The 43740-nt window shown below is 67.7% G+C and carries 44 protein-coding genes, 1 tRNA gene and 3 pseudogenes; 23 read left to right on the forward strand and 25 right to left on the reverse strand.

The window, feature by feature from the left end:
- Window positions 1-392 (forward strand): AAA-associated domain-containing protein (locus C3Y15_RS22805; protein ID WP_208328102.1); only part of this gene is annotated, 392 nt, incomplete at its 5' end.
- 70 nt (window positions 393-462) lie between these two features.
- On the opposite strand, the gene C3Y15_RS22810 is transcribed toward C3Y15_RS22805, so the two are convergent.
- Both C3Y15_RS22810 and C3Y15_RS22815 read right to left on the reverse strand, forming a co-directional pair.
- Window positions 463-960: a hypothetical protein gene (locus tag C3Y15_RS22810; protein WP_059668512.1), complete on the reverse strand. Its 498-nt coding sequence runs from the start codon at window positions 958-960 to the stop codon at window positions 463-465.
- A complete protein-coding gene (locus tag C3Y15_RS22815; protein WP_224020498.1) occupies window positions 957-1547 on the reverse strand; it encodes a hypothetical protein in 591 nt (196 codons plus the stop codon). Before C3Y15_RS22815 ends, C3Y15_RS22810 begins: the two co-directional genes overlap by 4 nt.
- Before the next feature lie 248 nt (window positions 1548-1795).
- Between C3Y15_RS22815 and C3Y15_RS22820 the strand changes: the two genes are divergently transcribed.
- From C3Y15_RS22820 to C3Y15_RS22830, 3 genes are all read left to right on the forward strand, one after another.
- The gene (locus C3Y15_RS22820; RefSeq protein WP_014723439.1) at window positions 1796-1993 is read left to right on the forward strand and encodes a hypothetical protein; all 198 of its coding nucleotides are present in this window, start codon (window positions 1796-1798) and stop codon (window positions 1991-1993) included.
- A gap of 135 nt (window positions 1994-2128) precedes the next feature.
- Window positions 2129-3550 (forward strand): alpha,alpha-trehalose-phosphate synthase (UDP-forming), encoded by a 1422-nt coding sequence (gene otsA, locus C3Y15_RS22825; protein WP_014723438.1) that lies wholly within the window; start codon window positions 2129-2131, stop codon window positions 3548-3550.
- A complete protein-coding gene (locus C3Y15_RS22830) occupies window positions 3543-4121 on the forward strand; it encodes an AAA family ATPase (protein WP_069246287.1) in 579 nt (192 codons plus the stop codon). Before otsA ends, C3Y15_RS22830 begins: the two co-directional genes overlap by 8 nt.
- A gap of 25 nt (window positions 4122-4146) precedes the next feature.
- Here the strand turns inward: C3Y15_RS22830 and C3Y15_RS22835 are convergent, their stop codons facing one another.
- Window positions 4147-5514 carry an MFS transporter gene (locus C3Y15_RS22835; protein ID WP_041493874.1) on the reverse strand — a complete coding sequence of 456 codons (1368 nt, stop codon included), beginning with the start codon at window positions 5512-5514 and terminating at the stop codon, window positions 4147-4149.
- Window positions 5515-5699: 185 nt separating this feature from the next.
- Window positions 5700-6080, reverse strand: a complete 381-nt coding sequence (locus C3Y15_RS22840; RefSeq protein ID WP_014723435.1) for a DUF5594 family protein — start codon at window positions 6078-6080, stop codon at window positions 5700-5702.
- A gap of 118 nt (window positions 6081-6198) precedes the next feature.
- Here C3Y15_RS22840 and C3Y15_RS22845 point away from each other — a divergent pair, with 118 nt between their 5' ends.
- Window positions 6199-6585, forward strand: a complete 387-nt coding sequence (locus C3Y15_RS22845; RefSeq protein ID WP_034192585.1) for a hypothetical protein — start codon at window positions 6199-6201, stop codon at window positions 6583-6585.
- A 172-nt stretch (window positions 6586-6757) separates the two neighbouring features.
- Here C3Y15_RS22845 and C3Y15_RS22850 read toward each other — a convergent pair whose 3' ends face one another.
- Complete coding sequence (locus C3Y15_RS22850) at window positions 6758-7087, reverse strand: hypothetical protein (RefSeq protein WP_011885670.1); 330 nt, start codon at window positions 7085-7087, stop codon at window positions 6758-6760.
- A 143-nt stretch (window positions 7088-7230) separates the two neighbouring features.
- On the opposite strand from C3Y15_RS22850, the pseudogene eco reads away from it, so the two are divergent.
- Window positions 7231-7730: pseudogene (gene eco, locus C3Y15_RS22855) on the forward strand (serine protease inhibitor ecotin).
- Between the two features lie 2 nt (window positions 7731-7732).
- Here the strand turns inward: eco and C3Y15_RS32395 are convergent.
- Window positions 7733-7828, reverse strand: a pseudogene (locus C3Y15_RS32395) (TetR/AcrR family transcriptional regulator); the annotation flags it as partial.
- A 171-nt stretch (window positions 7829-7999) separates the two neighbouring features.
- Here C3Y15_RS32395 and C3Y15_RS22865 point away from each other — a divergent pair.
- Window positions 8000-8335 carry a hypothetical protein gene (locus C3Y15_RS22865; protein WP_059568433.1) on the forward strand — a complete coding sequence of 112 codons (336 nt, stop codon included), beginning with the start codon at window positions 8000-8002 and terminating at the stop codon, window positions 8333-8335.
- 6 nt (window positions 8336-8341) lie between these two features.
- Here the strand turns inward: C3Y15_RS22865 and C3Y15_RS22870 are convergent.
- The 3 genes and pseudogenes from C3Y15_RS22870 to C3Y15_RS22880 form a co-directional block, all read right to left on the reverse strand.
- Window positions 8342-8662, reverse strand: a pseudogene (locus C3Y15_RS22870) (integrase); the annotation flags it as partial.
- 200 nt (window positions 8663-8862) lie between these two features.
- Window positions 8863-8937: transfer RNA gene (locus C3Y15_RS22875), tRNA-Arg, on the reverse strand.
- A gap of 150 nt (window positions 8938-9087) precedes the next feature.
- Window positions 9088-9270, reverse strand: a complete 183-nt coding sequence (locus C3Y15_RS22880; protein ID WP_011885645.1) for a rubredoxin — start codon at window positions 9268-9270, stop codon at window positions 9088-9090.
- Window positions 9271-9465: 195 nt separating this feature from the next.
- Here C3Y15_RS22880 and C3Y15_RS22885 point away from each other — a divergent pair, with 195 nt between their 5' ends.
- From C3Y15_RS22885 to C3Y15_RS22910, 5 genes are all read left to right on the forward strand, one after another.
- A complete protein-coding gene (locus C3Y15_RS22885) occupies window positions 9466-9870 on the forward strand; it encodes a DUF4399 domain-containing protein (RefSeq protein WP_059568434.1) in 405 nt (134 codons plus the stop codon).
- Between the two features lie 209 nt (window positions 9871-10079).
- A complete protein-coding gene (locus C3Y15_RS22895) occupies window positions 10080-12065 on the forward strand; it encodes an ATP-binding cassette domain-containing protein (protein WP_011885643.1) in 1986 nt (661 codons plus the stop codon).
- Window positions 12066-12303: 238 nt separating this feature from the next.
- Entirely contained in the window at window positions 12304-14286 is a 1983-nt protein-coding gene (locus C3Y15_RS22900; protein WP_011885642.1) for a DNA topoisomerase IV subunit B, read from the forward strand.
- Between the two features lie 68 nt (window positions 14287-14354).
- On the forward strand, window positions 14355-16676 hold the full coding sequence (gene parC, locus C3Y15_RS22905; protein WP_011885641.1) for a DNA topoisomerase IV subunit A: 2322 nt from the start codon (window positions 14355-14357) through the stop codon (window positions 16674-16676).
- Window positions 16677-16935: 259 nt separating this feature from the next.
- Window positions 16936-17394 (forward strand): CopD family protein, encoded by a 459-nt coding sequence (locus C3Y15_RS22910; protein WP_011885640.1) that lies wholly within the window; start codon window positions 16936-16938, stop codon window positions 17392-17394.
- Between the two features lie 75 nt (window positions 17395-17469).
- On the opposite strand, the gene C3Y15_RS22915 is transcribed toward C3Y15_RS22910, so the two are convergent.
- Complete coding sequence (locus tag C3Y15_RS22915; RefSeq protein WP_011885639.1) at window positions 17470-18354, reverse strand: LysR family transcriptional regulator; 885 nt, start codon at window positions 18352-18354, stop codon at window positions 17470-17472.
- A gap of 113 nt (window positions 18355-18467) precedes the next feature.
- On the opposite strand from C3Y15_RS22915, the gene C3Y15_RS22920 reads away from it, so the two are divergent.
- Complete coding sequence (locus C3Y15_RS22920; protein ID WP_011885638.1) at window positions 18468-18914, forward strand: multidrug/biocide efflux PACE transporter; 447 nt, start codon at window positions 18468-18470, stop codon at window positions 18912-18914.
- Between the two features lie 36 nt (window positions 18915-18950).
- Here the strand turns inward: C3Y15_RS22920 and C3Y15_RS22925 are convergent, their stop codons facing one another.
- The 7 genes from C3Y15_RS22925 to C3Y15_RS22955 all read right to left on the reverse strand — a co-directional run bounded on the left by C3Y15_RS22925 (window position 18951) and on the right by C3Y15_RS22955 (window position 27324).
- Entirely contained in the window at window positions 18951-20159 is a 1209-nt protein-coding gene (locus tag C3Y15_RS22925) for a chromate transporter (RefSeq protein WP_011885637.1), read from the reverse strand.
- Between the two features lie 194 nt (window positions 20160-20353).
- A complete protein-coding gene (locus C3Y15_RS22930) occupies window positions 20354-22693 on the reverse strand; it encodes an EAL domain-containing protein (RefSeq protein ID WP_034194020.1) in 2340 nt (779 codons plus the stop codon).
- A gap of 220 nt (window positions 22694-22913) precedes the next feature.
- Window positions 22914-23795: a PhzF family phenazine biosynthesis protein gene (locus tag C3Y15_RS22935; protein ID WP_014723426.1), complete on the reverse strand. Its 882-nt coding sequence runs from the start codon at window positions 23793-23795 to the stop codon at window positions 22914-22916.
- A 13-nt stretch (window positions 23796-23808) separates the two neighbouring features.
- The gene (locus C3Y15_RS22940) at window positions 23809-24267 is read right to left on the reverse strand and encodes a RidA family protein (RefSeq protein ID WP_011885634.1); all 459 of its coding nucleotides are present in this window, start codon (window positions 24265-24267) and stop codon (window positions 23809-23811) included.
- A 41-nt stretch (window positions 24268-24308) separates the two neighbouring features.
- Window positions 24309-25490, reverse strand: a complete 1182-nt coding sequence (locus tag C3Y15_RS22945; RefSeq protein ID WP_011885633.1) for a PLP-dependent aminotransferase family protein — start codon at window positions 25488-25490, stop codon at window positions 24309-24311.
- 153 nt (window positions 25491-25643) lie between these two features.
- Entirely contained in the window at window positions 25644-26552 is a 909-nt protein-coding gene (locus C3Y15_RS22950; protein ID WP_011885632.1) for a DMT family transporter, read from the reverse strand.
- 76 nt (window positions 26553-26628) lie between these two features.
- The gene (locus C3Y15_RS22955) at window positions 26629-27324 is read right to left on the reverse strand and encodes a VOC family protein (protein WP_059474966.1); all 696 of its coding nucleotides are present in this window, start codon (window positions 27322-27324) and stop codon (window positions 26629-26631) included.
- A gap of 193 nt (window positions 27325-27517) precedes the next feature.
- On the opposite strand from C3Y15_RS22955, the gene C3Y15_RS22965 reads away from it, so the two are divergent.
- From C3Y15_RS22965 to C3Y15_RS22980, 4 genes are all read left to right on the forward strand, one after another.
- Entirely contained in the window at window positions 27518-28978 is a 1461-nt protein-coding gene (locus C3Y15_RS22965; protein ID WP_034194022.1) for a PLP-dependent aminotransferase family protein, read from the forward strand.
- A 155-nt stretch (window positions 28979-29133) separates the two neighbouring features.
- Window positions 29134-31032, forward strand: coding sequence for a molecular chaperone HtpG (gene htpG / locus C3Y15_RS22970; protein WP_045578897.1), 1899 nt, complete (start codon window positions 29134-29136; stop codon window positions 31030-31032).
- 8 nt (window positions 31033-31040) lie between these two features.
- Window positions 31041-31637 (forward strand): chorismate lyase, encoded by a 597-nt coding sequence (locus C3Y15_RS22975; RefSeq protein WP_069246389.1) that lies wholly within the window; start codon window positions 31041-31043, stop codon window positions 31635-31637.
- The gene (locus tag C3Y15_RS22980; RefSeq protein ID WP_059474967.1) at window positions 31637-32113 is read left to right on the forward strand and encodes a DNA-deoxyinosine glycosylase; all 477 of its coding nucleotides are present in this window, start codon (window positions 31637-31639) and stop codon (window positions 32111-32113) included. The genes C3Y15_RS22975 and C3Y15_RS22980 overlap by 1 nt, the downstream gene beginning before the upstream one ends.
- A 23-nt stretch (window positions 32114-32136) precedes the next feature.
- On the opposite strand, the gene C3Y15_RS22985 is transcribed toward C3Y15_RS22980, so the two are convergent.
- Together C3Y15_RS22985 and C3Y15_RS22990 are read right to left on the reverse strand one after the other, a co-directional pair.
- Window positions 32137-32445 (reverse strand): type II toxin-antitoxin system RelE/ParE family toxin, encoded by a 309-nt coding sequence (locus C3Y15_RS22985; RefSeq protein WP_059474968.1) that lies wholly within the window; start codon window positions 32443-32445, stop codon window positions 32137-32139.
- Window positions 32442-32720 (reverse strand): YlcI/YnfO family protein, encoded by a 279-nt coding sequence (locus tag C3Y15_RS22990; RefSeq protein WP_059696084.1) that lies wholly within the window; start codon window positions 32718-32720, stop codon window positions 32442-32444. The genes C3Y15_RS22985 and C3Y15_RS22990 overlap by 4 nt, the downstream gene beginning before the upstream one ends.
- A gap of 167 nt (window positions 32721-32887) precedes the next feature.
- On the opposite strand from C3Y15_RS22990, the gene C3Y15_RS22995 reads away from it, so the two are divergent.
- The 3 genes from C3Y15_RS22995 to C3Y15_RS23005 all read left to right on the forward strand — a co-directional run bounded on the left by C3Y15_RS22995 (window position 32888) and on the right by C3Y15_RS23005 (window position 35793).
- Window positions 32888-33805 (forward strand): spermidine synthase, encoded by a 918-nt coding sequence (locus tag C3Y15_RS22995; protein ID WP_014723418.1) that lies wholly within the window; start codon window positions 32888-32890, stop codon window positions 33803-33805.
- A 198-nt stretch (window positions 33806-34003) separates the two neighbouring features.
- Window positions 34004-34246 (forward strand): DUF3311 domain-containing protein, encoded by a 243-nt coding sequence (locus C3Y15_RS23000; protein ID WP_011885623.1) that lies wholly within the window; start codon window positions 34004-34006, stop codon window positions 34244-34246.
- Window positions 34243-35793, forward strand: a complete 1551-nt coding sequence (locus C3Y15_RS23005; RefSeq protein WP_011885622.1) for a sodium:solute symporter family protein — start codon at window positions 34243-34245, stop codon at window positions 35791-35793. The genes C3Y15_RS23000 and C3Y15_RS23005 overlap by 4 nt, the downstream gene beginning before the upstream one ends.
- A 61-nt stretch (window positions 35794-35854) precedes the next feature.
- On the opposite strand, the gene C3Y15_RS23010 is transcribed toward C3Y15_RS23005, so the two are convergent.
- The 5 genes from C3Y15_RS23010 to C3Y15_RS23030 form a co-directional block, all read right to left on the reverse strand.
- On the reverse strand, window positions 35855-36310 hold the full coding sequence (locus C3Y15_RS23010) for a VOC family protein (RefSeq protein WP_011885621.1): 456 nt from the start codon (window positions 36308-36310) through the stop codon (window positions 35855-35857).
- A gap of 244 nt (window positions 36311-36554) precedes the next feature.
- On the reverse strand, window positions 36555-37508 hold the full coding sequence (gene tal / locus C3Y15_RS23015) for a transaldolase (protein WP_011885620.1): 954 nt from the start codon (window positions 37506-37508) through the stop codon (window positions 36555-36557).
- 172 nt (window positions 37509-37680) lie between these two features.
- Window positions 37681-38892: a benzoate/H(+) symporter BenE family transporter gene (locus C3Y15_RS23020; protein WP_014723415.1), complete on the reverse strand. Its 1212-nt coding sequence runs from the start codon at window positions 38890-38892 to the stop codon at window positions 37681-37683.
- Window positions 38893-38948: 56 nt separating this feature from the next.
- Window positions 38949-40124, reverse strand: coding sequence for a VWA domain-containing protein (locus C3Y15_RS23025; RefSeq protein ID WP_011885618.1), 1176 nt, complete (start codon window positions 40122-40124; stop codon window positions 38949-38951).
- A 21-nt stretch (window positions 40125-40145) separates the two neighbouring features.
- Window positions 40146-40988 carry a MoxR family ATPase gene (locus C3Y15_RS23030; RefSeq protein ID WP_034194030.1) on the reverse strand — a complete coding sequence of 281 codons (843 nt, stop codon included), beginning with the start codon at window positions 40986-40988 and terminating at the stop codon, window positions 40146-40148.
- Window positions 40989-41233: 245 nt separating this feature from the next.
- Between C3Y15_RS23030 and C3Y15_RS23035 the strand changes: the two genes are divergently transcribed.
- Together C3Y15_RS23035 and C3Y15_RS23040 are read left to right on the forward strand one after the other, a co-directional pair.
- Complete coding sequence (locus C3Y15_RS23035; RefSeq protein WP_011885616.1) at window positions 41234-41593, forward strand: cytochrome c; 360 nt, start codon at window positions 41234-41236, stop codon at window positions 41591-41593.
- A 40-nt stretch (window positions 41594-41633) separates the two neighbouring features.
- Window positions 41634-41993, forward strand: coding sequence for a cytochrome c (locus tag C3Y15_RS23040; protein WP_011885615.1), 360 nt, complete (start codon window positions 41634-41636; stop codon window positions 41991-41993).
- Between the two features lie 107 nt (window positions 41994-42100).
- On the opposite strand, the gene C3Y15_RS23045 is transcribed toward C3Y15_RS23040, so the two are convergent.
- A complete protein-coding gene (locus C3Y15_RS23045; RefSeq protein ID WP_034194031.1) occupies window positions 42101-42535 on the reverse strand; it encodes a DUF1841 family protein in 435 nt (144 codons plus the stop codon).
- Window positions 42536-42784: 249 nt separating this feature from the next.
- Between C3Y15_RS23045 and C3Y15_RS23050 the strand changes: the two genes are divergently transcribed.
- Window positions 42785-43714, forward strand: coding sequence for a DMT family transporter (locus C3Y15_RS23050; RefSeq protein ID WP_069246286.1), 930 nt, complete (start codon window positions 42785-42787; stop codon window positions 43712-43714).
- Window positions 43715-43740 lie beyond the last annotated feature (26 nt).

A 43740-nucleotide genomic window follows, 5' to 3' on the forward strand; every position in this document is an offset into this window, starting at 1 on the left:
TCGCGCGTACGCTGCATCTGGAGGTCGACGATCTGTTCCCGATCGCCGAAGTGCTGCAGTACCTGGGCTTTGCCGACGTGCGCGAAGGCGACGTGTTCCTGACGCCGCCGGGCCGCGTGTTCGCCGAATTCGGCACGCAGGAACGCAAGCTGATGTTCGCCGATCATTTGCTCAAGCACGTGCCGCTCGCCGCGCGGATCAAGAAGGTGCTGAACGAACGGCCGGGCCATCGCGCGCCGCGCGTGCGCTTCGAGCAGGAGCTGGAGGATTTCCTGTCCGACGGCGCGGCCGAGGAAACGCTCGACGCGGTGATCGACTGGGGGCGTTACGGCGAGATCTTCTCGTACAACGACCAGACCGAAATCTTCAGTCTCGAGGACGTCGAGTCCTGATTCGCCAGGCCGGGCCGCGCGGCCCGGCACACCGCAGCGCGGCGGCGTCCGACCGCCGCGCCGCGCAACATCACTGCAGCGCGCCCCAGCGGTCCACGGCCGGTTCGGCCGACGCCCATTTCCATTGCTTGCCTTGCTGGCACGCGTTCGCGAAATACCAGTCGGCCTTGTCGCCATCCTTCACCGAGAACGCGAACTCCTTGCACAGCGCGAGCGCCGTCGAATAGGCGCGCGTCACGCGCACTTCGCCTTCGCCGTTCTCGAGCGGCAGCGTGTTGCTGACCTTCCACGGCTTCGCTTCGCCGACGGCCAGGCTGCCGGCCGCGTTCGCGATCGCGTCCTGCTGGTTCTGGTGAAGCTGTTTCATCGTGCGATTGACGGCTTCGTCGGTCGCCGCCTGCACCGCGATGCCGACACCGATGCCGACGGCCGGGTTCGCGGTCATGAGGCCCGTGGCCGCACCGGCGAGCGCGCCGCTCGCCGCGCCGACCGAGCCGCAGCCCGACAACGCCGCGCTCGCCGCCGCGCACAGCAGGCCGAGCGCCGCGATACGGATCGGGACGCTCATTGCAGCGCGCCCCAGCGTCCGGTGGCGGGCTCGGCCGACGCCCATTTCCACACCGGCCCGTCGCGGCAGATCGTGGCGACGTAGAACGCCGATTGCGCAGCCTTGTCGGCCTTGGCCGGCGTGTCGACGGCGAACACGATCTCCTTGCAGTCGAGCGGGCCGACGCTGATCATCCGGCTGACCGTCACGCGGCCTTGTTCGTCGTCTTCGATCGGAAACGAATGGTGCGTCGACCATGGCGCGACGCCGCCGACCTCGAGCGGGCCGGCAGCCTTCGCGATCTGCTCCTGCGTGTAGCGGTGCGCGACGCGCTGCGTGTACTGCACGCCCGCACGCGCGCCGGCCACGGCGCCGAGGCCGATGCCCGTCGCGACGGCCGCGTTGTTGGTGACCTTGGACGCGATTGCGGCGCCCGCGATACCGGCGCTGGCCGTCGCGCCTTCGCTGTACAGCGAGTTGCAGCCGGACAGTAGTGCGGCCGCGGCGAGCGCGGCCAGTGCGACGCGCGCCGGCATGACCGGGCGCCGCGGTTCGAAACGAATCTTCATCCCTGAGTGCAAGTCCTGTCTGGATGGGCGGCGCCGCATGCGCGCCCCGTGCCGCATCATTGTTTCGCAATTGTCATACGAAAACTGCAAAGCTTTGACAAATCGCGGTGCGACGGCTCGCGCGCGGACGCGCGGCGCTATTGTCGGACAGGCCGCCGGCGCAGGGTCGAATCGTTACAAATTGAAGGTAATTGTTACCTTCGCTCGCAATGAAGCGACCTAGACTCATTGTCTGTGGAATGTTTCAACGACGGCTTCGAGCCGCGCCGACCATGAGACACCCAGCCATGCACCGTTCGAAACGGTTTTCACCTCGGTCGTCCGATACGGGCGCCGAGCGCCCGCCGCCGCAGCCGGACGGGCCAGCGGCGCCGCCGGCCGGCGCGCCCGACGATGCGCCCACCGACGGCGATCACAACCAGGGCGGCGCCCGCCCGGAAGGGCTCGACTATCAGCGCGACCTCGGCCACGAGCAGGACGCTTGATTTCGTCGGCGCATTCCACTGCCGTAGTTCCCGGCATTTCCCGCAACTGAATCGCCGCGCGTCCGCCTGCGGGCGGCCCGCGTCCGCCGCGGCTTGCGCTGCGCGGCGACCTATCGAATCGAGGAGGGAAGTCGCATGAGCAGATTGATCGTGGTATCGAACCGTGTCGCCGCCGGCGAGGACACGCGCCCGAGCGCCGGCGGCCTGGCGGTCGGCGTGATGGACGCGCTGAAGCAAACCGGCGGCGTGTGGTTCGGCTGGAACGGCGAGATCGTCGGGACGCCCGACGCCGCGCCCGCGGTGCGGCGCGACGGCAACGTCACGTATGCGACGCTCGGCCTCACCCGGCGCGACTACGATCAGTACTATCGCGGCTTCTCGAACGCGACGCTGTGGCCGGTATTCCACTACCGAAGCGATCTCGCGCGCTTCGACCGGCAGGAGTACGCGGGCTATCTGCGCGTGAACGCGATGCTCGCCCGGCAGCTCGCCGCGCTGTTGCGGCCCGACGATCTGATCTGGGTGCACGACTATCATCTGCTGCCGTTCGCGCATTGCCTGCGCGAGCTCGGCGTGAAGAACCCGATCGGCTTCTTCCTGCACATCCCGTTTCCGTCGCCCGACATGCTGCGCGTCGTGCCGCCGCACGACGAGCTGGTGAAGTTCATGTGCGCGTACGACATCGCGGGGTTCCAGACCGACGCCGACAAGCGCGCGTTCACCGACTACATCGAGCGGCGCGGGATCGGCACGGCGAGCGACGACGGGATGCTGCATGCGCACGGCCGGGTCGTGAAGGTCGCGGCCTATCCGATCGGCGTGTATCCGGACGCGATTGCCGAGGCGGCCGTCCAGTACGGCGGCCGCAAGCCGGTGAAGATGCTGCGCGATGCGCTCGGCGGCCGCAAGCTCGTGATGAGCGTCGACCGGCTCGACTATTCGAAGGGGCTGGTCGAACGTTTCCAGTCGTTCGAGCGTATGCTCGCCGGCGCGCCGGACTGGCAGGGGCGCGTGTCGTTCGTGCAGATCGCGCCGCCGACGCGCTCCGACGTGCAGACCTACCAGCGCATTCGCGAGACGCTCGAACGCGAGGCCGGCCGCATCAACGGACGCTTCGCGCAACTCGACTGGACGCCGATCCAGTATCTGAACCGCAAGTACGAACGCAATCTGCTGATGGCGTTCTTCCGGATGTCGCAGGTCGGCTACGTGACGCCGCTGCGCGACGGGATGAACCTGGTCGCGAAGGAATACGTCGCATCGCAGGACCCGGCCGATCCCGGCGTACTCGTGCTGTCGGAATTCGCCGGCGCGGCCGCCGAGCTGGGCGGCGCGTTGCTCGTCAATCCGTACGACCACGCGCAGATGGCCGATGCGCTCGCGCGCGCGCTGGCGATGCCGCTCGCCGAGCGGCAGGCGCGCCATGAGGAGAACCTCGCCCAGCTGCGCAACAACGACCTGTCGGTGTGGCGCGACACGTTCGTCGCCGATCTGCGCAGCGTTGCAGCCGCCGCCTCGGTCACCCAGCGCGCGGGCCGGCGGACCGCGCATGTCTGAGCGCGTCGACGGCGAAAGCCTCGACCAGGCGTGCGCGCGCTTCTTCGTCGTCACGGGCGGCCTGGGCTCCGGCAAGACGACCTTGCTCGATGCGCTGGAGCGCAGCGGCTTCGCGCGCTCGCACGAGGCCGGGCGCGGCGTGATTCGCGACCAGATGGCGATCGACGGCCCGGCGCTGCCGTGGCGCGACCGCGCCGCGTTCGCCGAGTTGATGCTGAACTGGGAACTGCGTTCGTACGAGCTGGCGCGACGCGCACGCGGGCCGGTGTTCTTCGATCGCGGCGTGCCGGACGTGCTCGGCTACCTGCGGCTGACGGGCCTCGCGGTGCCCGCGCACGCGGAGGCCGCGGCGCGGCGGTTTCGCTATCACCGGCGCGTGTTCGTCGCGCCGCCGTGGCGCGAGATCTACACGCAGGACGCCGAACGGCGGCAGGATTTCGACGAGGCCGTGCGTACCTTCGACGTGATGGTCGCGTGCTATACGGCGTATGGCTATCGGCCGATCGAGCTGCCGCGCGCGAGCGTGAAGGCGCGCGTGCGGTTCGTGATGGACGCGCTCGACGCCGCGTGAGCGGCGCGAGCGGCGAGCGGCGGCGTCACGCCGCGGTATCGGCCCGCGGCGACGCGATGCGTAGCGTGCTGACCACCGCGGCGACGGCTGCGAAGGCCGCCGCGGCATAGAGCGCGATGGTCGGCCCGTGCTGCGGCGCCACGCCGAAAATCAATGCGACCAGCGCGGCGCCGAGCGTCTGGCCGGTCAGCCGTGCGGTACTGAGCATCCCGCCTGCGCCGCCGCTGCGCTCGCGCGGCGCCGACGACAGCATCGCGCGATTGTTCGGCGACTGGAACAGCCCGAAGCCCGCGCCGCACAGCGCCATCCGCCACACGATGTCGACGGTGCCCGGATGCGCGCCGATCGTCGCCAGCGACAGCAGGCCGGCCGCGAACAGCGCGAGCCCGATGCCGCCGAGGATGCCGGCCGAGTAGCGATCGGACAGCACGCCCGCGAGCGGCGCGGCGAACACGATCACGAGCGGCCACGGCGTCATGTACAACCCGGTTTCGACCTGCGAGAAGCCGAGCGAATGCTGCAGCCAGAACGGCAGCGCGACGAACGCGAGCATCTGCGACGTGAAGGAGGCGACCGACGTGCCGATCGACAGCGCGAACATCGGGATGCGCATCAGGTCGACCGGCAGCAGCGGCGCCGGCTGCGACAACTGGCGCTTCACGAAGAAGTAGCCGATGCCGAGCGCGACCGCGAGTTCGGCCGCGACGTATGCGCGGCTTTCGCCGTGGCCGAGCCCGTCGACGGCCATGATCAGCAGCCCGAACACGCACGCGTTCATCAGCGCGCTCGCAAAGTCGTACGGTGCGTCGTGTAGCGGGTTCGCCGGCAACGCGCGCACGCTGCCGAACACTGCCGCGATGCCGATCGGCACGTTGACCGCGAACAGCCACGGCCACGACGCGAACGACAGGATTGCGGAGGCGACCGTCGGCCCGATCGCCGACGACAGCGCGACCACCATCGCGTTGATCGAGAGCCCGCGTCCGAGCATCGACGACGGGTAGATCATCCGCACGAGCGCCGCGTTCACGCTCATGATGCCGGCCGCGCCGAAGCCCTGGATCACGCGCATCACGGCGAGCGTCGGCAGCGAGCCGGACAGCGCGCAGCCGAGCGACGCCGCGGTGAAAACCGCCAGCCCGGAGATGTAGACGCGGCGATAGCCGATGCGCTCGCCGAGCGATGCGAGCGGCAGCAGCGTGATCGTTACGGCGAGCTGATAGGCGTTGACGATCCAGATCGATGCGGCGTCGGAGGCGTGCAGGTCGCGCGCGATCGTCGGCAGCGCGACGTTCGCGATCGCGCCGTCGAGCACGGCGAGCGTGATGCCCAGTGCGACGCAGACGATCGCCCAGTAGCGTTGCGGAAGCGGCAGGCCGGTATCGGCGTTCATGTCGGGAGCGAAAGCGTGGTTGTCCGCGCGCCCGGGCGCCGGTTGCGTGCGCAACCATGCTCGCGGGCGCTGGCGATGGGGAATGACCCGGCCGGCACGACGGCGCCGAAGCGGGGCCGGTCGAGTGTATCACCGGGCCGCGTTGCGCGACGCCGGCGTACCGAGCCGCTTGCCGGCGCGCGCACTCAGCCTTCGAAGTCGAGCCCGCCGAGCCGTACCAGCGGTTCCGCCTGCGTGCGCGACGCGAGATCGATGTCGCGTGCGCTTTCCCAGGCATTCAGCTTCTTCGGCAGCGCGCTCAGGTAATGTTCGAAGCGCGCCGCGCCGTCGGGCTCCATCAGCCGTTCGATTTCGTCGGTGTCCCAGGTCAGTTCGAGGTTCAGCGGATAGGCGAAGCCGCTGACGTGCTCGTGCGGTGCGCTGCTGATGTGTACGCGGGTCGGTTGGCCGTGGCCGCCATACGGGACGACGTCGGCGTGCACGTGTTCGGCGAAGAAAGCGGCGATCGCGTGCGCGATGCGCGGCGCGAATTCGGTATCGAAACGGCGGGCGGTTTCGGGCTGCATGCGGGGCGTCTCCTGTATGCCGAAAATCGTAGCACGGTAGCGCAGCGTTTCGCTGGGCGCGTGCCCGGTAATCGCGCGTTACCACTTGCTGCATCTATTACGGGCGGGCGCAGCCACAATGCATCGCATTCAGTACCACTTCGCGTGGGAGTCCATCATGAAGAAGATTGCCGCAGTATGTGTGCTCGCCGGTTCGCTCGTCGCGGCGGGGCCGGCCTCCGCGCACGGCCGCGACGGCGGTGCAGTGATCGGCGCGTTGATCGGCGGCGCGGTGCTCGGGGCGATCGTGACGTCGGCGATGAATCCGCCCGTCGCGTATCAGGCGCCGGCTTACCAGCCGCCGACCTACTACCAGGCGCCGGCGTATCAACAGCCCGCTTATCCGGCCTATCAGCAGGCGCAGTATCAGGACGACGGACCGAACTATTGCTACGACCGGTATCAGCGCGCGTATGTGTGCGGCGCGCCGGTGTCGGGCGGGTATGCGCAGCCGGGCGGATGGTGAGCGATTTCACCGCTGCACGCGGCGCCGAGCGGGGCGCGGCGTGCGGCATCACATCGCAGAAGGCGAAAGGCCCTCGCACGATGCGAGGGCCTTTCGTCATTTGATGGGTGGCCGGCGGAGCGCGGGCGGCCGGTGTGAGGATACAAACGGTTGCAATTGCGCGGCGCGACGATCAGTGGCGGTGGCCGCCGCCGTCGCCCGGACCGCGTCCGCCGTCGTTCCAGTCGCCCCGGCGTCCGCCGCCGCGGCCCCAGCCGCCACGGTTGCCCCAGCCGCCGCGGTCGCGGTCCCAGTGGCGGTTGTCGCGGTGTCCGCGATCCCAGTCGCCGCCGCCGCCCCAGATATTGACGGTGCCGTAGACCGGCGCGGCGCCGTAGGCCGGCCCGTAGGCATAGCCGGGATCGGAATAGTACGGCTGCCCGTAGCTGTATCCGGCGTCCGGGGCGACGACGCAACCGGCGAGCAGCGTGGCGACGCTGGCGGTGGCAATGAGCTTCAGCATGATGATCTCCGTTGGTTCCGCTATGAATACCGCGGGCGGAGATCGGCGGCTGTTTGCAATTGTGTCGCGAAATTACGGTGCCGTAAGGTCTTGAGGTGAAAGTGTTAGCATCGGGAGCCTATTTGTCAGACAGGAGCACATCGATGAAATACGCGATCCGGGCCGCTTTGGCCGCCTTTTGCGTGACGACCGCCGGTGCGTGGGCGGCGGGGCCGGCATCGGCGCCTGCCGTGTCGGCCGAGTCGATCAAGATGTTCCCGCAACCGGCCGCCGGCCAGCAGCGCGCGGTGATCGCGCTGCCCGCGCTCGACAACGAGGCCGACGCGCGCGTCGAGCTGATGATCGGCAAGACACTGCCGACCGACTGCAATCAGCAGTGGTTCGGCGGCGAGCTTACCGCCGAGGACGTGAAGGGCTGGGGCTATACCTACTATCGGCTCACCGACGTGAAGGGGCCGGCGTCGACGCTGATGGCATGCCCCGCTCAAGCGCCGCAGCAACGCTTCGTGCAGGGCGCGGCGATGGTCAGCTGCTGCGGTACAACAGCCGGTTGCCGTTGGTCGTGTATGTGCCGGAAGGGTTTGAGGTGCGGTATCGCGTCTGGCATGCGGCGAAGGATGTGGGGCAGGCGGGGATGCAGTGATGCTCGCGACGGCTCCCGCCGTCGCGCGCCTGAATCGACATTCGCGGGTTTGCCGTCACGTGGCAGCGCGCAATCGCATCGAGGACCGCGTGGGCTGAGAACTATGCCGGCGGTGACGCTCCCCAAGTTTCCGGACGCGTGGTTGACCTACCGAAGAAAGCCAAACTTCGCCGATCGACAACGGTAGGTCGATCATCAACGATCATGAATCGCTGTCCACGCCATGAAGCGCCAGTGTTCGAATGAGAAAAATGACGGAGTAAGTTCGAATGAGTTTTCACACTCAGGTTTGGGTTCATCCGTCTGACGGCGAGCCGTTGAATGTTGCAGGTGTCCGCGAGGAGCTCTTGAAGTTTCTTGATGAATATTCGCTCAGCCACGACGTATTGACCGACCTCACCGAAGCATGTGGTTCGGCCCTCCCGACTTCAACTTTGTTCTATTTGGACAGCATGGCGATCGTCATGCTGTTCGACAAATTGGCTTCATGCCTACCGAATGTGTCGTTCGCAGTAAAGGGTTCTGGCGAGGATCACCGCGATATATGGGTGCGAGAGTATGCCGATGGAGTGGCCACGTTTGAAGCGAGGCCGTTCGAGGAGTGACGTGGGGGCAGTCATCTGATTACGTTCAGCATGTGCCATCGGGCGCTCTACGACGTTCCGGCCGAAGCCGAGTTTACGCAGATGTAGCTGCGAGCCCATGAGACCCGTGCCCCGTCATTCGCGACTTGTAGCCCGTGCGATAGAGCGTATGCAGCATGGTGTTGTTCGAAATGCGGCTCCGGCCTTGCAGGCTGTAGAACACGAATCGATGCTCGCCGTTGAGCGCGCGGAGCGGGGCGGGCACGTCGCGCTCCTGCCGCGATAGTGCATGATGTGCGGGTCGCACATCCTCATGCCGTCAGTGAGTTTGTATGGGGCCGAGCCGTCCGTCGCGTTCCGTACTTGCGCGTGGTCACGAGGCATTGTTGGTATCTGAGTCGTTGGCATCGGCTGATACCAACAAAAAATGCCAACCCTTTCCCCGGCTGCCACTGAGCAACCTTGATAACGATGCGACCCAACAGGCCGCCAGACGGACCTAAGCGGTCAATGTCTCGTGACTCTCTGGGAATGGTTTGAAGCTCGACTGGTCCCCCCGACAGGAATCGAACCTGTATCTAGCGCTTAGGAGGCGCTTGTTCTATCCATTGAACTACGGGGAGGGCCATGTCCGCGATATCGTGTGCTCAAGACGCGACCGGGACGGCAAGGTGGACAGCGCGCAGAGTATAGCAAACGCGCGGCGCGCCGGCGGAGCGAATACGATTCGCTCCGCGCAATCGCCTCAGAAGCTGCGCCTCAGAAACCCCGCCTCAGAAATCGACAACCACGAAATCTTCCTTGCCCACATCGCACAGCGGGCATCGCCAGTCGGCGGGGATATCGGCGAAACGCGTGCCGGCGGGGATGCCGTCGTCCGGCAGGCCTTCCGCTTCGTTGTAGACCCACCCGCAAATCAGGCAGACCCAGCTCTGGTATTCGGTTACTTCGCTCATGTGGTGCTCGGGAGGATGAAAGTCGCTGATGTCGTCCGCGGCGCGGCCAGCGGACGAGAGGCGCAATGGTACCGGAATTCCGCCGAACGCCCGCGCAACGTCGTTCAAGCGTGCGCATCGCGAACAACGTTCGCCGTCGCGCGGCCGGGACGCGCAGTGTATGCTTCGTGAACCTTTCAATCCGAAGGAGAAAACATGCTCAACAAGAAGTGGATCGCGGGTGCGGTTTGTGTCGCGGCGCTGGCCGTGTCGACGCTCGCGCAGGCCGAGGCGCGCGTATTCTTCGTCGAGCCGCAGGACGGCGCGACGGTATCGAGCCCGGTGCACGTCAAGTTCGGCCTCGAAGGCATGGACCTGAAGCCGGCCGGCGACATGACGCCCGACACCGGCCACCATCACCTGCTGATCGACGGCAAGCCGGTGCCGAAAGGCGACGTGATTCCCGCCACCGACCATTCGCTGCACTTCGGCAAGGGCCAGACCGAAACCGACGTCAAGCTGCCGTCCGGCCAGCACACGCTGACGCTGCAACTCGGCGACGGTGCGCACCGCTCGTACGGGCCGGAGATGAGCTCGACGATCACGATCAACGTGAAGTAAACGCGTCCCACAAGCGGGCGCCCGGCTGCGAAGCGGCTGCCAGGAAGCGGCCGTCAAGCGGCGGCCGGCCGCCCGCCGCATCGTTCGCACGATGCCGGCGCCGCGGCGTGCCGACACGCTGCCGCCGTCAGCGCCGGCCGATACCCAAAAAGCCGCTCACCGCCATCGTCCATCCGGCCATCCCGGCGCACGCGTGCGCCACCGGTACAATGGGCGCTTCCGATTTCTCTCTTCGCCGTCTGCCCATGTCGCTTTATTCCATTACCGGTGCGCAACTCGCGTTCGGTCACGTCGCGTTGCTCGATCACGCGGACTTCTCGCTGGAGGCCGGCGAGCGCGTCGGTCTGATCGGTCGCAACGGTGCGGGCAAGTCGTCGCTGCTGAAGATCGTCGCGGGGCTCGCGAAGCCGGACGACGGGCTGATCACGCGCCAGCAGGAGCTCGTGACCGTCTACGTGCCGCAGGAGCCTGAATTCGAGCCGGGCGCGACCGTGTTCGATGCCGTCGCGTCGGGGCTCACGCACACGCGCGAGGTGCTCGAAGAATACGATTCGATCGCGCACCGCCTCGCCGAAACGCCCGAAGGCGCCGAGCACGACGCGCTGCTCGCGCGAATGAACGCGCTGCAGTCGTCGCTCGATACGCACGACGCGTGGAACTGGCGCACGCGCGTATCGATGACGCTCGCGCAGATCGGCCTGACCGACGGCGACGCGCCCGTCGACGCGCTCTCGGGCGGCATGCAAAAACGCGTCGCGCTGGCGCGCGCGCTGGTGCTGCAGCCGGACGTGCTGCTGCTCGACGAGCCGACCAACCATCTCGACTTCGACGGCATCCGCTGGCTGGAAGAGCTGCTCGTCGCGCAGCGCGCCGGCCTGCTGTTCATCACGCACGATCGCGCGTTCCTCGACCGTGTCGCCACGCGCATCGTCGAGCTCGATCGCGGCCGGCTGCTGTCCTATCCGGGCAATTTCTCGGCCTACCAGACGCGCAAGGCGCAGCAGCTCGAAGTCGAGCGCGTAGAAAACGAGAAGTTCGACAAGCTGCTCGCGCAGGAAGAAGTGTGGATCCGCAAGGGCGTCGAGGCGCGCCGCACGCGCAGCGTGGGCCGCGTCGCGCGGCTCGTGCAGATGCGCAACGAACGCGCGGAGCGTCGCAACGCGCAGGGCAACGTGAAGCTCGACGTCGCGCAGGGCGAGAAGTCCGGCAAGATCGTCGCGGAGCTGACCGACGTGACGAAGCGCTACGGCGAACGCACGGTCGTCGACAGGTTCTCGACGACGGTCATGCGCGGCGACAAGATCGGTTTCGTCGGTCCGAACGGCGCCGGCAAGACGACGCTGCTCAAGCTGATCCTCGGCGAGCTGAAGCCCGACGGCGGCACGGTGCGCATCGGCACGAACCTGCAGGTCGCGTACTTCGACCAGATGCGCGCGCAGCTCGACCAGGAAAAGAGCCTTGCCGACACGATCAGCCCGGGCAGCGAATGGATCGAGATCGGCGGCGTGCGCAAGCACGTGATGAGCTATCTCGGCGACTTCCTGTTCGCGCCGGAGCGCGCCCGCTCGCCGGTGAAGTCGCTGTCGGGCGGCGAACGCAACCGGCTGCTGCTCGCGCGCCTGTTCGCGCGTCCGGCGAACGTGCTGGTGCTCGACGAACCGACCAACGACCTCGACATCCCGACGCTCGAACTGCTCGAAGAACTGCTGGCCGATTACGACGGCACGGTGCTGCTGGTCAGCCACGATCGCGCGTTCCTCGACAACGTCGTGACGTCGGTGATCGCGGCCGAGGGCGACGGAAAGTGGCGCGAATACGTCGGCGGCTTCACCGACTGGCAGATCCAGAGCGAGCGCTCGCAGCAACTGGCGCAACAGGAAGCGGCGAAGCGCACGGTGAAGGAGGCCGCGCCGCTCAAGGACGACGCGGCAAAGAGCGCGGCCGGCCGTAATGCGCAACGCACGGTGAAGCTGTCGTTCAACGAGCAGCGCGAGCTCGATGCGCTGCCGGAAAAAATCGCGGCGCTCGAAGCGGAACAGAAAACGATCAATGCGCAGCTCGAGGACGGCTCGATCTTCGCGAAGGATCCGCAGGAAGGCACGCGCCTGACCGAGCGGTTCGCGGCGATCGACGATGAACTCCTCGCCGCGCTCGAGCGGTGGGAAACGCTCGAGGCGAAGCGCAAGCCGGTGTGACGGGCCGCCGCGGCGCGCCGCGGCCGGCAGCGGCCGGCCGCCGTCATCGCAACCGGGCCGTCGCGCGGAACCAGTAAAATACCGCGCGTTCCGGGCCGCGCATGTCGCGCCCGCTTTCGGAGCAGTCCGAGCACACCGTTGTTTCGATTCGCTTTTTTACGGAACTCAACGTTTTGTCCACGACGTTATCCACACGAGATGTGGACAACGTCCCGATGAATGACGAAATTCAGCATCTATGTCAACGAAGAAGCCCAGCGCGGCCTATAGCGAAGCATCGATCAAGGTGCTCAAGGGTCTCGAGCCGGTCAAGCAGCGGCCCGGCATGTACACCCGTACCGAAAATCCGCTGCACATCATCCAGGAAGTGATCGACAACGCGTCCGACGAAGCGCTCGGCGGCTACGGCAAGCAGATCACGGTCACGCTGCACGCCGATCAGTCGGTGTCGGTCGAGGACGACGGCCGCGGCATTCCGTTCGGGATGCACCCGGAAGAACGCGTGCCGGTCGTCGAGATCGTGTTCACGCGCCTGCACGCGGGCGGCAAGTTCGACAAGGCCGCCGGCGGCGCATACACGTTCTCGGGCGGTCTGCACGGCGTCGGCGTGTCGGTGACCAACGCGCTCGCGACGCGTCTGGACGTGACGGTCTGGCGCGAAGGCAAGATCGCCAGCCTCGGTTTCGCCGACGGCGACGTGGTGAAGCCGCTCGCGACGCAGGCGGCCGGCCGCGGCGAGAAGAAGTCCGGCACGCGCGTGCAGGTGTGGCCGAATCCGAAGTACTTCGATTCGCCGAACCTGCCGCTCGGCGAGCTGCAGCGCCTGCTGCGCTCGAAGGCCGTGCTGCTGCCGGGCGTCGAGGTCGTGCTCGTCAACGAGAAGACGGGCGAGCGCCAGGCGTGGAAATACGAAGACGGCCTGCGCGGCTACCTGCTCGACGAGATGAACGGCAGCGAGCTGCTGATTCCGTTGTTCGAGGGCGAGCGTTTCGCCGATGCGCGTTCGACCGACGACACCTTCGCCGAAGGCGAGGGCGCGTCGTGGGTCGTCGCATGGAGCGAGGAAGGCTCGCTCGTGCGCGAATCGTACGTGAACCTGATCCCGACGCCGGCCGGCGGCACGCACGAGTCGGGCCTGCGCGACGGGCTCTACCAGGCGGTGAAGAGCTTCGTCGAACTGCACAACCTGCAGCCGAAGGGCGTGAAGCTGCTGGCGGAAGACGTGTTCGCGCGCGTGTCGTTCGTGCTGTCCGCGAAGGTGCTCGATCCGCAGTTCCAGGGGCAGATCAAGGAGCGGCTGAACAGCCGCGACGCGGTCAAGCTGGTGTCGTCGTTCTCGCGTCCGGCGCTCGAACTGTGGCTGAACCAGCACGTCGAGCACGGCAAGAAGCTCGCCGAGCTCGTGATCAAGCAGGCGCAGGCGCGCACGCGCGCCGGCCAGAAGGTCGAGAAGCGCAAGAGCTCGGGCGTCGCGGTGCTGCCGGGCAAGCTGACCGACTGCGAGACGGAAGACATCGCGCGCAACGAGCTGTTCCTCGTCGAGGGCGACTCGGCGGGCGGCTCCGCGAAGATGGGCCGCGACAAGGAATACCAGGCGATCCTGCCGCTGCGCGGCAAGGTGCTGAACACGTGGGAAACCGAGCGCGACCGCCTGTTCGCGAACAACGAGGTGCACGACATCTCGGTCGCGATCGGCGTCGATCCGCACAGCCCGGACGATACCGTCGACCTGTCGAACCTGCGCTACGGCAAGATCTGCATCCTGTCGGACGCGGACGTCGACGGCTCGCACATCCAGGTGCTGCTGCTCACGCTGTTCTTCAAGCACTTCCCGCAGCTGATCGAGCGCGGCCACGTGTACGTCGCGCGCCCGCCGCTGTTCCGCGTCGACGCGCCGGCGCGCGGCAAGAAGCCCGCGCAGAAGCTCTACGCGCTCGACGAAGGCGAGCTCGAAGCGACGCTCGACAAGCTGCGCAAGGACGGTGTGCGCGACACGCAGTGGAGCATCAGCCGCTTCAAGGGCCTCGGCGAAATGAGCGCCGAGCAGCTGTGGGACACGACGATGAACCCCGACACGCGCCGCCTGATGCCGGTCAAGCTCGGCGAGCTCGACTACGAGGCGACCGTCGCGCGGATGACGATGCTGATGGGCAAGGGCGAGGCAGCCGCGCGGCGCGGCTGGCTCGAGGAAAAGGGCAACGACGTCGAAGCGGATATCTAAGCCGGGCATCCGCACGGCCGGGCCGCGCGCCCGGCCCGCCTCATGTCAGTTAAGAATACGGAATTCAGATGGACGACAACACTGCCGATCTCTTTGCCGGCCCCGACGCACCGGACACCGATGCGCTGACGCTCGGCAACTACGCCGAGCAGGCGTACCTCAGCTACGCGGTCAGCGTCGTGAAGAGCCGCGCGCTGCCGGACGTCTGCGACGGCCAGAAGCCGGTGCAGCGCCGCATCCTGTTCGCGATGAACGAAATGGGTCTCGGTCCCGACGCGAAGCCGGTGAAGTCGGCGCGCGTGGTGGGCGACGTGCTCGGTAAATACCACCCGCACGGCGACCAGTCGGCGTACGACGCGCTCGTGCGCCTCGCGCAGGATTTCTCGCTGCGCTATCCGCTGATCGACGGGCAGGGCAACTTCGGCTCGCGCGACGGCGACGGCGCGGCGGCGATGCGGTACACCGAAGCGCGCCTCACGCCGATCTCGAAGCTGCTGCTCGACGAGATCGACCAGGGCACGGTCGACTTCATGCCGAACTACGACGGCTCGTTCGAGGAGCCGAAGACGCTGCCGAGCCGCATGCCGTTCGTGCTGCTGAACGGCGCGTCGGGCATCGCGGTGGGCCTCGCGACGGAAATCCCGTCGCACAACCTGCGCGAGGTCGCGGCCGCCGCGGTCGCGTTGATCCGCAATCCGAAGCTCACGCACGCGGAGCTGATGAACCTGATCCCCGGCCCGGACTTCCCCGGCGGCGGTCAGATCATCTCGAGCGACGCTGAAATCTCGGCGGCGTACGAAACCGGCCGCGGCAGCCTGAAGGTGCGCGCGAAGTGGAAGATCGAGGATCTGGCGCGCGGCCAGTGGCAGCTGGTCGTCACCGAGCTGCCGCCGAACACGTCGGGCCAGAAGGTGCTCGAGGAAATCGAGGAGCTGACCAACCCGAAGCTCAAGCTCGGCAAGAAGACGCTCACGCCCGAGCAGCTCAACACGAAGAAAGCGATGCTCGACCTGCTCGACGCGGTGCGCGACGAGTCGGGCAAGGAAGCGGCGGTGCGGCTCGTGTTCGAGCCGAAGTCGCGCACGATCGACCAGACGGAATTCGTCAACACGCTGCTCGCCTACACGAGCCTCGAATCGAACGCGACGCTGAACCTCGTGATGATCGGCGCCGACGGCCGGCCGGGCCAGAAGGGCCTGCTGACGATCCTCGACGAATGGGTGAAGTACCGCCAGTCGACGATGACGCGGCGCTGCCGCCATCGTCTCGCGAAGGTCGACGACCGCATTCACATCCTCGAAGGGCGGATGATCGTCTTCCTGAACATCGACGAGGTGATCCGCATCATCCGCGAGTCGGACGAGCCGAAGAGCGCGCTGATGAGCGCGTTCGGCCTGACCGAGCGCCAGGCGGAAGACATCCTCGAGATCCGCCTGCGTCAGCTCGCGCGGCTCGAGAAGATCAAGATCGAGAAGGAACTCGACGCGCTGCGCGACGAGAAGGCCAAGCTCGAGGAGCTGCTCGCGAACGAAAGCGCGATGAAGCGGCTGATGATCAAGGAGATCGAAGCCGATGCGAAGCAGTACGGCGACGATCGCCGCACGCTGATCCAGCAGGAAAAGCGCGCGACGTTCGAGGCGAAGGTCGTCGACGAGCCGGTGACGGTGGTCGTCTCGCAAAAGGGCTGGGTGCGTGCGCTTAAGGGCCACGGGCTCGACCCGGCCGGCTTCTCGTTCAAGGCCGGCGACGGCCTGTACGCGGCGTTCCAGTGCCGCACGCCCGATCGGCTGATCGCCTGGGGCAGCAGCGGACGCGTCTATTCGGTCGACGTGTCGGTGCTGCCGGGCGGGCGCGGCGACGGCGTGCCGGTCACCTCGCTGATCGAGCTCGAATCGGGCTCGCATCTGATGCACTACTACGCCGCGCCGGTCGATCAGCAATTGCTGCTGGCGTCGAGCAACGGTTTCGGCTTCCTCGCGAAGGTCGGCGACATGGTGAGCCGCGTGAAGGCCGGCAAGTCGTTCATGACGATCGACGCGGGCGCGGTGCCGCTCGCGCCGATGCCCGTGCTGCCGAATGCGACGCAGGTCGCGTGTCTGTCGAGCGGTGGCCGGCTGCTGGTGTTCGCGATGGACGAGATGAAGACGCTGTCCGGCGGCGGCCGCGGCGTGACGCTGATGGCGCTCGACGACAAGGAAACGCTCGTGCAGGCGCTCGCGATCGACCCGGCCGGCGTCGTACTGATCGGCACCGGCCGCGGCGGCAAGGTGCAGGACGAAACGCTGTCGTACGCGGGGCTCGCGCCGCACATCGGCAAGCGCGCACGCAAGGGCCGCGCGCCCGACACGAAGCTGAAGGTCGTCAACGAGCTGCGCCCGCTGCTCGGCTGACGACGCATCCGCCGGCGCGCGCCGGCACGACGGGCCGCACCCGCGCTTCGGCGCCGGTGCGGCCTGTGCTTTTGCGGCGACGAATGTGCGAAGAATGGGCGACGGCGCGGCGCTGGCGTCGTCGCGCGGAAGTTGCAAAATATTGTCAAATGCGGCCATGCGCCTGAACCGAGCGCTGGCCGGCCGGTCGAACGTCGCTCGAGACCGCGTGCGATGCGGTCGTTCGTTGCACTGAACCCGCTACCTCAGGATCGTCACCATGTCCCACGCCGTTGCCGTCGCGCTGTTTCTTCATCTGCTGGCCGTCGCCGTGTGGGTGGGCGGGATGGTGTTCGCGCACTTCTGCCTACGCCCGGCGCTGTCCGATCTGACGCCGCAGCTGCGGCTGCCGTTGATCGAGGGCGTGTTCGGCCGGTTTTTCAACTGGGTGTCGGGCGCGGTGCTCGTGATCCTGCTGTCGGGCGGCTTCCTGCTCACCGCGTTCGGTGGCGCGCACGCGACCTGGCCGCTGCATGCGATGGCCGGGCTCGGCGTCGTGATGATGCTGATCTTCGGCCACATCCGCTTCGCGCTGTTTCCCCGTATCCGCCGCGCGGTGCAGGCGCAGAACTGGCCGGACGGCGCGCGCGCGGTGAATGCGGTGCGGCTGCTGGTCGTCGTCAACCTGGTGCTCGGCGTCGTGACGATCGGCGTGGCCGTGTTGGCGCGCGGCTTCTGAGCGGGGCCGGCTGACGGGTTCGTGCCGCTCGGCGCGGCCCGGCGCTGGCGCCGACGCCGGCAGAGCGGCGCGCCGCTACGCGGCCAGCATCGCATCGAGCAGCCACGCGCCGGCCGGGCCGAGCGGCCGGTTGCGCGACCACACCGCATCGACGCGGACCCGGCGTGGCCAGCCGCGCGCACGCAATTCACACAGCCGGTCGCGCGCGAAGTGCTCGACCATCCAGCGCGGCAGTTCGGCCCAGCCGAACCCCAGCACCGCCATTTCCAGCAGCATCAGGTAGCTCGGCGCGAGCCAGCGCTGCGTGCCGACGACGATCCGGTCCTCCGCGCGCTGGTCCTCCGGTTTCACGTACGTGTTCAGGCGCAACTCGCGCGCGTCGCGCAGCGCCGCATGCGGCACCTCGGCGTCGCCGTAGGCGGCCAATGCATGCATGCGCCCGACGAACAGGCCGATCTCCGATTCCTCCGCGACCGTCGCCGCGCCGATATCGGCCGGGTAGACGGCCCGCGCCGCCATCAGCCCGAGCTGCGCGCGGCCTTGCTGGATCAGGTCGAGCACGTCGTCGTGCTCGGCGATCTGGCATTCGAGCTCGAGCGCCGGAAAACGCCGCTCGAGCGCCATCAAGGTTTCCTCGTAACGCTTCGACTGGTAGGTGTCCGACACGACCAGCGTCAGGCGCGCTTCCTCGCCGTGCGCGAGCCGCGCGGCGATGCGGTCGATCGCCGCGCCGGCCTCCAGCGCGCGCTGCACCTGCGGCAGCAGCGCGCGGCCGGCATCGGTCAGCGTCGGCGTGCGCGTCGCTCGGTCGAACAGCCGCACGCCGAGGTCGATCTCGAGGTTCGCGATCGCTTCGGATACCGTCGACTGGCGCTTTCCGAGCTTGCGCGCGGCGGCCGAGAACGAGCCGAGCTGGGCGGCTTCGGCAAAGGCGAGCAGGGCTTCGGGAGCGTGGCGCATGCGGCGGGTCTCATCTCGTTATATCGGCAAAACCGATGGTATCAAACTGGATGAGCGTCGTCGGACCGATCAGAATGGCCGCATCGGTTGAAACCAATGCATCGGAGGGAATCATGCAACAGACCAGCAAGACGCTGATGGAGCGCTTCGTTCACGCGCTGACGTTCGAACTCGTGGCGATCGCGCTGTGCGCGCCGCTCGGCGCGTGGCTGCTCGACATGCCGGTGTCGCACGTGGGCGCGTTGACGGTGATGGTGTCGTTGATCGCGATGGCGTGGAACATCGCGTTCAACGCGCTGTTCGACCGCTTCGAGCGCCGGGCGCGCGTCGCGCGTACGCTGCGCATGCGCGTCGTGCATGCGGTGGCGTTCGAGCTCGGCCTCGTCGCGATGGTGGTGCCGCTCGCCGCATGGTGGCTGAACGTCGGCATCGTCGACGCGCTGCTGCTGGATCTCGGGATCGTGCTGTTCTTTCTGCCGTACACGTTCGGCTTCAACCTCGCGTACGACGCGCTGCGCGCCCGCATCGTCGCGCGCCGCGTCGCCGCGCAGGCGGGCTGACCGAGCGCCGGCGGCGCACGGCGCGGCGTCAGTAAGTCAGTGCGCGGCGGCCCACAGCCACGCGCCGCACGCGATCGCGACCGCCCCGTACACCGCATACACGGGCGCCTTGAAGCGCGCGAAGCACAGCGTCGCGAACGCGCCGGTGAGCCAATAAACGGGATCGACCGGCTCGCGATGCAGGATCTTGACGACGGCGACGACGAGAAAGCCGGTGGTTGCCGCACGCAGCAGCCGCATTCCGTGCTCGAAGCGCGAATGGCGCTTGAGCCGCGACAGGTGGTTCTGCGCGAACACGACCAGACACCCGGACGGCACGAACAGCGCGGTCGTCGCGAGCAGCGCGCCGAGCCAGCCGTCGGTCAGATAGCCGAGAAACGGCACGACGTTCAGCAACGGGCCGGGCGAGACCGGCGACAGCGCGAACGCGAGCGTGAAGTCGTGATCGGAGATGCCGGTCGCGGGCGACACGAACAGCGTCTTGAGCACCGGCAGCGCGGAGAAGCCGCCGCCGAACAGCGTCATGCCGGCGCCGGCGAGCCGCGGCCACAACAGCGTCGCCTGGTAGTCGCCCGGCAGCGGCACGGCGAACACCGCGACGAGCACGGCGAGCAGCACGAGCAGGTTGCGATCGCGCGCGGACAGCGTGAAGTCGACCGCCGCGTGTTGCGGCGGCCCACTGAGCCAGCCCGCGGCGAACGCCGCGAACAGGATGCCGACGAACGCGGCCGGGCTGTGCGCGAAAGCGAGCAGGATCGTCGACAGCGCGGCGATCAGCTGCTCCAGCGGCGTGCGAGCGAGCGTGCGCAACTGCTTGAGCCACGTGACGCCGATCAGCGCGGCCAGCACCATCCCGAAGTGATTGATCAGCATCGGCGTGGTCAGCGAGCGCACGATCGGCGTGCGATAGAACGCCGCGAACAGCGTCATCAAGAGGAAGAACGGCAATACGCTCGCGATGCCGGCGATCCATGCGCCCACGCGGCCGTGCAGCGTCTGGCCGACCTGGATCGCGACATTGCAGCCGACCGGGCCCGGCACGAGCCATGCGAGCGCGACGAGATCGGCGAATACCTGCGGGTCGATGCGCTGCAGGCGGTCGACATAGTGGCGTTCGAGTTGCGCCATCATCGACAGGCCGCCCCAGGACACGGCGGAAATGCCGGCGACGACCTTGAACAGGGTCCACAGCGACGCCTGAGCCTGATCGATACGTTCGGCCGCTTCGACTTCGACGGTAGTCATGACGAGTGCAGTTGGCGCCGGATCCGGTCGCGCGTGAGGGCGTGCCGGCGGAGCGCCGGCACGATGGCCCTCCCGATTGTCCGCCGCGCATCATGACACTGCCATGCGCGAAAACGCTAATTAATGAACTAAACAACCGGATCGGAAACCGAAACAATCGGCATGCAGCGCAACGCGCCGCGTATGGCGGAACGTCAGGTGCCCGTGCTGCCGGCGGCGCGCAGCGCGCCGCCGCTCGACCCGCCGCCGTACACGCCGTAGCGGGCGATCAGGGCGGGGATCGCGTCGGCCGGCACCGGCCGCGAGAACAGGAAGCCTTGCGCTTCGATCTCGCCGAGCGCTGACAGCCACGCGATCTGCTCCTCGGTCTCGGTGCCTTCGACGACCACCGTCAGGCCGAGCGAGCGCGCGAGATGCACGATCGACGACACCATCACGCACACGCTGCGATCGTTCGGGATCGCCTGCACGAACGAGCGGTCGACCTTCAGCGTATCGACGGAGAAGCGGTGCAGGTACGACAGCGACGAGTAGCCGGTGCCGAAATCGTCGAGCGCGATGCGGATGCCGAGCTTCTTCAGCGCGACGATCTTCTCGGACACCAGCTCCGGATATTCCATCATCGCGGTTTCGGTGATCTCGAGTTCGAGCCGGCTCGCGTCGATGCCGGTGTCCTGCAGCGCCTGCGAAATCGTCTCGATCAGGTCGCCGCGCCAGAATTGCACCGGCGAGATGTTGACCGCGAGCGTCAGCGTGTCGTGGCCGTCGTCGCGCCAGCGCGCGAGCTGCTCGCACGCAGTGCGGATCACGAAGTCGCCGATCGGCACGATCAGCCCGGTCGATTCGGCCGTCGAAATGAATTCGTTCGCGGAGATGATGCCGTGCTCGGGATGGTCCCAGCGCGCCAGCGCCTCGAAGCCGGTGATCGTGCGGTGGGTGAGATCGATCTTCGGCTGGTACGCGAGGAACAGCTGCGCTTCGGCGAGCGCGACGCGCAGCTGCTGCTCCCAGCGCATCAGGTGATCGGCGCGGTGCGACAGATGCGGCGCGTAGAACTGATAGCAGTTCTTGCCGGCGTCCTTCGCGCTGTACATCGCGAGGTCGGCCTTCTTCAGCAGGTCGATCTCGCTTTCGTTCGCGACCGTGTGCAGCGCGATGCCGATGCTGGCGTGCAGCACGAACGAGCTGCCGCGCACGTCGAACGGCTCGGCGAACATCCGGATCACCGATTCGGCGAGCCGCACCGCGCGGCGCTCGATGTCGTCGCCCTTCATCACGACGACGAACTCGTCGCCGCCGATCCGGGCGAGCGAGCCCTCGTCGCCGACGGCGTCCGACAGGCGCGACGCGGTCATCTGCAGCACGATGTCGCCGGCGTTGTGGCCGAGCGTGTCATTGACGGTCTTGAAGTTGTCGAGGTCGATGAACAGCAGGCCGAGCCGCGACAGGCTGGCCGGCATCGACACGTCGTTGCGCAGCCCGCGCAGCGTCGCGTAGCGGTTCGCGAGCCCGGTCAGCAGATCGTATTCGGCGAGTTGCGTCATTTCGCGCTCGCGGCCGAGCAGCTTGCCGATCAGCCCGGTCGCGACGCCGAAGAACGCGAGCATCGCGAGCGTGATGAAGCTCGTCATCAGCAGATAGACGTTGCGCGTGTGATAGTAGTCCGCGAACTCTTCCTTCTGCGACAGCCCGACCATCACCGCGAGCGGATAGCCGTCGAGGTGGCGGTACGACACGATGCGCGTGACGCCGTCGATCGGATCGACGATCGTGCCGGTCACGCGTTCGGCGATCGGATAGACGCCCGACGCGGAGAACGCGCCCGGCGCGTTGCTGAACGAGCCGGTGCGCCGCGCGAGCACGGCGCCCGTGTCCGACACGACGGCGATCACGCCTTCCTTGCCGATCGCCGCGTTGTTGTAGAAGTCGTTGGTGAAGTAGCTCGGATCTTCGGATACCACGACGATGCCCGCGAAGCTGCCGTCCGGGTTGTTCAGGCGACGCGTCATCTGCAGCGTCCAGTGGCTCGACACGCGGCCGAGCACGGGCTTGCTGATGTACAGACGGTCGTCGTTGTGCGCGAGATGGACCTTGAAGTGCTCGCGATCGGCGAGGTTGATCGGCTTCGGATGCGGCTCGGTGGTGTTCGCGAACAGCACGCCCTTGGCGTTGACGAGCGATACCTGGATCAGCGTGTCGCTGGGCACCACGCCTTTCTCGACCGCGCTCGCGAGATTGAAGCGCGCGGGCGACTTCTCGAACTCGAACTTGACGAAGCGGGTGATCTGGTCGACCTGGTGAATCGCCTTCACCGTGTGCTGTTCGAGCGCGGACGACAGGATCGCCGCGGACGCCGCCGCTTCCTTGTACGCGCTGTCCTTCTCCACCGACAGCCGCGCGACGATCACCGCCCACAGCAGTGCAAGCGCCAGCATCCCGAGCAGCGGGATGGCGAACAGCGCACGCCGGCGCGACCTACGCGGCGCGCGCAGCGGCCGCGTCGGCGGCGTGTGATTTGACCGGGCGGAGCTCATCGAAGAGGGCGGCGTTCTGCTCGCGTGCGTCATCCCGTGTCGGGATGGTCGGCTAGGGTTGGGGCGCACCGGCGTCTGTTCGTTCGCGGGATGCGCAATCAAGGACAGACCCGCCGAAGCGACGGATTAGGCCCGATATTACTGGCTGGAACGCTTTTGCGATAGCCGGGGAATCGTAGGGGGCACCGGCATCGCCGGCGCCGTCGCACATTGCGAAACGTCAGGCGGGCAGGGAGAAGGTGCCGTCCACGATCGTGACGACGTTGCCGCCGATCCAGATCGTGCCGTCGTCGTCGTAGCGTACGGCGATGCGGCCGTCGCGGCCGATCGCGGTGCCCTGGCGCGCCGTATACGACGCGCCGGGCCGCCGTTGCTGGCGGCTCAGCAGGCCGGCGATCGCGGCGTTGGCGCTGCCGGTGACCGGGTCTTCGCCGGTCGCGAAGCCGCCGCCGCTCATCAGGCAGCGAATTTCGAACGTTGCCGGGCCGCCGTCGGGATGCGGCGCGTAAGCGGCGAGCCCGTGCGTGCCGTAGCGGTGGGTGAGCGCGGCCAGCGCGGCCGGATCGGGCGCGAGGCCGACGCACGCGTCGGCCGACGTCAGCCGCACGACGAGCCACGGCGCGCCGTTGTCGACCGCGCACGGTTCGGCGTCCGGATCGATCGCGTCGCTGCGCAGCGCGGCTGCCAACGCCGGGTAGTCCGAACGGTCGAGCGGCGTGAAGCGCGCCGGCGGCGCGGCGAAGGCCCAGCCGTCGGGCTGCTCGCGCAGCTCGACGCGGCCGACGCCGCACTGCTGGATCAGCCGGCCGGGCGTGCGCGGCCGCGCGCCGCTTTCGAGGAACGCGTGCGCGGTGCCGAGCGTCGGATGACCGGCGAACGGCAGTTCGCCGCCCGGCGTGAAGATCCGGACGCGATAATCGGCCTGCGGATCGCTCGGCGTGCAGACGAACGTGGTTTCCGACAGGTTGGTCCAGCGGGCGATCGTCAGCATGTCGTCGTCGCCGAGCGAGTCGGCGTCGAACACCACGGCGAGCGGGTTGCCCTTGAACGGTACCGACGTGAAGACGTCGACCTGTTTGAAACGGACGCGGCGGCCGGTCATCGCGATGCGCGCGTTACGCGACTTCGGCGATCAGCTCGATCTCGACGCACGCGCCGAGCGGGATCTGCGCGACGCCGAACGCCGAGCGCGCATGCTTGCCGGCGTCGCCGAACACTTCGGCGATCAGCTCCGACGCGCCGTTCGTGACGACGTGCTGCTCGGTGAAGTCGAGCGTCGAGTTGACGAGGCTCATCAGCTTCACGATGCGCGTGACCTTGTTCAGGTCGCCGGTGTGAGCGTGCAGCGTCGCGAGCAGGTCGATCGCGATCGAGCGCGCGGCCGCCTTGCCGTCTTCGGTGGTCAGATCGGCGCCGAGCTTGCCGGCCCAGACCTTGCCGTCCTTCTTCGCGATGTGGCCCGACAGGTACACGGTGTTGCCGCTTTGCGCGCTCATCACGTAGGCGGCGGCCGGTGCGCCGGCGGTCGGGAGCTCGATGCCGAGCGACTTGAGCTTGTCGTAGACGTTAGCCATGAATTCGATTCCTCGTAGAGAGTCGTGACAGGTGAAAGGGGTCAAAGGCGCTCGCGCAGCAGCTTGCCCAGGCGCGCGACGCCTTCCTCGATCTTTTCCGGCGGCACCGTCACGAACGACAGGCGCAGCGTGTTGCGCTGCGCGTCGTTCGCGAAGAACGGCGCGCCCGGCACGAAGGCGACGTGGTCGGCGACCGCCGCCTCGAGCAGCTTCATGCTGTCGATCTGCGCGGGCAGGTTCACCCAGATGAACATGCCGCCTTCCGGGCGGTTCCACGTGACGCCTTCCGGCATGTGACGCGCGAGCGACGCGAGCATCGCGTCGCACTGCGCGCTGTACAGCTTGCGGATCGTCGGGATGTGCTCGTCGAGGAAGCCGTCCTTGATCACTTCGTGCGCGATGCGCTGCGTGAGCGTCGGCGTGTGCAGATCGGTGGCCTGCTTGGCCTGCACGAGCTTGAAGTGCAGCTCCTCGGGCGCAATGATGTAGCCGAGCCGCAGGCCCGGCGCGAGCACCTTCGAGAACGTGCCGAGGTGGACGACGTGATCCGGCGCCATCGACAGCATCGTGGGCAGCGGCTCGCCCTGGTAGTTCAGCGCGCCGTAAGGATCGTCCTCCAGCACCGGGAACGGGCTCGACTGCGCGAACGCGGCGAGCGCGCGGCGGCGCTCGACGGGCAGGCGGCGGCCGGTCGGGTTCTGGAAGTTCGGTTGTGCGTACAGCAGGCGCGCGCCCTGGGTCAGGGCCGGCGTCAGGCCTTCCGGCAGCAGGCCCTGCTCGTCGGTCGGCACCTGCACGTAGCGCGGCTCGTACAGCGAGAACGACTGCAGCGCGCCGAGGTAGGTCGGGGTTTCGACGAGGACCGGGCTGTCCGGATCGATCAGCGCCTTGCCGAGCAGGTCGAGCGCCTGCTGCGAGCCGGTCGTGATCAGCACCTGCGACACGCGCACGCCGTAGCGCTCGGCGATCCATTCGCGCAGCGGCAGGTAGCCTTCGGTCGCGCTGTACTGGAGCGCGGCGGCCGGCGCGTCGCGCAGCACGAGGTCGGCGGCGGCGCGCATCCGTTCGGCCGGGAACGTGACGGGGGCGGGCAGGCCGCCGGCGAACGAGATGACCTCGGGGCGTTCCGTTACCTTCAGGATCTCGCGGATCGCCGAGCTGGTCAGCTTGCGGGCGCGTTCGGAAAGCTGCCAGTGCGGCGGGTGCAGGTCGCTCGGATTCATAGTCTCCTCGTTCGGATATCGGGGTCAGTCAAGAAAGGTCGGGTCGGGCTGATGGCGTCGCCGCCGCCGGGTGGGCGTGCGGGAGCGCGCTCTGGCCTTCGCGGCCGGGTGGGCAGAACCGTTCAGGCAAAGCGAACATTATGGCGCACCTCATCAGCCGGCGCGAGCGGGACGCGCGGCCATGGCCACCGCCGAGCGGCGGCCGAGCATCACGGTCGCGATCACGGCGGCCGCGAACAGCCACGTGGCGGGCGTCACCGTTTCGCCGAACAGCAGCGCGGAAAACGCGATCGTGAAGAAGATCTGCAGCAGCTGCACCTGGCCGACGCGGGCGGTGCCGCCCATCGCGAGCCCGGCGTACCACGCGAAAAAGCCGATGAACTGCGAAAACAGCGTCACGTAGCCGAACGCGAGCCACGTGCGTAGCGCGAGCGGCGCCGGGTGCGCGACGTGCTGCGCCCACGCGAGCCAGCCGACCGGCAGCACCAGCACCGGCGCGGACACGACCAGCGCCCAGCAGATCACCTGCCAGCCGCCGATCTGGCGCGCGAGGCGCGCGCCTTCCGCATAGCCGAGCGCGCCGATGCCGACCGCGACGAGCATCAGTGCATCGCCCGCCTGTACGGTGCCGCCGCCGTCGCGCAGCGCGAACGCGATCACGAGCGCGCTGCCTGCCAGCGCGCTGGCCCAGAACGCCTTCGACGGCCGTTCGTGCGACAGCCACGCCGCGTACAGCGCGACGAACAGCGGCTGCAGCCCGTTGACGACGGCGCCGTGCGACGCCGGCACCGTCTTCATCGCCCACGCGGAGAACACCGGATACGCGACGATCACGCCGGCCGACACGACGGCGAGGCTTTTCAGCTGCGCGCGCGTCGGCAGCCGCTCGCGGCGCCACCACAGCAGCAGGCCGGCCGGCACCGACGCGGCGAGCGCGCGGCCGAGCCCGTTCAGAAGCGGGTTGAGCTCCGAGACGACGATGCGCGTCATCGGCAGCGTGAGGCTGAAGATCATCACGCCGACGAGGCCGAGCAGCATGCCGCGGGTTTCGCGGGAATTCATCAGGTAGGTGCTCCTTATCGGCGTATCGGTGTATCGCTGTATCGGCGGGTTTCGGTGAGCGGGCGCGCGGCGGCGTTCAGCGCAGCGTGCGGGTGCCGTGCGGCGTATCGAAGTGCGCGACGAGGGCGGGCGGCCCGTCGCCGGCTTCGACGCCGAGCAGGTGAGCGGCGCCGAGCCAGTCGAGCTGCTCGCGGATCGCCTCGGCACGCGGATGGACGCCCTCGAGCGACTTCAGCGCGACGCCGGTGTCCGGCAACGAGGCGGCCGGGTGCTGCGCGCTGTCCCACTGGATCAGCGACGGCACGAGGCCGTCGCCGGCGCCTTGCCAGGCGGGGAACGCGCCGTCGTCCGGCACCGTCAGGCCCCAGCTGAGGTCGCCGCGGCGCATCGCCACGACCGGCGCGATCCGCTCGGGGTACTGGCTCCCCCACAGCGCGAGCGAGCGCGGCCGGTCGACGCGCGCGACCCAGTGCGCGAGGAACGGACCGTCGGCGAGCCGTGCGTGCATCGCCGGATCGTCGAGCGCGAACAGCCGCGGGCGCGGCGGCGTCGAGTCGGGGGCAGCCGTGTCAGGCGCGTCGGGGTCGATCGCGATCACTTCGACGTACAGCCCGCCCCATGCGCCGAACAGCGCGTTGTGGGTGCGCATCAGCGGATGGCGGCCGCCGCCGGACGGTTCGATGCCGAGCGCGCGGGCGACATGGCGCACGCCTTCGTCGAGCGTGCGCGCAGCAATGACGAGATGGTCGATGGACAGGGAACGGGAGGGCATGAACGTCGGTCGGGAAAGGAGGGTGTCACGGTGGGCGGTCGGTCGCACGGCCGGCCGAGGCCGCAGGCGCCGCCGATGCGGCACGCCCGCGATGGCCGCACGATCGCCATTGCGGACAACTGTAATCGTCCGGACCGGCACAGTAACGGTACAATCGGCGCGATAGCCTTCGGTACAGTTGGAGCTGCCGCCCATGTCCACCGTCCCACTCGCCCAGATTCCCGCGCCGCACGACACGGCGACGCTCACGCTCGTCGACCAGCTCGTCCAGTGGGCGCGCCGCCGCATCGACGAACGTGTGTTCCGGCCCGGCATGCGGATGCCGTCGATCCGCAAGCTCGCGCTCGACAAGAGCGTGTCGCGCTTCACCGTCGTCGAGGCGTACGAGCGGCTGGTGGCGCAGGGCTACCTGGACTCGCGGCGCGGCTCCGGCTTCTACGTGAGGGAACGCACGGCCGCGGGCCCGCAACCGGCCGACCACGTCGGCCGCGCGGCCGAGGCCGTGCCGGTGCACAACACGATCGACGTCGTCTGGCTGCTGCGCAACATGCTGCACACCGTCAGCCCGGAGAAGGGGCCGGGCCTCGGCTATCTGCCGGCCCGCTGGCTCGACGGCGAGCTGATTACCGGCGCGCTGCGCGCGCTCGGGCGCCAGTCGGGCGCGCAGATGCTCGGCTTCGGCACCGCGCAGGGCTTCCTGCCGCTGCGCCAGCAATTGCAGACGCGCCTCGCCGAAGTCGAGATCGGCGCCAAGCCCGAGCAGCTGGTGCTGGTGTCGGGCATCACGCAGGCGATCGACCTGATCTCGCGCATCTACGTCCGGCCCGGCGACGCGGTGATCGTCGGCGATCCGGCGTGGTTCCAGATGTTCGGCCGTTTTGCGGCGCAGGGCGCGCAGCTCGTCGGGATGCCGTACACGCCCGACGGCCCCGATCTCGACGCGCTCGAGACGCTCGTGCAGATGTGGCGGCCGAAGATGCTGGTGATCAATTCGGTGCTGCAGAACCCGACCGGCACGTCGCTGTCGGCCGCGCAGGCGTTCCGCATCCTGAAGCTGGCCGAGGCGTACGATTTCCTCGTCGTCGAGGACGACGTGTACGGCGACCTGTGCCCGCCGAGCTATTCGGCTACGCGGCTCGCGAGCCTCGACCAGCTCAAGCGCGTCATTTACCTGGGCAGCTTTTCGAAGACGCTCGCGGCGAACCTGCGGGTCGGCTACGTCGCGTGCGCGCCGGAGATCGCGAAGGCGGTGACCGACCAGAAGATGCTGGTCGGGATGACGACGCCCGAGCTCAACGAGCGCGTGCTTTACAAGATCCTGACCGAAGGGCACTACCGGCGCCACGTCGAGCGGCTGCGCGCGCGGCTCGACGGCGTGCGCGACAAGACCGCGCGGATGCTGGAGCGCACCGGGCTGCGGCTCTTCACGATGCCGGCGGCCGGGATGTTCCTGTGGGCCGACACGGGCGTCGATTCGGACGCGCTCGCCGCTGCCGCGCACGAGGCAGGATTCTTGCTGACGCCCGGCAGCCTGTTCTCGCCGCAGCAGTCGACGTCGACGTGGACGCGCTTCAACGTCGCGAATTGCGGGGATCCGGCGCTGCCGGGGTTTCTCGCGCGCTATATCGAGTCGGCCGCGCGACGCGCATCGTGACGCTGCGGCGGCCGCCCCCTTGAAAACCGGGCGGCCGTCCCCAGATTTGCGCGCAAACCGCTTGCGCCAGGCGGTCGTCCTTGACGGGCCAGCCCGCGTCACGTACCGGGCGCCCGCGCCACACCATTCGAGTTCAAGTAAGAGGAAAAGCATCCATGGCACACGAAACGATGAGCTTTCAGGCAGAGGTCAAGCAACTCCTCCACCTGATGATCCATTCGCTCTACAGCAACAAGGAAATCTTCCTGCGCGAACTGGTGTCGAACGCGTCCGACGCGGCCGACAAGCTGCGTTTCGAAGCGCTCGCCGACAACGCGCTGTACGAGAACGATCCGAACCTGCGCATCCGCATCGGCTTCGACAAGGCGGCGCGCACGATCACGATCGAGGACAACGGCATCGGCATGAGCCGCGACGAGGCGATCGCGAACCTCGGCACGATCGCGCGTTCGGGCACCAAGGAATTCTTCACGAAGCTCTCCGGCGACCAGCAGAAGGATGCGGCGCTGATCGGCCAGTTCGGCGTCGGCTTCTACTCGGGCTTCATCGTCGCCGACAAGATCTCCGTCGAGACGCGCCGCGCCGGCCTGCCCGCGAACGAAGCGGTGCGCTGGGAAAGCGCCGGCGAGGGCGACTTCACGATCGACGCGATCGAGCGCGCGCAGCGCGGCACGACGATCACGCTGCATCTGCGCGAAGGCGAGGACGAGCTGTTGTCGTCGCACCGCCTGAAGTCGATCATCCAGAAGTATTCCGATCACATCGCGCTGCCGATCCTGATGCGCAAGGAAGAGTGGGACCAGGAAAAGGGCGAGATGGTCCTGAAGGACGAGGACGAGACGGTCAACCAGGCCAGCGCCCTGTGGACGCGCTCGAAGAGCGACATCAGCGACGAGCAGTACACGCAGTTCTACCAGCACATCGCGCACGACCACCAGGATCCGCTCACGTGGACGCACAACCGCGTCGAAGGCCGCAGCGAATACACGCAGCTGCTGTTCGTGCCGGCGCACGCGCCGTTCGACCTGTGGAACCGCGACTACCGCGGCGGCCTGAAGCTGTACGTGAAGCGCGTGTTCATCATGGACGACGCCGAGCAGCTGCTGCCGCAATACCTGCGCTTCGTGAAGGGCGTCGTCGATTCGGCCGACCTGCCGCTGAACGTGTCGCGCGAAATCCTGCAGGAAAGCCGCGACGTGAAGGCGATCCGCGAGGGCGTGACCAAGCGCGCGCTGTCGATGCTCGAGGAGCTGGCCAATGCCGAAGACGACGCCGGCAAGGAGAAGTACAAGACGTTCTGGAGCGCGTTCGGCCAGGTGCTGAAGGAAGGCCTCGGCGAGGACCACGCGAACCGCGAGCGCATCGCGAAGCTGCTGCGCTTCGCGTCGACGCACGGCGACACCGACGCGCAGGACGTGTCGCTCGCCGATTACGTGTCGCGCATGAAGCCCGAGCAGAGCAAGATCTACTACGTGACCGCCGATACGTGGCAGGCCGCGAAGAACAGCCCGCATCTGGAAGTGTTCCGCAAGAAGGGTGTCGAGGTGCTGCTGCTGACCGATCGCGTCGACGAATGGATGCTGTCGTTCCTGCACGAGTTCGACGGCAAGCCGCTCGCGAGCGTGGCGCGCGGCGATCTCGACCTCGGCGAGCTGAACGACGAGGAGAAGAAGGCGCAGGAGCAGGCGGGCGAAGCGATCAAGCCGGTCGTCGAGAAGATGAAGGAAGCGCTCGGCGACAAGGTGAAGGAAGTGCGCGCCACGTTCCGCCTGACCGATTCGCCGTCGTGCCTCGTCGCCGACGACAACGACATGAGCGGCTACCTGCAGCGCATGCTGAAGGCGGCCGGCCAGAACGCGCCGGCGATGCAGCCGATCCTCGAGATCAATCCGGACCACGCGCTCATCAAGCAGCTCAACGTCGACAGCGCCGATTTCGGCGACTGGTGCCATCTGCTGTTCGACCAGGCGCTGCTGGCCGAAGGCGGGATGCTCGACGATCCGGCGAGCTTCGTTAAGCGCACCAACACGCTGCTGCTGTCGCGCGCCGCGTGAACTCGCGCATGCGATTCGACGGCGCACGCTCGGGCTGGCGCGCAACGCCCCGGCCCGGCTGCACGCTCGAGCAGCGCGACTGGCTCACGCGCGGCGGTTCGCTGACCGCGCATCTCGCGCGGCTCGGCAGCGTGAGCGTGCGCGTGACGCGCGAGGCCGTCGATTGCCCGTGGTTCGACGAGCCTGCCGCGGTCGGACGCGCGCCGCGCGCGCCGATGTGGGTGCGCGAGGTGATCCTGTCGGTGGACGGCGTGCCGTACGTCGCCGCGCACAGCATCGCGCCGCTCGCGGCCAGCAAGGGCGCATGGCAGGCGATGCGGCGGCTGCGCACGCGCCCGCTCGCCGAATTGCTGTACAGCGACCCGCAGGTCGCGCGCTCGGCGCTCGTGAGCCGGCGCGTGATCGCCGGCCATCCGCTGTATGCGCTCGCGAGCCATGCGCTGCAGCGCGAGCGCGCGCCGCATGCGTTCGCCGCGCGGCGCTCGGTATTCCAGCGGCACGGCGAGCCGCTGATGGTCACGGAATGCATGCTGCCGGCGTTGTGGCGCCATCTCGCCGCGCACGGCGACGGCCCGCGCTCGCTCGGGCCGCGGGCAGACGCGTGATGCTGCAAGGCTTTCCACCCGTCGTCGCGCGCGACACGCACACGATGATCCTCGGCAGCTTTCCCGGCGAGGCGTCGCTCGACGCCGCGCAGTACTACGCGCATCCGCGCAATCAGTTCTGGCGCCTGCTCGGCGCGGTGCTCGGCGAACCGGGGCTCCACGAGCTCGCCTACGACGCGCGGCTCGAGCGCGTGCTGTCGTACGGCGTCGGCATCTGGGACGTCCTCGATGCGTGCCATCGGCAAGGCAGTCTCGATTCGGCAATCCGCAATGCGAAGCCGAACGACTTCGCGTCGCTGCGCGCGCATGCGCCGTTGTTGAGGAAGGTGTGCTTCAACGGGAAGACGGCCGGGCGGTTTGCCGACGTGATCGGCGAGGCCGGCTACGAGACGCTCGTGCTGCCGTCGTCGAGCCCGGCGTATGCGATGCTGTCGTTCGAGCAGAAGCTGGTGCAGTGGCGGCGCATCGTCGGTTGATCGGCTTCGGCGGCGGGCGAACGTCAGTGGTAGTCGCTTTCTCGCTGGTGACGCACGGCAAGGACCGTCACCGTCCGGCTGTCGTCGATTTCGAACAGGGCGACGTAGCCCGATGCGCCGAACGGGATGAGCAATTCCCGCAGAAACGGCATCGACGGATGAGCCTTGCGGCACGTGAACGGCGACGATTCCAATGTTGCGATACCCGAAGCGATAGCTGCCAGCGCACGCTCGGCCAGTTCGACATCCGCATCGTCGCGCTCGACGATGAACGTATAGAGCTCGCTCAGATCACGGGATGCCGCCGGTGTGAAGCGAACCATATACGTCATCGCGCCTGTCGTGTCCTGGCACGCAGCGTGTCGAGCTGCCGGCCCAGTCGTTCCAGTACCTCGGACGACGACACATATTCCCCGGTACGACGAGCCTCGTCGCGCGACGCGATACCGCGCGCGATGAATTCGCTCTGGAGGCGACGGCGTTCGATGCCTTCGCGGATCGATTGCTCGACGAATGCCGATAGCGTTTCGCCTTCCTGAAGGACGTTCTCGGCCGCTTCTCGCAATTCCGGTTCGACCCGAATCGACGGAAAAGTCGCAGTTTTCATCATGACCTCTTCTGTATCGCAGTTGCGATGCATTGTCGCGCACGGCCTTGTCGCCGGCAAGAGTCGCCACCGTGGCCGCCCCGTCCGCCGGGCACGCCGCGCCGACCCGCGACCGAGCAATGCTATCCTCTCGTCCGCTTATCCAGCGTCATCCAACGAGATTCAACATGACCCGACTCATCAAGCGCGCGTCCGCCGAGGCGCGCGCATTCAAGCAGCGCAAAGCGTCCGCGTACAACGGCTCCGAAAAACTGCAGCCGCCGCGCCTGAAGCGCCGCCCGGAAATCGGCGAGCACGACGACGTGCCCGTTCTCGAAGCGCCGCGCAAGCCGCGCTTCGCGCCCGTCACGTTTTCGGAGGAGCGCGGCGTGCGCTTCCTGCATTTCGGGACCGAATGGGTGCAGGGCGCGATGCGCCTGTCGAAGCCGTTCGCGATCGAACTCGAATACGCGCAGCAGATGATGGCATGGCTGCTGTTCCTCGAAACGCCCGCGCGCATCGTTCAGCTCGGCCTGGGCACCGGCGCGCTGACCAAGTTCGCGCATCGCTTCCTGCCGCACGCGAAGGTCGAGGCCGTGGAGCTGAACCCGGCCGTGATCGTCGCGGCGCGCACGATGTTCGCGCTGCCGCCGGACGACGCGCGCCTGGTCGTTCACGAGGCCGACGCGTGGGACTTCGTCAACGATCCGGCCAACCGCGGCACGACGGGCGCGCTGCAGATCGACCTGTACGACGCGACCGCCCGCGGCCCGGTGCTCGACAGCGTCGCGTTCTACCGCGCGGTGCGCGGCTGCCTCGCCGACGCGGGCATCGCGACGATCAACCTGTTCGGCGATCATCCGAGCTTCGTGCGCAACATGAAGCACCTGAACGCGGCGTTCGATCATCGCGTGGTCGCGCTGCCGGAAGTGCACGACGGCAACCGGATCGCGATCGCGTTCTCCGGCCCCGCGCTCGACGTGTCGTTCGCGCAGCTCGAAGCACGCGCGAAGCTGATCGAAGACACGCTCAAGCTGCCCGCCCGCAGCTGGGTGAAAGCCTTGAAAGAAACGACCGGCGCACGCGACGCCTCGTTCGCGATCTGACGCTGAGGCACCGGCCGCATGCCGGTGCAACCGCGCGTGCGGGGGCGGATCACCTCGGGTTCGCCCCCGCTTGACCACGCAGCCGCGGCTCCTATACTTGCGCGAAGCCAGGGGAGCCGCAGCTTACCCGTTTTGCCGCTCCTCTCGCCGCCGTACCCGCTCAACAAGATCGATAACCGGGAATGATGAGGAGACGTCATGGCTCACGATGCCGACGCCAATCGGGCCGCGAAGCGCTGGCTCTGGCTGCTGGTGCTGCCGCTGATCGCGATGGTCTGGGTGCCGTCGTACAGCAAGATCGAACCGCAATGGTTCGGGTTTCCGTTCTTCTACTGGTACCAGCTGCTGTGGGTGTTCATTAGCGCGGTGATCACCGCGTTCGTGTACCGGAAGACCAAGCACGCATGGAAGGCCGGCGGCTCGCAGGGAGGTGCGCAATGAACCTCGGCGCCACCTTCGTCTTCGTCCTGCTGTTCATCGGCGTCACCATCCTCGGCTTTCTCGCCGCGAACTGGCGGCGCGGCGATCTCGCCCATCTCGACGAATGGGGCCTCGGCGGCCGCCGCTTCGGCACGATCGTCACGTGGTTCCTGCTCGGCGGCGATCTCTATACGGCCTACACGTTCGTCGCGGTGCCCGCGCTCGTGTTCGGCGCCGGCGCGATGGGCTTCTTCGCGTTGCCGTACACGATCCTGATCTATCCGTTTGCGTTCGTCGTGTTTCCGAAGTTGTGGAGCATCGCGAAGCGTCACGGCTACGTGACCGCGGCCGATTTCGTCCACGCCCGCTACGGCAGCCGGATGCTCGCGCTCGCGATCGCGGTGACGGGCATCGTCGCGACCATGCCGTACATCGCGCTGCAGCTGGTCGGCATCGAAGTGGTGATCGGCGCGCTCGGCTTCGACACCACCGGCTTCGTCGGCGACCTGCCGCTGATCATCGCGTTCGCGATCCTCGCCGCGTACACCTACACGTCGGGGCTGCGCGCACCGGCGATGATCGCGATCGTGAAGGACATCCTGATCTACATCACGATCGCCGCGGCGATCATCGTGATCCCGGCCAAGCTCGGCGGCTTCGGGCACATCTTCGCGACGGTGCCGCCGGCCAAGCTGCTGCTCAAGGCGCCGGACGCGACGAGCCTGAACGGCTACAGCGCCTACGCGACGCTCGCGATCGGCTCCGCGCTCGCGTTGTTCCTGTATCCGCATTCGGTCACGGCGATCCTGTCGTCGTCGTCGGGCAACACGATTCGTCGCAACATGGCGATGCTGCCCGCGTATTCGTTCGTGCTCGGCCTGCTCGCGCTGCTCGGCTACATGGCGCTCGCCTCCGGCGTGAAGGACATGCCGCAATACGCGCCGTACTTCAAGGCGTTCGGCCCGAACTTCGCGGTGCCCGCGCTGTTCCTCAACTACTTCCCGTCGTGGTTCGTCGGCGTCGCGTTCGCGGCGATCGGCATCGGCGCGCTGGTGCCGGCGGCGATCATGTCGATCGCGGCCGCGAACCTCTATACGCGCAACATCCACCGCGAGTTCGTCAACCGCAACATGACGCACCACCAGGAGACGCACGTCGCGAAGCTGGTGTCGCTGATCGTGAAGGTCGGCGCGGTCGCGTTCATCCTCGGGCTGCCGCTCACGTATGCGATCCAGCTGCAACTGCTCGGCGGGATCTGGATCATCCAGACGCTGCCGGCGATCGTGCTCGGCCTGTACACGCGCGTGCTCGACCATCGCGGGCTGCTGGCCGGCTGGGCGGCAGGCATCGTCTGCGGGACGTGGATGGCGATCTCGCTGAAGCTGGCGAGTTCGATCTTCACGATCCATCTGTTCGGTCTCGCGATTCCCGGCTATGCGGCGGTGTGGTCGCTGATCGTGAACCTGGTCGTGTCGGTGGTGGTGAGCGTGCTGGTGCGCGCGATGGGCGTCGCGCATGCGGAGGATCGCACGCGGCCCGAAGACTATCTCGACGTGATCGAGGGCTGAAGCCGGCTGCCCCGCAGGAAGGACGCCCGCCGCTGCGCAGCGGCGGGCGTTGTCATTTGCGTCAGGCTTGCGCGTGCTTCGCGAGGTCGTCGCGCTGCGACAGATCCTCGACGTTGACCATCCAGTGCACGCCGAAGCGATCCTTCGCCATCCCGAAGCCGAGCGCCCAGAACGTCTTGCCGAACGGCATCGTCACTTCGCCGCCGTCGGCGAGCGCGTCGAACAGCTTCTGGCCGTCTTCGACCGTCGCCGGGTTCAGCGACAGCGAATAGCCGGCGTGCGCGCCGCCGCCCGGCTGGCTGCAGTCGCCGTCCGAGCACATGATCATCGAGTCGCCGATCGTGAAACTGGCATGCATCACCTTGTCGGCCATCTCCGGCGACATCGGGAAATCGGGGTTCGGCGGCGCATCCTTGAAGTGCATCTTGAACATCGTCTTCGCGCCAAGCGCCCGTTCGTAGAACTGAAGGGCTTCTTCCGCACGGCCATAGAACGTCAGATACGGTTGGACCTGCATCGTTGTCTCCTGTTGACCGGAGCGGCATGTCGGCGCCGCGCCGGGTGCTGCGACGATTGACCGAAACGGCGCGCCGGGATGCGGCCGGCGCACTCGTGACGTGGATTGTAGTGCGCGGGCCCGGAGATCGAACGAAAAATAAAAACGGCCGCGAACATGCAGTTCGCGGCCGTCGGGCACGCATGGTGACGGCTGCTGCCAGTGCGGCGGCAAGCTTGCCCGCCGCGCTCGCGCGCCGCCAGGCTCAGCGCAGCGCGGCGATCAGTTTCTCGAGCTTGACCGCATCGGCGGCGAATACGCGGATGCCTTCGGCAAGTTTTTCCGTCGCCATCGCGTCGTCGTTCAGCTGGAAGCGGAACGACGCTTCGTCGATCGCGACGCGTTCGGTGGGCTTGTCGTGCAGCGCGTCGGGCGACAGCTTGCGCTCGACCGGATCGTTGCTGTCCTGCAGCTTCTGCAGCAGGTCGGGGCTGATGGTCAGCAGATCGCAGCCGGCCAGCTCGATGATCTGGCTCGTCGTGCGGAAGCTCGCGCCCATCACCTCGGTGTGGTATCCGAACGTCTTGTAGTAGGTGTAGATGCGGCGCACGGACTGCACGCCCGGATCGTTCGCGCCGCCGTCCTTCGCTTCGTCCCAGTCGGCGCCGGCCTGCTTCTTGTACCAGTCGTAGATGCGGCCGACGAACGGCGAGATCAGCTGCGCGCCCGCTTCGGCGCACGCGGCGGCCTGCACCAGCGAGAAAAGCAGGGTCATGTTGCACTTGATCCCTTCCTGCTGCAGCACCTGCGCCGCGCGGATGCCTTCCCAGGTCGAGGCGAGCTTGATCAGGATGCGTTCGCGGCCGATGCCGGCTGCTTCGTACAGCTTGATGAGCTCGCGGCCCTTGTCGATCGAGCGCTGCGTGTCGAACGACAGGCGCGCGTCGACTTCGGTCGACACGCGGCCCGGGATCAGCTTCAGGATCTCGGTGCCGAATGCGATCAGCAGGCGATCGATGATGAAATCGGTGCTTTCGTTGCGGTGATCGCGGACGGTTTTCTCGAGAATCGGCTTGTACGCGTCCTTCTGGACGGCCTTCAGGATCAGCGACGGGTTCGTGGTCGCGTCCTGCGGCTTGTATTGCGCGAGCTGCTGGAAATCGCCCGTGTCGGCGACGACGGTCGTGTACTGCTTCAGCTGGTCGAGTGCGGTAGTCATGGCGATTCGGGAGGAGGGCGCAAGGCGCCTGGGTTCTCACGGGCCGCGCGAGCGCGGCAGCGAAGCGAGACGGCGCGGGGCGCCGCCTGCGATCCACTATTCTAGGCCCGATTCGCGTCGCGCACGTGATGGCGCGCCGCTCGGCCGGCACGAGGCGGCGCCGTGCGCGCGGTTATGCGGGGCGTCGCGCGTTCAGGATCACTTGCGTGACGATCCCGGCCACGAGCCCCCAGAACGCCGATCCGATCGACAGCAGCGTGAGGCCCGACGCCGTGACCATGAACGTGACGAGCGCTGCTTCGCGCTGCTTCACGTCCTGCATCGCATTCGCGAGCCCGCTCATGATCGAGCCGAACAGCGCGAGCGCTGCGACCGACACGACCAGCGCCTTCGGCAGCGCCGCGAACAGCGCGGCGATCGTCGCGCCGAACACGCCGGCGATCAGATAGAAGGTGCCGCACCAGACGGCGGCCGTGTAGCGCTTCGCGTGATCCTCGTGCGCTTCGGGGCCGGTGCAGATCGCGGCCGTGATCGCCGCGAGGTTCACGCCGTGCGAGCCGAACGGCGCGAGCAGCAGCGAGGCGAGCCCGGTCGTCGCGATCAGCGGCGACGACGGCGTCGCATAGCCGTCCGCGCGCAGCACCGCGATGCCCGGCACGTTCTGCGACGCCATCGCAACGACGAACAGGGGAATGCCGATGCTGACGATCGACGCGATCGAGAACGCCGGCATCGTGAACACCGGCTGCGCGAGCGCGATGTGGAAGCGGCTGAAGTCGAGCAGGCCGAGGCCGCCGGCCACCGCGGTGCCGACGATCAGCGTCGTGACGATCGCGTAGCGCGGCGCGGCGCGCTTGACGATCAGGTAGGTGAAGAACATCGCGAGCACGAGGGCGGTCTGGAACTGGGCCGCGCGGAAGATCTCGATGCCGATCTCGAACAGGATGCCGGCGAGCAACGCGGCCGCGATGCCGGCCGGAATGCGCTTCATCAGCGTATCGAACAGCCCGCTCACGCCGACGGCCGTCAGCAGCAGCGCGCAGACGACGAACGCGCCGATCGCTTCGGGATACGGCACGCCGGGCAGCGACGCGATCAGCAGCGCGGCGCCCGGCGTCGACCACGCGACGACGACCGGCGCGCGAAACCGCAGCGACAGCCCGATGGTCGTGAGCGCCATGCCGATCGACAGCGCCCAGATCCACGACGAGATTTGCGCATCGGTGAGGTGCGCGGCGCGGCCGGCCTGGAACATCAGCACGAGCGAGCTCGTGTAGCCGGTCATCATCGCGACGAAGCCGGCGACGAGCGCCGACACCGACGTATCGGCGAAAAAGCGGCGGCCGCCGGCGCGGCCTGCGCTCGCGGTGGGCGAGGGATTCATGCTATCTCCGAGGGGGAGGCCGCCCGTGCGGCCTGCGGGTCTGCTGGGTGGGTTCGTTATTTGCTGAGCGTGCGCATCGCGGTTTCGAGGCCCGCGAGCGTGAGCGGATACATGCGCTGGCCGAGCACGTCGCGAATGATCGCGATCGACTGCCGGTATTCCCATAGCCGCTCGGGCTCCGGGTTCAGCCATGCATGGTGGGGGAACTGGTCGGCGAAGCGGCGCAGCCACACGGCGCCGGCCTCCGGGTTGTTGTATTCGACCGAGCCGCCGGGCTGCAGCACTTCGTACGGGCTCATCGTCGCGTCGCCGACGAAGATCAGCTTGTAGTCGGGCGTGAACTTGTGCAGCACGTCCCACGTCGCGGTGCGCTCCGACTGGCGCCGGCGATTGTTCTTCCACAGGTGGTCGTACACGCAGTTGTGGAAATAGTAGAACTCGAGGTGCTTGAACTCGGCCTTCGCGGCCGAGAACAGTTCTTCGGTGCGCTTGATGTGGTCGTCCATCGAGCCGCCGACGTCGAGCAGCATCAGCACCTTCACGTTGTTGTGGCGCTCGGGCACCATCCGCAGATCGAGCCAGCCGGCGTTCGCGGCCGTGCTGCGGATCGTGCCGGGCAGGTCGAGCTCCTCGGCCGCGCCTTCGCGCGCGAAGCGGCGCAGGCGGCGCAGCGCGACCTTGATGTTGCGCGTGCCGATCTCCACCGAGTCGTCGTAGTCGCGATACGCGCGCGCCTCCCACACCTTGACCGCGGTGCGGTTGCCGTTCGACGGGCCGCCGATGCGGATCCCTTCGGGGTTGTAGCCGCCGTGGCCGAACGGCGAGGTGCCGCCGGTGCCGATCCACTTGTTGCCGCCTTCGTGGCGCTCCTTCTGCTCGTCGAGCAGCGCCTTCAGGCGCGCCATCAGCTTGTCGAGCCCGCCCATCGCTTCGATCTGCGCCTTCTCGTCCGGCGACAGCTCGCGCTCGAGGCGCTTCTCGAGCCAGTCGAGCGGAATGTCGAACGCGTCGGACGGCAGCGCGGACACGCCGTGGAAATACGCGCCGAACGCCTGGTCGAACTTGTCGAAGTACTGCTCGTCCTTCACGAGCGTCATCCGCGCGAGGAAGTAGAACGCGTCGATCGACGGCGAGATCAGGCCGGCCTTCAGCGCTTCGAGCAGCGTCAGGTATTCCTTCACCGAGACGGGCAGCTTGGCTGCGCGCAGCGCGTAGAAGAAATTGAGCAGCATGGCCGGGCCTTCGCGCGTGGGTTACCGGTTGTGCCGGTTCATGTAGACGAGCCGCTCGAGCAGGCTCAGATCCTGCTCGTTCTTCAGCAGCGCGCCGGCGAGCGGCGGGACGATCTGCTTCGCGTCGGCGCCGCGCAGCGCGTCGGCGGGGATGTTCTCGGCGAGCAGCAGCTTCAGCCAGTCGAGCAGCTCGGACGTCGACGGCTTCTTCTTGAGGCCCGACACGCTGCGCAATTCGAAGAAACTCTGCAGCGCGGCCTGCAGCAGCTCCTCGCGGATGTTCGGGAAGTGGACCGCGACGATCTTCTGCATCGTCGACGCATCGGGAAACTGGATGTAGTGGAAGAAGCAGCGGCGCAGGAACGCGTCGGGCAATTCCTTCTCGTTGTTCGACGTGATGATCACGAGCGGGCGATGCTTCGCGCGCACCGTCTCGCGCGTCTCGTACACGTGGAACTCCATGCGGTCGAGCTCGCGCAGCAGGTCGTTCGGGAATTCGATGTCGGCCTTGTCGATCTCGTCGATCAGCAGCACGCTCGGGCGCTCGGCGTCGAACGCCTGCCACAGCACGCCTTTCACGATGTAGTTCGCGATGTCCTTCACGCGTTCGTCGCCGAGCTGCGAGTCGCGCAGGCGCGAGACGGCGTCGTATTCGTACAGGCCCTGCTGCGCTTTGGTGGTCGACTTGATGTGCCACTGCAGCAGCGGCATGTCGAGCGCGGCGGCCACTTCCTCGGCGAGCATCGTCTTGCCGGTGCCGGGTTCGCCCTTGATCAGCAGCGGGCGCTGCAGCGTCAGTGCGGCGTTGACCGCGAGCTTCAGGTCGTCGGTGGCGACGTAGTGCGAGGATCCTTCGAAACGCATGGCGGCGCTCTTTTCTGGTCTCAAAAAAAACCAGTATAAGTCAGAAGGGCTGTCCGGTTGGCGCGCTCCCGCGTATCGTTGCCGGGGCTGCGGCGGGCCGGGCGCGGGCGCCGTGTGGACGCATTCCCCGCCGACGCGGTACAATCTGGCCGTTTTTTTTGGCCTGCGTGGCGACCGATAAGCAAAACGGCGCGGGCCGTTGCCGCTTCGGCGCCAGTTTCCCCTCAAGCTAGGTTACAAGAGCTATGAACAAATTCGTCGGCAAACACGTCGTTGTCGCGGCGCTCGTGGCGCTCGCGGGCAGCGCGCAGGCGGCCGGTGTGGTCGGCAACCCGAAGGACGGGGCGAGCAAGGCCGCCATGTGCATCGGTTGCCACGGCATCCAGGATTACCGCGCGGCGTACCCGGAGGTCTACCGGGTGCCCGTCCTCGGCGGCCAGAACCAGCAATATCTCGAGAACGCGCTGAAGGCCTACCGCAAGAAGGATCGTCACTTCCCGTCGATGAATGCGATCGCCGGTTCGCTGACGGATCAGGACATCGCGGATCTGGCGGCCTACTATGCCGCCCAGAAGGCCGACACGAAGGACAATCCCTACAAGTAAAGCGCGCGCCGCCGATCAGACCGGCGGGACAGGAGCATTCATGAACAACGCATTCAAGACGGCGGCGGTGGCACTGGCGGCCGGCCTCGCGATCGGTACCGCGCATGCGGCGGACACGACGAAGGGCAAGGAACTGGTCGAGTCGCACAACTGCGCGGCCTGCCACGGCGCGCAACTGAACAAGCCGATCAACGCCGAATATCCGCGCCTCGCGGGCCAGCACGCCGACTACCTCGTGTGGGCGATGCGCCAGTACCAGATGGGGCTGACGAACCCGCTGCTCGGCCGCAACAACGCGATCATGCAGGCGCAGGTGCAGAATCTGTCGGTGAGCGACATGAAGGACATCGCCGCCTACATCGAGTCGCTGAAAGAAACCGATCTCGTCTTCAAGAAGTAAGTGTGCCGGGCCGAGCGGCCCGTGCAGCGAAATACCCCGCCGCGGCGGGGTATTTTTTTGTCCGCGCGGCGGCGGCCGGCGGCCGGCGATCGCGCTGCGGCCCGCGGTCAGTCGCGCGACGCGCGGCGCAGGATGCGTTGCAGATAGGCGTCGGTGTCCGGCGGCGTGCCGGTGCGCTGCGCTTCCCAGATCGTCTCGCCGAGACATTCCATGATCGTGTGCTGCGCTTCGTGCGTCGAGTCGAGCTTCGCGGCCAGCTTGTCGTGCGCGGCGCGGATGCCGGGCGGCTGGTCGATCGACAACTGCTCGCTGATCGCGAGGTGCATCGACAGGTGCAGGAACGGGTTCGTGCGACCTTCCTCGGGCGTGTAGTTGCGCGCGGCGGCGCCGTCGGCGTCCGCGAGCTCGTCGTGGTATTCGGGGTGTTCGACGATCCAGTCGGCGGCCATCGCTTCCAGCGGCGTCAGGATCTCGCCTGCGCGCTGCTTGCGCCAGGTTTCGGTGAAAAAGCGACGGACTTCGTCGCGACTCGGATTGAACATGATCGGGGAAACGTCGTGATTCGGACGGCCTGATGCCGCGTCGCGCATTGTACGCCGGGTCGGCGGGCGGTGCTGGCGGGCGGTTGGGCGCGAGCGGAACGCGCGTTGCGGGATGCGGCGGGCGGCCGCGATTGGGTGCGCAGGCCGCGTTGGCCGCGCGCCTCGCAACGGATGAGCGGGGGCTAGGCTTGCGGACGCCGGACCGCTAGACTCCGTCGATCGCCGTCGTCGCGCTCGTTGCGCTCCATCATGTCCGCCACCGCCCGTTCATCGTCCGCCGCGCTGCGAGGCGCGTTCTATGTCGCGCTGTCCGCCGCCGCGTTCGGCGCGATGGCGATTTTCGGCCGCTATGCGTATGCGGCCGGCGTCGACGTGCTCGGCCTGCTGATCGTGCGGTTCGCGATCGGCGGCGCGATCCTCGCGGCGATTGCGCGGCGGCGGCGCGTCGCGTGGCCGCGCGGGCGCAGGCTCGCGCCGCTCGTCGCGATGGGCGCGCTCGGCTACGTCGGGCAGTCGTTCTGCTATTTCAGCGCGCTTCAGCATGCGCAGGCGAGCCTCGTCGCGTTGCTGCTCTATCTGTATCCGGCCTTCGTCACGCTGCTCGCAGCATGGTGGCTCGGCGAGCGCCTGACGCGCGCGAAGGCCGTCGCGCTCGTGCTGTGCGTGGCCGGCTCGGCGCTGATGGTCGGCGGCGGGCATGGCGAGCCGCTCGGCATTGGGCTCGCGCTGGCGGCCGCGGTGATCTATTCGCTGTACATCGTCGGCGGCACGAAGGCGACACGCGGCGTCGATCCGCTCGCGACTACTGCGATCATCTGCCTGTCGGCCACCGCGACGCTCGTCGCAATCGCTGTCGTGCGGACAGCGGCGTTCGGCGCGCCGCCGCGCTGGCCAGCGACGGCCGGCGGCTGGGCGTCGATGCTGGCGATCGCGCTGGTCTCGACGGTCGCCGCGATGCTGGCGTTCTTCGCCGGCCTCGAGCGGCTCGGCGCCGCGCGCACGTCGATGCTGTCGACGCTCGAGCCGGTCGTGACGGTCGCGCTCGCGGCGCTGCTGTTCGGCGAGGCGTTGTCGCCGCTGCAGTGGGTCGGCGGCCTCGCGATTCTCGCGGCCGTGCTGGCGCTCGTGCGTGCGGGCGGCGCGGCGGTCGACGATACGACGGCGACGTCCAACGCGTAGCGGGGGGCGGAAGGGCGGCGGTGGTG

Origin of the sequence: Burkholderia sp. B10 (assembly GCF_004368385.1) — a bacterium.
Classification (GTDB): Bacteria; Pseudomonadota; Gammaproteobacteria; order Burkholderiales; family Burkholderiaceae; genus Burkholderia; species Burkholderia vietnamiensis.

Bases quoted from the DNA above. Each gene is read 5' to 3' on its own strand.
- C3Y15_RS22810 (WP_059668512.1), bottom strand. From the start codon at position 960: ATGAGCGTCCCGATCCGTATCGCGGCGCTCGGCCTGCTGTGCGCGGCG.
- C3Y15_RS22815 (WP_224020498.1), bottom strand. From the start codon at position 1,547: ATGCGGCGCCGCCCATCCAGACAGGACTTGCACTCAGGGATGAAGATT.
- C3Y15_RS22820 (WP_014723439.1), top strand. From the start codon at position 1,796: ATGCACCGTTCGAAACGGTTTTCACCTCGGTCGTCCGATACGGGCGCC.
- otsA (WP_014723438.1), top strand. From the start codon at position 2,129: ATGAGCAGATTGATCGTGGTATCGAACCGTGTCGCCGCCGGCGAGGAC.
- C3Y15_RS22830 (WP_069246287.1), top strand. From the start codon at position 3,543: ATGTCTGAGCGCGTCGACGGCGAAAGCCTCGACCAGGCGTGCGCGCGC.
- C3Y15_RS22835 (WP_041493874.1), bottom strand. From the start codon at position 5,514: ATGAACGCCGATACCGGCCTGCCGCTTCCGCAACGCTACTGGGCGATC.
- C3Y15_RS22840 (WP_014723435.1), bottom strand. From the start codon at position 6,080: ATGCAGCCCGAAACCGCCCGCCGTTTCGATACCGAATTCGCGCCGCGC.
- C3Y15_RS22845 (WP_034192585.1), top strand. From the start codon at position 6,199: ATGCATCGCATTCAGTACCACTTCGCGTGGGAGTCCATCATGAAGAAG.
- C3Y15_RS22850 (WP_011885670.1), bottom strand. From the start codon at position 7,087: ATGCTGAAGCTCATTGCCACCGCCAGCGTCGCCACGCTGCTCGCCGGT.
- C3Y15_RS22865 (WP_059568433.1), top strand. From the start codon at position 8,000: ATGAGTTTTCACACTCAGGTTTGGGTTCATCCGTCTGACGGCGAGCCG.
- C3Y15_RS22880 (WP_011885645.1), bottom strand. From the start codon at position 9,270: ATGAGCGAAGTAACCGAATACCAGAGCTGGGTCTGCCTGATTTGCGGG.
- C3Y15_RS22885 (WP_059568434.1), top strand. From the start codon at position 9,466: ATGCTCAACAAGAAGTGGATCGCGGGTGCGGTTTGTGTCGCGGCGCTG.
- C3Y15_RS22895 (WP_011885643.1), top strand. From the start codon at position 10,080: ATGGGCGCTTCCGATTTCTCTCTTCGCCGTCTGCCCATGTCGCTTTAT.
- C3Y15_RS22900 (WP_011885642.1), top strand. From the start codon at position 12,304: ATGTCAACGAAGAAGCCCAGCGCGGCCTATAGCGAAGCATCGATCAAG.
- parC (WP_011885641.1), top strand. From the start codon at position 14,355: ATGGACGACAACACTGCCGATCTCTTTGCCGGCCCCGACGCACCGGAC.
- C3Y15_RS22910 (WP_011885640.1), top strand. From the start codon at position 16,936: ATGTCCCACGCCGTTGCCGTCGCGCTGTTTCTTCATCTGCTGGCCGTC.
- C3Y15_RS22915 (WP_011885639.1), bottom strand. From the start codon at position 18,354: ATGCGCCACGCTCCCGAAGCCCTGCTCGCCTTTGCCGAAGCCGCCCAG.
- C3Y15_RS22920 (WP_011885638.1), top strand. From the start codon at position 18,468: ATGCAACAGACCAGCAAGACGCTGATGGAGCGCTTCGTTCACGCGCTG.
- C3Y15_RS22925 (WP_011885637.1), bottom strand. From the start codon at position 20,159: ATGACTACCGTCGAAGTCGAAGCGGCCGAACGTATCGATCAGGCTCAG.
- C3Y15_RS22930 (WP_034194020.1), bottom strand. From the start codon at position 22,693: ATGAGCTCCGCCCGGTCAAATCACACGCCGCCGACGCGGCCGCTGCGC.
- C3Y15_RS22935 (WP_014723426.1), bottom strand. From the start codon at position 23,795: ATGACCGGCCGCCGCGTCCGTTTCAAACAGGTCGACGTCTTCACGTCG.
- C3Y15_RS22940 (WP_011885634.1), bottom strand. From the start codon at position 24,267: ATGGCTAACGTCTACGACAAGCTCAAGTCGCTCGGCATCGAGCTCCCG.
- C3Y15_RS22945 (WP_011885633.1), bottom strand. From the start codon at position 25,490: ATGAATCCGAGCGACCTGCACCCGCCGCACTGGCAGCTTTCCGAACGC.
- C3Y15_RS22950 (WP_011885632.1), bottom strand. From the start codon at position 26,552: ATGAATTCCCGCGAAACCCGCGGCATGCTGCTCGGCCTCGTCGGCGTG.
- C3Y15_RS22955 (WP_059474966.1), bottom strand. From the start codon at position 27,324: ATGCCCTCCCGTTCCCTGTCCATCGACCATCTCGTCATTGCTGCGCGC.
- C3Y15_RS22965 (WP_034194022.1), top strand. From the start codon at position 27,518: ATGTCCACCGTCCCACTCGCCCAGATTCCCGCGCCGCACGACACGGCG.
- htpG (WP_045578897.1), top strand. From the start codon at position 29,134: ATGGCACACGAAACGATGAGCTTTCAGGCAGAGGTCAAGCAACTCCTC.
- C3Y15_RS22975 (WP_069246389.1), top strand. From the start codon at position 31,041: ATGCGATTCGACGGCGCACGCTCGGGCTGGCGCGCAACGCCCCGGCCC.
- C3Y15_RS22980 (WP_059474967.1), top strand. From the start codon at position 31,637: ATGCTGCAAGGCTTTCCACCCGTCGTCGCGCGCGACACGCACACGATG.
- C3Y15_RS22985 (WP_059474968.1), bottom strand. From the start codon at position 32,445: ATGACGTATATGGTTCGCTTCACACCGGCGGCATCCCGTGATCTGAGC.
- C3Y15_RS22990 (WP_059696084.1), bottom strand. From the start codon at position 32,720: ATGAAAACTGCGACTTTTCCGTCGATTCGGGTCGAACCGGAATTGCGA.
- C3Y15_RS22995 (WP_014723418.1), top strand. From the start codon at position 32,888: ATGACCCGACTCATCAAGCGCGCGTCCGCCGAGGCGCGCGCATTCAAG.
- C3Y15_RS23000 (WP_011885623.1), top strand. From the start codon at position 34,004: ATGGCTCACGATGCCGACGCCAATCGGGCCGCGAAGCGCTGGCTCTGG.
- C3Y15_RS23005 (WP_011885622.1), top strand. From the start codon at position 34,243: ATGAACCTCGGCGCCACCTTCGTCTTCGTCCTGCTGTTCATCGGCGTC.
- C3Y15_RS23010 (WP_011885621.1), bottom strand. From the start codon at position 36,310: ATGCAGGTCCAACCGTATCTGACGTTCTATGGCCGTGCGGAAGAAGCC.
- tal (WP_011885620.1), bottom strand. From the start codon at position 37,508: ATGACTACCGCACTCGACCAGCTGAAGCAGTACACGACCGTCGTCGCC.
- C3Y15_RS23020 (WP_014723415.1), bottom strand. From the start codon at position 38,892: ATGAATCCCTCGCCCACCGCGAGCGCAGGCCGCGCCGGCGGCCGCCGC.
- C3Y15_RS23025 (WP_011885618.1), bottom strand. From the start codon at position 40,124: ATGCTGCTCAATTTCTTCTACGCGCTGCGCGCAGCCAAGCTGCCCGTC.
- C3Y15_RS23030 (WP_034194030.1), bottom strand. From the start codon at position 40,988: ATGCGTTTCGAAGGATCCTCGCACTACGTCGCCACCGACGACCTGAAG.
- C3Y15_RS23035 (WP_011885616.1), top strand. From the start codon at position 41,234: ATGAACAAATTCGTCGGCAAACACGTCGTTGTCGCGGCGCTCGTGGCG.
- C3Y15_RS23040 (WP_011885615.1), top strand. From the start codon at position 41,634: ATGAACAACGCATTCAAGACGGCGGCGGTGGCACTGGCGGCCGGCCTC.
- C3Y15_RS23045 (WP_034194031.1), bottom strand. From the start codon at position 42,535: ATGTTCAATCCGAGTCGCGACGAAGTCCGTCGCTTTTTCACCGAAACC.
- C3Y15_RS23050 (WP_069246286.1), top strand. From the start codon at position 42,785: ATGTCCGCCACCGCCCGTTCATCGTCCGCCGCGCTGCGAGGCGCGTTC.